The following is a 57,671-nucleotide window of genomic DNA, read 5'->3' as shown; positions in this document are numbered from 1 at the left end:
CTTATTAGTGGGGTAGTTAACACGACAAAAATTAGAAAAAAAGTAGACAATATGCCAATAAAAGGTATCGGCAACAAAGTCATAATATTGTCTAATATAACAATATATACTTCCATTATATATGGGTACAGTATATATCCAAAGAAAAAAAATAATGAAAATTGCGCTAAATACCATGCAATATTATCTGTCATCAAAAGTCTGATTTCAATATCTAATAATTTTATTTCGATGTAATTATTGGCAAGACTTCTAAAAAAATTTGTATTTTTTCTAATCATATTAAGCTTATTTAGTTTTTTAAAAAAAATAAGGATAATAATAATGCCTGTACCTGTAATTGAGAAATATAACAAATACAACAAATCTACTACAAATAATATACTATTGACAGGCATAAAAATACTTTGAACATTCCTTAGTATATCTATGTTACTTATAATAGAGTAAGTTTTATAAAATAAACTATCTAAGAACATAATTATAGGATTATCTTCATGTAACTTTATAAATATATAAATTCTATTTGCTTCAAATGGGTTGTAAACGTATCTACAAAATAGTCCATACAATATATTACATAGAATAAAAGGGGAAAGTACAAACAATGGTATTTTTAAAAACCTGATTATATAGGCTAATATTAAATTATTCATTTTGTCATCATTTGCGTTCGCTCATCTTTATGTAGATATGCAAAATGTCAATCGCTGCTGGCGTGATACCCGAAATTTCGCTCGCCGCAAAGAGCGTTGGCGGGGCAAATTTCTCAAGCTTTTCGACCACTTCGTTGCTAAGTCCGCTTATGCTTCTAAAGTCGAAATTTTCAGGGATTTTCACATCCATCATATCTTTCATTTTTTCTATCTGATTTTTTTGCTCGCTGATGTAGTGCTGATATTTGCACTCGGTTAAAATTTGATCCATGCTCGCATCGTCTAAATTTACAAATCTCTCATCAAGCTTTCTTAGTTTCTCAGCCGTGAAGCTCTTTCTAGCGACTATCTTTTGTAGGCTCACATTTTGGCTGATCGGCTCTTCATCAAGGCTTGCTAAAAGTTCTAAATTTGCCTTGCTTGGCGTGATCTGAGTCTCGTTTAAAAACTCTAACCCCTCTTTTAAATTTCTTCTTATATTTTCTATCTCATTAAAAGTCTCATCATCAAGCAGCCCAAGCTCATGACCATACCCGCCAAGCCTTAAAATAGCATTTTCCTCACGCAAAAGCAAGCGATACTCCGCCCTACTCGTAAACATCCTATATGGCTCTTTTGTCCCTTTTGTGACAAGATCATCGATCAAAACGCCGATATACGCCTCATCACGGCGCAAGATGAGCGGCTCTTTGTTATCAAGTGAAAGCGCTGCATTTATACCAGCCATTAGCCCTTGAGCGCCGGCCTCCTCGTATCCAGTCGTGCCATTTATCTGCCCAGCCAAGTATAGCCCTTTTACCTTTTTGGTCTCAAGGCTGTGTTTTAGCTGCGTTGGCTCGACGTAGTCGTACTCTATGGCGTATCCATGCCTTACTATTTTGGCATTTTCAAAGCCCTTTACAGAGCGGAGCATCTGCACTTGCACCTCATAAGGCAGGCTCGTTGAAAAGCCGTTTATGTAGTATTCTGTCGCTTCAAGGGTCTGAGGCTCGATGAAAAGGTGGTGCCTATCGCGGTCGCCAAAGCGGTTTATCTTATCCTCAATACTTGGGCAATATCTTGGTCCGATACCCTCTATCTGACCTGTAAAAAGTGGTGCTTTATCGAAATTTGAGCGGATTATCTCATGCGTGGTTTCGTTTGTATAGGCGATGTAGCATGGTAGCTGCGTTGGGGAGAAATTTTTAGTTCTAAAGCTAAATGCAACTGGCTTTGCGTCACCATCTTGCTTTTCTAAAATTTCAAAATTTATCGTTTTTGCGTCGATCCTTGGGCATGTTCCAGTCTTTAGCCTGCCTAAATTTAGCCCAAGCTCTCTTAGGCTAGAGCTTAGATCCTTTGCGCTTAGCTCGCCAACACGGCCAGCTTCAAGTTTGTTAAATCCAACGTGGATTAGCCCGTTTAAAAATGTGCCAGTTGTAATTATCACTTTTTTTGCGTTATAGATGTTATTTAGGTGGGTTTTAACGCCAGTTACTTCGCCATTTTCGCTTAAAATTTCAGTGGCGATCTCTTGAGAAATTTCTAAATTTGGAGTGTTTAAAAGCAAATTTCTCATATAAACGCGGTATCTATCCATATCGATCTGAGCGCGGCTACCACGTACTGCTGGGCCTTTGCTCTCATTTAGCACGCGAAACTGGATACCAACAGCGTCAGTCGTAAGCCCCATCTGACCGCCAAGCGCGTCGATCTCTTTTACAAGATGTCCTTTTGCGAGGCCTCCGATGGCTGGGTTACAGCTTGCAGCGCCTATTTGCTCGGCTAAGATCGTGATCAGTAAAGTTTGTTTGCCCATTCTAGCAGCCGCAAGACTTGCCTCAATGCCAGCATGTCCGCCGCCAACGACGATGATTTCATAGTCCATGATAAATTTTTCCTTATTTTTGATAGGCGGATTTTATCAAAAAGCATATAAAATTTAAATTTTTTCAAAGAAATTTCACCACAAAATTTATGGCTAGAGTTTTTTATTAATGATATTTTAAATATTTTGCTGTTAGATTTACAAAATTTTAAATCCAAAAAGGCTTTATTCATGAGGAATTTACTAAAAGTCACTGGCTTTTTGCCCTACCTTGCGATCGCATTTTTAAACGCAAGTGTCGATCTAGCGCACAAAATAACAATTCAAAACGTCCTTTTAAAGACCTACTCAGGCGACACGCTTTTTATCCTGACAGCCGTTATAAATGCGATGATCTTGCTTCCATTTATATTTTTATTTTCGCCTTCAAGCTTTATAAATGACAAATTTGCAAAGACAAAGGTTATTAGAATATGCGCCGTCTTTGGCGTTGTTATCAGCGTTGCGGTGCTTATTAGCTACCTTTTGGGTGCCTTTGGCGTTGCATTTGCGCTCACTCTCATACTAGCTGCTCAAAGTGCGATCTACTCGCCAGCAAAATATGGCATCATCAAAGCACTTGTCGGCACTGAGCGACTTGGCACAGCAAACGGCATCATCCAAGCACTCACCATCGTAGCGATACTTGTTAGCTCATTTTTGTTTTCATTTATATTTGAAAATTTATACATCCAAGGCGAAAACTCAGAAGAAATTTTAAAAAGCGTCTATCCTATCGGCATCTTTTTAGTCGTATTTAGCGCACTTGAAGCATTTTTTGCCTACAAGCTACCTTATATCAGCGAAACGAACGAACAAAGCGGAGAATTTGAGCTTAAAAGATACATCAGCCTTAGCTACTTAAGAGAAAATTTAAAAGAGGTAAGATCAGATAAAAATATCTGGCTAAGCATCGCTGGTCTTAGCATATTTTGGGGAATTTCTCAGATCATCATCGCAGCTTTTCCAGCTCACTACAAGGCAGTTTTTAATGACGACAGCTCTCTAGCAGTGCAAGCCATCCTTGCAGTAAGCGCCATAGGCATAGCATTTGGCTCATACGTGGCTGGCTCTATGTCAAAGCTTCATATCGAGCTTGGCATCGTGCCGATGGGCGCTATTGGTATATTTTTCTCGCTATTATTTTTCGCATTTGGCTCAAGCATCGGCGTAGTGAGCCTTAGCTCATTTGCATTTGGCTTTTTTGGAGGCATATTTATAGTGCCGCTAAATGCGATGATCCAGTATTTCGCCCCACAAAAGAGCACCGGTAAGATAATGGCGGCAAACAACTTCTTACAAAACGTCTCAATGCTGCTATTTCTAGCCATTGGCATAGGCTTAGTATATTTTGAAATTTCAACCACTGGACTTTTTGTCTTTACAGCGCTTGTTTGCTTGCTCGGCAGTTTTTACGCCATTTTGCAGCTTCCACACCTTTTTACAAGGCTGCTTTTACTGCCATTTTTAAAGACAAAGTACCGCTTTTTCGTTGAGGGACTTCAAAATTTACCACAAAGTGGCGGCGCGCTACTTCTTGGCAATCACATCAGCTGGATCGACTGGCTCGTGCTGCAAGCTGCAAGCCCAAGGGGCATAAGATTTGTCATGTATAGAACGATCTATAACAAATGGTATCTAAAGCAAATTTTTAAATTTTTTAAAGTGATCCCAATAGGCGCAGGGGCTAGCAAAGAGTCGATCGAGCTAGTTAGAGAGTGCCTAAAAAATGGCGAAGTGGTCGCACTTTTCCCAGAGGGCCACATCAGCTACAACGGTCAGATAAATGAATTTCAAAAGGGCTTTGAGCTTATCATCAGAGATCTAGAAGAAATTTGCATCGTGCCATTTTATCTTCGTGGTCTTTGGGGTTCGAGCTTTTCAAGAGCTAGTAAATTTTACAAAGACCTCACTTCTAAAAATGGCAGACGCGACATCATCGTCGCCTTTGGCAAGCCAATAACTACATTTATAAACGCTGCAAAGATGAAGCAAAAGGTGCTTGAGCTTAGCTTTTCATCATGGGAGAGCTTTATCTCAAGGCAAAAACCACTAACAGAGGAATGGCTAAATAACGCAAAAGAAAATAAATTTAAAGAGTGCGTGAGCGACAGCACTGGGCTAAATTTAAGCAACTTGAAATTTATAACAGCCGTTTTAGTCTTTATCAAAATTTTCAAACGAGAGCTAAAAGATGAGAAAAATATAGGCATCTTGCTGCCTAGCTCAAGCATCGCAGCGATAGTAAATATGGCGCTTCTTGCCAGGGGCAAAGTGAGCGTAAATTTAAACTATACGCTTAATGTTACCTCGCTAAATCACGCCCTAAGAAAGGCAAATATAAACACGGTGATCACCTCAAGTAAATTTCTTGAAAAGCTCGCACTTAAGGGCTTTGATCTAAAAGATGCGATGAGCGGCAAGGCTAAATTTGCAGAAGATCTCTCAGCCAGCGTCTCAAAAAAAGAGAAATTTTTAGCACTTTTAACCGCGTTTTTTGCTCCAGTTTGGCTTATTAAGCTTTGCTATTTCAAGCGTGTAAGCTTAGAGGATACGGCTACCATTTTATTTAGTAGCGGCAGCGAAGGCGAGCCAAAAGGCATCGAGCTAAGCCACAAAAATTTACTTGCAAACATTAAGCAAATAAGCGAACTTCTAAATTTCAAAAAAGACGACGTGATCTTAAACTCGCTCCCAGTATTTCACTCATTTGGCCTAACAGTCACCACGCTCATGCCACTTTGCGAGGGCATAAAAATGGTAAGCGTGCCTGACCCAACAGACGGAGCTACTATCGGCAAAATGGCCGCAAGACACAGCGCTAGCATCATCTTTGGCACCTCAACGTTCTTTAGGCTCTACACCAGAAACAAAAAGCTTCATCCGCTGATGTTTCAAAGTGCCAGAATGGTCGTAGCTGGGGCTGAAAAGCTAAAACCTGAGATAAAAGACGAGTTTAGGCTCAAATTTGGCATAGAAATTTATGAAGGATATGGCGCGACCGAAACGGCGCCAGTAGCTGCTGTAAATATGCCAAATATCCTAGAAAAAGAGAGCCTAAAAGAGCTTACATTTAATAGACCTGGCAGCGTTGGCATGCCTCTGCCTGGCACTATCATCAAGATAATCGACCCAGAAACGCTTGAAGAGCTAGAAACTGGCACAGACGGGCTCATCGTCATCGGCGGCTCGCAGGTGATGAAGGGCTATCTAAATGACGAAGCTAAAACAAGCGAGGTCATCACGCACATTGATGGCGTAAGATACTATAAAACTGGCGATAAAGGCCACATCGATGAAAACGGCTTTGTGTTTATCGTCGATAGGTATTCAAGATTTGCCAAGATAGGCGGCGAGATGATAAGCCTTGGAAGTGTCGAAGAAGAGCTTGCAAAGGTGCTTGGGGGCGACGTCGTCTTTAGCAGCGCAAACGTGCCAGATAGCAAAAAAGGTGAAGCGATCGCACTTTTAGTAAAAAGTGGCACAGAGCCTGAGAATATCGAGCAAATTTTAAAAGAAAGCAGCCTAGCTCCTATAATGATGCCAAGTTATATATTTATCGTTGATGATATCCCAACGCTTGCAAGCGGCAAGGTTGATTTTAAGGGGGTAAAAGCTCTAGCGGTCTCACTTTTAGCGGAGTGAGGTGCCGCCCTTTTATTTTTGTGATAAAATAGCGCCAAAATATCACATAGGTCGCAGTTGCGACTGACATTTGCATAAATCTTAAATTTTTATCTTTTTTTGCAAATTCCGTTATTGATTTTATTTTTTCTATGAAGGAGTTTTGTATGAAATTTTCTAGTGCTTTTAAATTTGGTGCGCTCTGCGTAGTTGGCTGTTTGCTCTCTTTAAATTCTGCCTTGGCAAATTCTTACGAGCAGATCAAAAAAGATGGCGTTATAAGGATAGCAACGGAAGGCGTTTATTCGCCATTTTCATTTCACAATGAAAAAGATGAGCTAATGGGCTATGACGTGGAGATAGCAAGAGCCGTGGCTAAAAAACTAGGCGTAAAGCCAAAATTTATCGAAGCTTCATGGGATGCGATGCTTGCGGCATTTGACGCTGGCAAGGCGGACGTGGTGTTTAACCAAGTAAGCATAACAGACGAGAGAAAGAAAAAGTATGACTACAGCGTGCCATATATGGTCTCTTACTCGGCCATCGTCGTGCATAAAGATAATAGTGACATCAAAAGTTTTGCTGATCTAAAAGGCAAAAGAAGCGTGCATTCAGTAAATAGCATGTGGATACCGACAGTTGAAAAGTATGGCGCCAAGCTAGTTGTGGCTGATAGTTTGAGCGATCAGATAAATTTGATCATCACAAAAAGAGCTGATGATACGATAGATGATGCTGTGATGTTTTATGACTACATCAAACAACATCCAAACGCCCCTATAAAGATCATCGAAGCTGGCGATGAGCCGATGTATACGGCCGCGATTGTTAAAAAAGGTAACAAAGAGCTACTAAATAAGATAAATTATGCCCTAAATGAGCTTAGCAAAGAAGGAGTTTTAAGCGAAATTTCGCTTAAATACTTCGGCAAAGACATTTCTAAATAAGGAGAATCAATGAATTTTAAGCCCATTTTTGGCTTTATCGCAGGTGCTTTTTTAGCTTTAAATTTAAATGCTTCAACTATCAAAAAAGGTGAGCTTATAGTTGCAACTGAAGGCACTTACTCACCTTACTCATTTTATGACGAAAAGGGCGAGCTAGTAGGATATGACGTAGATATCGCAAAAGCTGTTGCAAAGAAGCTAAATTTAAAGATAGAGTTTCTAACAGCCCCATGGGATGCGATGCTTGCGGCATTTGACGCTGGCAAAGCAGACGTTGTTTTTAACCAAGTTAGCATAAACGAAGATAGAAAGAAAAAGTATGATATGAGCGTGCCTTACACCATGCCATATCCCGTAATAGTCGTGCATAAAGACAATAACGACATCAAAAGTTTTGCTGATCTAAAGGGTAAAAAAAGCGTGCACTCTGCAACTAGCAACTGGGCAGCGATAGCTGAGAAAAACGGCGCAACAGTGGTCGTGGCTGATGGCTTTAGTAAAGGTGTGGAGCTTATCATCTCAAAAAGAGCTGACGATACGATAAATGATAACGTCACATTTTTTGACTACATCAAACAACGCCCAAATGCACCGCTCAAGATCGCATACACTAGCAACGAGCCGATGCCAACAGCTGCACTTCTTAAAAAGGGCAACACCGAGCTACTAGAAGCGATAAACAAAGCGCTTAATGAGCTAAAAGCCGAGGGCAAAATAAGCGAAATTTCGATGAAATATTTTGGAAAAGATATTTCAAAATAAAGGATCAAAATGAAATTTACAAATTTATTAAAAGTAGTAGCAGTGCTTGCAATGGCTCTAAATTTGCAAGCAAAAACTATAAAAGATGGCGTGCTAACAGTAGCGACAGAAGGCACTTACGCGCCTTTTACATTTTATAATGACAAAAATGAGCTAGTGGGATACGACGTAGATATCGCAAGAGCAGTAGCAAAAAAGTTAAATTTAAAAGTTGAGTTTCTAACAGCTCCTTGGGACGCGATGCTAGCAGCATTTGACGCTGGCAAAGCAGATGTTGTGTTTAATCAAGTTAGCATAACTGATGAGAGAAAGAAAAAGTATGCTTTTTCAGTGCCTTATACTGTGACATTTGGCGCTATCATCACTAGAAAAGATAATAACGATATAAAAAGTTTTGCTGATCTAAAAGGTAAAAAAGATGCCGACTCAGCGACTAGCAACTGGGCAAAAGTCGCTGTAAAATACGGTGCTGAGCACATCGTAACAGACAGTTTTGCTAAAAGCATGGAGCTTCTTATATCAAGGCGTGTAGATGCTGTTGTAAGAGATAACATCGTATTTTACGACTTCATAAAAGAGCGTCCAAACGCACCTGTAAAGATAGCTGCCTCACTTGACGAGAAAGACTACACAGCAGCAGCTGTCAAAAAAGACAACGCCGAACTTGCAGAGCAAATTTCAAATGCACTAAACGAACTTTCAAAAGAAGGAAAACTAGAAGCCATCTCGAAAAGCTACTTTGGCAAAGACGTCTCAAAATAAATTTATAAACCAACAAGGCAAAAATGGAAAATTTAGATAGAGTGATCGAGCTTGTTTCAAGCTCGACGCTACCGATGATCATCGCACTTTTAAAAGTGACGATCCCACTTACTTTGCTCTCGTTTTCGCTAGGGCTTGTCATCGCCATTATCACAGCAGTAGCAAGGCTTTCAAATATAAAAATTTTAAAATTTATATTTGCCACCTATGTTTGGATATTTCGTGGCACGCCGCTTCTTGTGCAGCTTTTCATCGTATTTTACGGGCTTCCTAGCATCGGCGTCACGCTTGATACTTGGAGTGCGGCCACTATCGCATTTAGCCTAAACGTGGGCGCTTATGCGTCTGAGTCTGTAAGGGCTGCCATACTTTCTGTGCCAAAAGGTCAGTGGGAAGCTGCCACATCGCTTGGCATGACACACTATCAAATTTTAAAGCGCATCATCGCACCTCAAGCAGTGAGGATCTCGCTCCCTCCGCTTTCAAACACATTTATAGGCCTTGTTAAAGACACTTCACTAGCAGCTTCTATAACGATGGTAGATATGTTTATGGTCGCTCAAAGGATCGCAGCAAGGACCTTTGAGCCACTCATCCTCTACATTCTAGCAGCGCTCATCTATTTAGCGGTTTGCACACTTTTAACCTATCTTCAATCAAGGCTTGAAAAAGCTGTCTCAAGGTATGTCTAATGGCTATAAATTTTAAAAATATAAGCAAATCTTACGGCGATCATTTGGTGCTAGATAACATAAATACAAGCTTTAAAGAGGGGCAAACGACCGTGATAGTTGGCTCATCTGGTTGTGGCAAATCAACGCTTCTTAGATGCATAAATTTACTTGAGATCCCACAAAGTGGCACTTTAGAGGTAGATGATAGGAGTGTAAATTTTAAAGAGAAGCTTAGCTCAAAAGATCTTTTAGAAATTCGTAAAAAAACAGGCATGGTCTTTCAAAGCTTCAACCTCTTCCCGCACCTAACAGCGCTTCAAAATGTCACCGAAGCTCCGATCTACGTTCAAAAAAAGGATAAAAACGAAGCGATAAAAGAGGCAAAAGAGCTTTTAGCTAAAGTGGGTCTTAGCCACAAAGAAGATACCTATCCAAATAGGCTCTCAGGCGGACAAGCACAGCGCGTGGCCATCGCTAGAGCGCTAGCTGTAAATCCATACTTTTTGCTACTTGACGAGCCTACAAGTGCGCTTGATCCAGAGCTTGAGGCTGAAGTTTTAAAGGTCATTTTATCTCTTGCAAAAGAGAAAAAGTCTATGATCATCGTCACTCACAATATGAATTTTGCTAGAAAGATAGCTGATAGAATTTTGTTTTTAGATAAAGGTGTGATCGCCTTTGATGGCTTGGTAGATGAGTTTTTTAACAGCCAAAATGAGAGGATAAAAAGCTTCATCTCGGCTATGGATATATAAATTTAGCTAGAAGATCTAGCTAAATTAATTACGCAAAGTATGGTTTTATCTGCTCGATCCAAGCTGAAATTCTACCCTCAGTCTTGTCGCTCTGATTATCAGCATCAAGCGCTAGACCTACAAATTTACCGCCTCTTACGGCATCAGAGCCATCAAATGTATATCCATCAGTGCTAACTTCGCCAACTACTTTTGCACCTGCTTTTACGACCTCATCGTAAAGCTTTGCCATGCCGTTACAGTACTCATCAGAGTAGCTCTCGCTATCGCCCATGCCAAAAACAGCGACTGTTTTACCGCTTAAATTTAACGCTTTAAAATCAAACGCATCCCAGTCATCTTGAAGATCGCCGCTACCCCAAGTCGATGTGCCAAGGATGAGCTTATCAAAGCCATTTAGCTTCGCTGCGTCCACGTCAGAGACGTTTAAAAGCTCGTTTTCAAGGCCCAAGCCCTCGCTTATAAGTTTTGCTGCATCTTCGGTATTTCCCATGCTGCTTCCATAAACTATACCTATCATTTTTATCCTTTTTAAAAAATTTTACTAATAATCGTATAAGGCACGAGCTTTATGCACCCTCTAGCAAAGCAGTGTCTAACCTCAACGTGCCGCCTAAATTCCTCATTTCTAGGGCAAACGATATAGACCATCTCGCACTCGTGACCAAGCGCGCAAACGGCTGCATCGATGTCGTCGTTTAAATTTCTCATATCATCAAAGCTCACTCTTTTAAAGCTTGGCATGACGCTGAGTAAATTTTTGCCATCTTTTTTGACCGAGATGACACCGCCATTTAGCACGACCTCTTTGTCCTGATGGCGGAGGCGTATTTTATCATAAACAAACTGGCAAAACATCTGCGCTGCGTCAATGAAAAACTCAAATTCCCCGCTTCTATAAAGCATCTTTATCATCTTTGCAGCTGCCATCTTTGGCTCTTTTGCTACAAATCTTAACCCTTTAAAATCATTTTGCAAGTAAGCATTTATAACGACGTTTGAAGGTATGCAAAAGCTATCAACTGGTTTGAAATTTAAAAATTTATCACGCAGTAAGAAATTTATCCTAGCCTCAAAAATGTCTTTGAAATTTAGAAATTTAGCGTAAGAAAGCGGGATCTTTAGCTCGCTTTCAACGCCAACATTATAAAGTGCGATGAAAATTTTCGCACGCGAAAGCTTGTCAAGCTTTGCAAAAATACTTGGAGTTATTTCGCCAATATCTGATAAAAACCCGAACTTCATCGATTATTCTTTGCATCCAAATTCCTTATCTAGTCCAAAGACCTTACAATACTCGCAAAATACGCAACTAACGCTTCTTTTGGCACAAACGATAGGAATATTTCTCTTTTTTGCTTGAGTTTTAATAGTCTTCATCGTGTTGTGGTTTAAAAAGCTAGTGAGCATCACCACGCACTCAGTATCTTGCGGGATCGGCTTGCGATTTACGCGGTTTTCATTTCTAGCATCCCAGTGCTCTATCTTCTCAGCGCCCAAATCATGCAAAACCGCCTTAATAGGCGTGATCTCATCTGCTCCGATAACTAAAACTGACATAACAAGCTCCTAATTTTTATTTGTTTTTCTGATAACGATTATAAAAAAGCTTAGCTAAAATTATTCTTAGTTATGATATTTATTATCACTTATTTGTAGAAATTTGTAACGTTTTTGGTTGTTTTGGGAGGTTAAATTTAAAAGTTAATTTTCTTTTCTAGCTTTTTAAACTCATCTGCGTAGCCCAAAGCATGGTCCACACACTGAAGCCAAAATTCGCTTCTTCTGGCATCTTTTTTGAAGTGTTTTTGCAAAAGATCTTCAACGCTCATCACCCCACTATCTATCAAAAATGCCTTATATCTTACCAGAAATTTACCGCTATCATTTTCAAATTCGCTTATTAAAAACTGCGATATCAAATAGCCGATCATATAAGGATAGTTGTAGATGTATTGATCTGTTTTGTAAAAATGCAGCTTAAAGTAAGGCAAAATGCTCTCACTATCTTTTGTCGTCTCGCCATAAAATTTATCCCACGCTATCTGCATGAAATTTTCTATCTCTTTAACGCTCACAACGCCATTTTGCCTAGCTTTTAAAAAGGCGCTTTCAAACTCATATCTAACGGCGATATTTAACATGAAATTTGCCGCTGACTTTAGCTCCTGCCAAAGGATATCAAAGCAAAATTTATCATTACTGCTACTTTTTCTAAGGTGATTTCTAAGCAGGGCTTCATTAAATGTACTAGCGCACTCAGCTAGGCTCATAGGCGGCTTTTGATGAAGTGCGCAGATGTCGCGCATGAGCCAGTAGTGCCAAGCGTGACCCAGCTCGTGAGCCTGCTGTATCACGTGAGATAGAGCACCTGTATAGCTTGAAAAGAGGCGTGGCTGCTTAAATTTGCCAAGCCAAACGCAAAATGCCCCAGCCGTTTTATTGTCACGCCCCTCGGCCTCTATCCAGCCCTTTTCTAGCATCATATTAACAAATTCGCAAGCTTCAATACCTAGCTTGCTAAGTGCTGCAAGGATCAAATTTATAGCCTCCTCGTAGGAGAATTTATCCTTGTTAGCAAATGGCGAGGGAGCCAAAAGGTCACAAGCGTAAATTTCGCCGTTTGGAAAGTACTTCGCTCTAAGACTCACACACTCTCTTATCTTCTCTAGCCTCATACAAACTGCCTCAAACATCGCATCAAGCGTATCTTTGCTGATCTTATTTTGCTCCAGACTTGGCGTTAAAAAGTCGGTTTTTGCGGCATTAAATTTATTAAGCCTAAATCCAGCTAGCATATTTAGCAAGTCTGCGTATAAATTTGCATGCTTTTCATAGTGCTCTTTTAGCCCGCAAAAGACGCTCTTTCTTAGAGTTTGATCTGGTGAGCCTTTTAAAACGCCAGCGCATTTTGAGTAGCTATAGGTGCTTTCTTCGCCAGAGCTATTTACTGCTTTTACTGATATGAGGTTGTTTAGGTGCCTAAATATGCCGTAAAGCGGCGCAAAGTTACTAAGTGAAATTTGATCATAAATTTCGCCACTTTTTGTGCTAAGCATACGCTGATAGCTATTTTTGTATTCATCATAAAGTGGCTTTATCTTTTCAAACTCACCACTTTTAAAGAATAAATTTGAGCCTTCAAGCTCGTCAATGGCATTAAAAATGGCTAGCTTTGTTTTTTCTAAATTTACTCCACTCATCAAAAGTGGGATCTCCGCAGCGCTTGCTCGCTCGTCTTTTACGTCATTGCTCGCCTTGCACCTGCAAAACGCCAAAAGCGAATTTAGCTCGCCAAAAGCAAGCTCATAAGCATTTATGGCTAAGCTTAAACCTTCTTTTTTGCTGGCTAAATTTCTAGCCTTTAAGATAAGAGCCTCTAAATTTTCAAACGCCTCTTTAAATTTAGCACTATCAATGTCGCCATAAGCATCGCTAAAGTCCCAAACAACTCGCTTCATACCGTCCTCACAATGAAAGTAAAAATACAAAAATATGATGACTTACTAGTCCCAAAATAGCAGGCACACTGCAGCGCTTTACGATATCCATTGGGCTGCACTTTAGCATGCCGGCTATGGCGATGACTACGCCTGATACTGGCGAGATCGGACGGGCGATCGTTGAGGCTTGGTGCATAGGAAGTACCAGCATGACTGAGCTCACGTTTAGTTTAGATGCGATTTGCGGCACCATCTCTATGAGCGGATAAAAGCTCGCTCCGTTTGAGCCAGAGATGATGGTAACTATCGTTGTGATAACGACAAAGAGTACCGACATGCCAAAGCCAGCAAATCCTAGAGTATTTGCGAGTTTTATGATCGCATCTATCATACCAAGAGCCTTAAAGCCCTCTGCAAAGACACCAGCTGCGATAATTAAAACGACAACGCCGCTTAAACTCTTACCCATAGCGTTAAAAAAGACCTTGAGCCCATCAGCAATAACGTCAAATTTAAACCCACACCTTACCACCTCAAATATCATGGCAATGACAACTGAGATGATGATAATGGCTGAAATATCAAGCTTGATAGAAGTGATAGCGTAGCGTGAGAACACAACGACTAATATCATCGGTAAAAATGGCAGTAGTGCGTAAATTTTAGGTGCATCTTTAAGCTCGTCCTTTGTCCCCTCAAACTCCATAACATCGCCCACATGCTCACTGCAAACCCAGCCCTCTTTTTTATCCAGATATCTGTTCCAAAAAACTAGAGCGATGCCAATAACTAGTGTCGTTGGCAGACCGGCTGGAATTTTATATGTAAATACATAATCCAGTATATTAAGCTGTGTAGCCTTTGCGGCGGCTGCTGTCGAAGCACCAAGAAGCACCAGCGAAACAGCTCCAGACATAGCGCAGATCGAGCCAACTGTTAGTTTATTTAGCCCAAGCGAGATGAGCACTGGCCCAAGCAGAGCAAGACACAAAACGCCCAGCCCAACGGCACTGGTGATAACCATACTGATAAGCTTTGCGACCAAAAATGCGACAAAAACCATGATGTAAGGGTTTTTTATCATCTTAAAGCGCTTTGTAGCGATACCAACGAAGGCGTGGTTTGCTCCGATGTGCGTCATATAGCTTGCAAAACCGACCATAAACATGATGATGAGGCCGAGGTTTGAAAGCCTGTTTGAGAACATGTAGCGTATAAATTCTACGATGTTAAAATATTCATTTCCAGTTGGCACAGCCTGCTTTGGCATAAAGTGCCCAGTGCCAAGCATGACCGAGCAGATCAGCATAAAAACGCCAGAGAGAAAGAGAACGAGTGGCGCGTATTTGCCTTTGATGATGGCATATCCCACTACAAAAAGGGTCACTAGACCAATTATAATACCCCCAAAAGCCATTTTATACTCCTTTGAGCGAATTTAACTGGTCAAATTCTAGTGCAGAAAACCTTTTTTTAAACTAAAATAAAAATTTTCATTTAATTTACTTTTGGAGCTCTTTTGCCCTAAATTTAACCGCTGCAACGAGAAAGATGACAAGTCCAACCGCTGCAAAAGTGCTACCAACGTTGCCGATATTTTGCTCGCCAAGATGAACTATCGTTTGATGACCTATTAGCGCGCCAGCTCCTATGCCGATATTATAAATTGCTGAATATATCGCCATCGCAGCGTCCGTGGCATTTGAGGCTAAATTTAGCACCTTTATCTGAAAGCTCATATTTATCCCAGCTATGCCAAGCCCCCAGATAAAGGCAAGCGCGAGCATCAAGCTCTCATTTGTAGCGATGAAATTTAATGTCAGCAAGCAGGCTAAAATGATCGCTATTGAGGTAGCTGTAAAAGCATTTGGTATGAGTTTATAAAATTTAGAGAAAAGCACGCTTGCTACGATGCCAGCGATGCCAAATAAAAGCAAAAATATAGTGATAAATTTACCATCAAAACCGCTAATATCTTTAGCAAATGGCTCGATGTAACTATAGGTGCTAAAATGCGCGCTGATAACGATAGCAGTTAGCAAAAATATCACCATCAAAAAGCCATTTTTTGCAAGCTCTGGCAAACTCTTTAGCGAGCCTGAGTTTTTGCTAGGCAAAAGCGGCAAAATTTTATATAGCCAAGCGCCAACGCCCACAGCAAAGATCCCTATCAGCCCAAATGTGACACGCCAGCCCAAGCTATCGCCTAAAATCCTGCCAAGTGGCAAGCCAAGTATCATCGCCATCGATGTGCCAAGTGCTAAAAGTCCTAGAGCTTGCGAGCTTTTATTGATAGGTGCCACCCTAACAGCAAGCGAGGCGGTGATCGACCAAAATATGGCGTGTGAGATGGCTATTAGCACGCGAGCTATGACTAAAACAGTAAAATTCCAAGCAACAGCGCAAAGTGCGTGAGAAGCGACAAAGATGATAAAAACCTTTAAAAGTAACGACCTTCGCTCTAAATTTGCAGTTAGCAGCATAAAAGGTAGCGAGAGTATCGTCACGCTCCACGCATATATCGTGATGATGAGCCCAGTATCAGCCGTGCTCATGCCAAAATCCTTTGCTATGTCGCTTAAAAGTGGCACCGGCACGAACTCGGTTGTATTAAATATAAAAGCTGCAAAAGCTAGCGCGACAACCCTTAGATAGGCTATTTTATGAATATTTATCAAAATTTCATCCTTTTTACTTTGCCTCTACAATATTAAAATTTGACTTACATCTTAGTTATTTATAAATTTTAATTTTTTAATGATAGAGATTAATGACAAATTTTGGATTATTTCCTTATAATAAAGCCATTTTTAAGATAATTTTAAGGCGGAAATATGTCAAAAATAATGAAAACTATGGACGGAAACGAGGCCGCAGCTTACGCGTCATACGCATTTACCGAAGTAGCTGGAATTTACCCTATCACTCCTAGCTCGCCTATGGCTGACTACACTGACCTTTGGGCAGCACAGGGCAAGAAAAATTTATTTGGTATGCCAGTAAAAGTAGTCGAGATGCAAAGCGAGGGCGGTGCAGCTGGCACGGTGCATGGCTCGCTACAAGTTGGCGCCCTAACTACGACCTACACAGCTTCACAAGGCCTACTTTTAAAAATTCCAAATATGTATAAGATCGCAGGCCAGCTCCTCCCTGGTGTCATCCACGTCTCAGCTCGCTCTCTGGCAGCGCAGGCACTTTCAATATTTGGCGACCACCAAGATATCTATGCCTGTCGCCAAACTGGCTTTGCTATGCTAGCAAGCGGCTCAGTGCAAGAGGTGATGGACATCGCTGGCGTAGCGCATTTAGCGGCGATAAAAGGCAGAGTGCCATTTTTACACTTCTTTGATGGCTTTAGAACGAGCCATGAAATTCAAAAAGTAGAAGTGATGGACTACGCGCACTTTGATAGACTTCTTGACAGAGAGGCGCTACAGAAATTTAGAGACGAAGCGCTAAATCCAGAGAGCCCAAAAACAAGAGGCACGGCGCAAAATGACGATATCTACTTTCAAACAAGAGAGCTAAGCAACCGCTTTTATGACGCAGTGCCAGATATCGTGGCAAACTACTTAGCTGAAATTTCAAAGATCACTGGCAGAGACTACAAGCCGTTTAACTACTACGGCGACCCTGAGGCTACGCGCGTCATCGTAGCTATGGGCTCAGTGACGCAAACTCTTGAAGAGGTCGTTGATTATCTAAACGCAAAAGGCGAAAAGGTGGGCATCATCAAGGTGCATTTGTACCGCCCATTTAGCACAAAGTATCTCTTTAACGTGATGCCAAAGAGCGTGAAAAAAATAGCCGTCCTTGACCGCACAAAAGAGCCTGGCAGCCTTGGCGAGCCACTATATCTTGATATAAAAGCTGCATTTTATAGCCAAAAGGACGCCCCGATCATAGTTGGCGGCAGATACGGCCTAAGCTCAAAGGACGTCGATCCTGCGCAAATGCTAGCTGTATTTGAAAATTTAAACCAAAACGAGCCAAAAGATGGCTTTACAGTGGGTATCGTTGATGACGTAACTTTTACGTCACTACCGACTGGAGAGAAAATTTCACTAAGCGACGAGAGCGTTAAAGAGTGCTTATTTTACGGCCTTGGCGCTGATGGCACCGTGGGCGCAAACAAAAACTCGATAAAGATCATCGGCGATAAGACCGATCTTTACGCACAGGCATATTTTGCCTACGATAGTAAAAAATCAGGCGGTTACACACGCTCGCACCTTCGCTTTGGCAAAAAGCCGATCCGCTCGACCTATCTCGTCTCAAACCCGCACTTTGTAGCCTGCTCAGTCGCAGCATATCTTGAAATTTACGACGTGATTGACGGCATCAGAGAAAATGGCACATTTTTATTAAATTCTATATGGGACGCAGAGCAGACCATAGCGAAGTTGCCAAATAAAGTTAAGAAAATTTTAGCTAGCAAAAATATAAATTTCTACATCATAAACGCAACAAAGCTAGCACACGACATCGGCCTTAAAAACCGCACAAATACCATAATGCAGTCGGCATTTTTCAAGCTTGCGGACATCATACCATTTGAAGATGCGCAAAAATATATGAAAGAGTACGCGCACAAAGCCTACGCTAAAAAAGGCGAAGCTATCGTGCAGATGAACTACAACGCTATCGATGTTGGCGCAAATGGACTCATAAAAGTGCCAGTCGATCCTGCGTGGGCAAATTTAGCAGACGATGAACAAAAAGATGAAAAATACATCGGCAACAGCTTCATCGAAAACGTCGTAAAACCGATAAATGCGGCTCGCGGTGACAGCCTGCCAGTCTCAGCCTTCATAGGCTACGAGGACGGACACTTCGAAGCTGGCACGACGGCTTACGAGAAACGCGGCGTTGGCGTTATGGTGCCAAAATGGATCGAGCAAAACTGCATCCAGTGCAACCAGTGCGCATTTGTCTGCCCTCACGCTGTAATCAGGCCATTTTTGATAGACGAAAACGAGCTTAGCGCAGCCCCACAAGGCGTCAAAGAGCACAACCTAGAGGCAAAAGGCAAAGAGGTCAAGGGGCTAAAATATAAAATCCAAGTTAGCCCACTAGACTGCACCGGCTGCGAGCTATGCGCTCAAAACTGCCCAAGCAAGGAAAAATCGCTCGTCATGGTGCCGCTTGAAGAAGAGCTAGGTAAAAACGAGCAAGAAAACGCTGATTATCTATTTAAAAAGGTCGCTTACAAAGACGATCTCATGAACAAAGAGAGCGTTAAGGGCGTTGGTTTTGCTAAACCGCTCTTTGAATTCCACGGCGCTTGCCCTGGGTGCGGCGAAACTCCGTATATCACGCTTATTACAAGGCTCTTTGGCGAGCGCATGATCGTGGCAAACGCAACTGGTTGTAGCTCGATATATGGCGGCTCTGCCCCATCTACTCCGTACACTACAAATGACGAAGGTAAGGGCGTTGCGTGGGCAAATTCGCTATTTGAAGACAATGCTGAGTTTGGCATGGGTATGAACGTGGCGATAGAGACCATGCGCCACCGCATCGAAGATATAATGAGAAATAACATAGATAGCGTGCCAAACGCACTTTCAGCGCTTTTCAACGACTGGATAAATTTCAAAAATGATGGCGTTAAAACGCAAGAGATCACGAAAAATTTATTGTCTATTTTAGAGCAAAATTTAAGCGCACCAGGCGTAAAAGAAATTTTAGAGCTTAAGAAATTTCTCGTCAAAAAATCGCAATGGATCATCGGCGGCGACGGCTGGGCGTATGACATCGGCTTTGGCGGACTTGACCACGTGCTAGCAAGCGGCGAAAATGTAAATGTGCTAGTGCTTGACACCGAAGTTTATTCAAACACTGGTGGCCAAAGCTCAAAATCAAGCCGCGCAGGCTCGATAGCTCAATTTACAGCTAGCGGCAAGCCAGCTCAGAAAAAGGACCTTGGCTACATCGCTATGACTTACGGCAACATTTTCGTAGCACAGATCAACTCAAACGCGAGCCAAGCAAACGTGATAAAAGCGATCGCGGCAGCCGAAGCGTATGATGGCCCAAGCCTCATCATCGCCTACTCTCCGTGCATCGCTCACGGCATCAAAGGCGGCTTATCGCAGTCAGGCGGCCAAGGCGAGCTCGCCACAAAATGCGGATACTGGCCGACATATCTATACGATCCGCGCCTTTTAAAAGAGGGACAAAATCCTCTAAAAATCACTTCAAAAGAGCCAGACTGGTCGCTTTATGAAGAGTTTTTGCTAAACGAAGTTCGCTACAACTCGCTTAAAAAGACCAACCCTGAGCACGCAGACGAGTTACTAGCTAAAAACAAAGCCGACGCGCAAAGACGCTACCGCCAGCTAAAACGCCTGAGCCTAGCTGACTTTAGCGACGAAATAGAGAGTGCCGTGGCTACGCAAAGCGCTGAATAAATTTAAATTTCTCTCGTCCAATTTTTTAGGGGGGAGGGCGAGAGGAAGCTTTTATTTTTTATGGGCGATATCAAATTTGTATACCTATGCTTTTAAATTTAACTTACTCGTTTTTTGTATTTGGTTTTTATAACCATATGTAGACTAAAATTATTTTGTTTTGATATATCAAATTACCTTCTTGTGTATATTTAAAGTCCTATTTTTAACTTAAATTTATCCGACAGCTAGTTCTTTCTTATTCTTAGTTTTTTATTTTGATATAATTTGTCTTCGCAATGGCTCGATCAAAAGGAATCTAATGTTTAAAAATATAGTAAATAATAGAATTATAATCCTTCTTTTGTTTATGTTGGTATTTGTAGCAGTTCATACAATTTTAAAAGGCAGCTATTTACCAACTACTGATACAAAAGACATATGGTTTTATTCTGGACTGGGGGCGATGTTGTTCTCTTTGCTATTTATAGAGCCATATTATACGTCGCCTAAAAATGTCTTAACAAATTCTTTTCCATTATTTTTAGTATTCTTGGCTATTTATGAAAACTACAACAATAAATTCGTTTGGTGGGTTATTTTTATTTACATTTGTGTAATGATTGTTTTGGCTGTTATATGCTTAGCCTTATCAGAATTTGGAAAAGATAAAAGTGAGCAAAATAACTTTAATTTAATTTCAAATTTTATAAAAGAAATTATAGTCAAGTTTGGGCAAGGTAAAGTTTTATATTCGGCTGTTTTTTTCTCTACTCTTTTGATTTATTATGGTCGAGATAGCGATGACCATAAGTACGCTTTAACTATGTTTGTATTTTGGTTTTTCGTTTTGGCTATAAATCCCAAAACATTAAACACGACATTTGGTATATCAAGTGGCAAAAAAGACATTAATGTTATAGGTGAGATTTTTGCTGTCCAGTCAAATGTAATCTATCTTGCAAAGATTTTCAAAGACAAAAATAATATTGAAAAGTTTGAGACTATTAAATTTAAAAATAATCAAGGTGTTTGTTATAAAGGTTTTATTTTTGATATTTATGAGCTAAACAACCAAAGGTGGATAAAGATATGGGCTGTAGAAGCAAAAGATCTGGAGTGTTATGACTCTAACTTGATCTATAAAGAAAATTTTGGTGATTTAGCAGAGAATATAAATAGTTTTGTTGGAGTTGTTTCTGAAAATTCAAATATACTAAAAATCAAATTTGAGTATTCAAAAAAAGATAGAGACTTAGAAGAGGGTGATTTAATAAAAACAAATATAGGCAAAAAAACTATATTTTATCAGGTTGTCAACGCGATCACGCAAAGCACCATCTTAGAAACTAAAAATAAGTCGGGTTTTATAGAGGCCGAAGCTATGCAACTCGGAGAATTTAATCAAGATACATTAAATTTTAACAAAATCGGTTGGGTGCCCGATATGTATTCTCCGCTATTTACGGCAAAAGAAGTAGCCGAGGAAAAAGATTTTGAATATCCAGAATACAAATTAGGCGTTGTGCCCAAAACAGATATTCCTGTAGTCTTGAATTTGCACGATGCAATTAGTCACCATATAGCATTGATAGGGGTAACTGGCTCTGGAAAATCATTTTTAGCAAGAGAAATAATAAGAGAACTCTTGCAGGATACTAAGGTGGTTTGTGTAGATTTTAATAAAGAATTTACTCAAGATTTTGAAGACATAAGCAATATAGTTACTGACGATAATATAAAAGCGATTCAAGAAAATATAAATAAACTAATTTTAGAAGGAGAGAAATTTCCAAACCAACAAGAAAAGTCAAAAATGGAGACTTGGAGCAAGACTATAAAAGATAATTTTAGTGAAAGCATAAAAAACTTTTTAAATTCAAAAGATAAAAATATTTGTTCTTTTGAGTTGCCTGACTTAGTCAATACAACAGCTATTTTAGAGTATACAAAATATTTTTTCAAAGAAATTTTCGAGATAGCAAAATCAGAAAAGATAAAGCAGAGAATTTTAATTGTTATAGAAGAAGCTCATACTATAATCCCTGAATGGAATTTTACCGGTAGTAACGATAAAACTTCGCAAAGCGTAATTAACGCAATAAGTCAAATAGCATTACAGGGTAGAAAATACAATATAGGTTTTATGGTAATAGGACAAAGAACGGCAAATATTTCAAAAACAATTTTAACACAGTGTAACACAATGATTTGTTTTCAAGCATTTGATGATACAAATTTTAATTTTCTAGGCAACTATATAGGTAAAGATATGGCTATGACTCTGCCGGCTATGAAAAAATATCACGCAATTGTTGCAGGCAAAGCTTTAAAATCCGATTTGCCATTGATTGTTGATGTTACAAGAAACAATAAGATTATTAATGGCTAATCTTAAATTTACCAAATTTAAGTAGTAGAAATATTTGGTAAAATTAGTTTTATAAAATACGTTTAAACGTTGCAAAATGATCAATAGCCAAACGCACCCTTTTAAGCCAATCTTTGATAAAAACTCTAAAATTTTGATCCTTGGCTCATTTCCCTCTGTCATCTCTCGTAAATTTGGCTTTTACTATACAAATCCGCAAAACCGCTTTTGGCGAGTGCTGGCTGGGATATTACACGCTGATGTGCCAGAAAGCACGGATGAAAAAATAAAATTTCTACTCTCTCATCACATCGCGATATATGACGCGGCGATATCATGCGAGATAGAGGGCTCAAGCGACGCAAAAATGGGCAAGATCGTGCCTGTAAATTTAAAGACATTATTTAAAGAGGCAAAGATCACGCAAGTCTATGCAAACGGCGGCAAGGCTTACGAAATTTGCAAAAAATACTTAGAAGATGAGATCATAAAAGCAACAAAAAATGAAGTGATAAAACTACCATCAACCAGCCCTGCGAATGCTAAATTTAGCCTTAAAAAGCTTGCAAACGATTGGTCGGTGATAGCTAGAGCACTAGAATAACAAAAATCAAAATGACTTTACCTTTGAATTATTTTTGCCTTGCTCCCTTTTGCATTACAAAATTTATAAATTTACCTCTTTAACTTTCGCTTTTTATTTCTAGGCTTTGATCTAAACAGAGGCTCGGTCTTTGGTTTTGGTCTTGTTTCATAGTGTGTGTTATAGCATTTTAGCAGCTCTTGTCCGCACCCTTCACATGTGGTTTCACCTATATGATAAAATTTCATGCAGTCGGGGCACCACATGCCCTCCAGCCTTTGCACGACTGGTGGTTCTTTTCTAAAAGCTATCCAAAAACCATAAATACCTAACAGCAAAAAACCAAGTGCTGGTAGTAAGTATAAATAACCAGCATCGTCAAATTTAAAAAACTTCTCACCAACTTTTACACTTTTGTTAGCTAGCATAGAAATACAGTCAAGCAAGCACATAAATCCTATGAAACCCCAGCCTATGCGTTTAAATATACAAAACATTATAAAACTTAAATCTTCACTAATACAAAAGCTAACTATTTTTATATTTTGCAAACAAATTTAGTATTACTCTTGCAGCCAAAATAGTAAATATAAAAATAGCTATATATTTCATATAAGAGCCATCAAAAATATTCAAGATAAGCCTAAAGCCTAGTAGATATATCAAGAGCAACGCAATGAACGACAGAAGGTCAAATTTAATTAAGCCACTTGCTTTGCTATTCTTGACAAAAAATGGCGCAACACAATAGATAAAAATACAAATAAAAAAGGAGACCGAGAGAAGATCAGCCTCACTCCAGCCCCTAATATAGTACTTCCCATAGATCATACACAAAACAAGCTCTACAAATGATATACAACCCGCAGCTATTCTTTGACTTTTTTCCATACTACTTCCTATCTTGGCAATATCGCCTAAATTTTAAATGGATTTATACGAAATTTGCACGGTTGATAAGATGACGCTATTTTTTAGGTGCTTTTTTATCGTACTTGTAATTAAATTTCGTTAGCGGCTTGCCACAATCTGGGCACCAAGAGGTATCTTTACCAACTTTAATGGCTTTGCCACAGCTATTGCACCATTTGCATTCAAATTCTTTCTTGATATCTTTAAATTTAATAGACCTATATCCAAGCCAAAAAAATAATATGGCGCCAACTAATGCCGCCACACCAGAAAGTAAGTAGAAATCTCCCATAAAAGAGTAGTCGGTACTATCATATGCTCTTGCTATTTTCTTGCTAGTAAAAATTTGAATAGCAGTTATCAAAAATCCAATAGATATAAAGAAATTACTCATTTTTCATTGCCTTTAAAAGCCAAATTTGCAGCCCTTCAACTACTTTTTTAGCTCCCTATATATAAAAAGCAAGCCAAGCAACGCCATGACAGATCCCACTGGTATATTTAGACCATAAGGGATAACATCTCCTTTTGGCAGACCAAAAATATTTATCGGTGGGGCCGGATCCACTAGGATAGACGGCCCTCCGGCGAAAATAATAAAACCTATTAAATAATTCATTTATTTTTCACTTTTCCACTAACTGTCCATTTGTTAGACGGTGCTGCTTATCATTTTTATTTACTATCATATCCATTTCCTAAATTTCTCCCCATGGCTTTTTAATCGAGAAATTCTAAAGAATTTAGGTTTAGCTTTGTTGATGTCATTTGGATTTTTGCATTTAACTCTTGCTTAAATTTAACAGATTTAAACGTTGTTTCAAATCCCCATTACCAACTTTTATGTTTATCCCATTGTGGCATTGTAAAGAAGCCAAAATACAAAAACTAAAAAGGAGTGGATTAAAGCAACACCACCTCTTTTTATTTCCATTTTTTGTATATATTCTTTTTTAAAGTCACTCTTTTTTATGCCGTTTTTTATTATAAAACATACATTGGCAAATATTAGCGATACAGCCATGGCATCAATATAGTGTTCTCCAAAAAGAAGTTTTAGGATTACTATAAAGCCGAGACATAATATGCTACCAAAAAAAATAATTAGAAATTTTTTCATTTTTTGTCATCTTTTTTATCTTTGTCATTTTTGCTTTTTATGCTATCGGCTACTGCTTGACCCGTTCCTGTAACAACTGATATTATACTTTCGGCCTCAATCTGTAAATCCCCATCGCCAACTTTTATGGTTTTACCAAAATTTCCTGCTATATTGCCGAATGCACCAAAAGCTCCACCTAAAAATAATTTACTAAACACTCTATCTTTATCCACATCTACTGAGCTATCTTTAAGCTGAGAATAGCTCAGTAGATGAGTTAACAAAAGTGCCTCTGCTTGCTTTAGTATATAAGACCAAATGCTTTAAATACGGTCTTCATAAAACTTATTCTACTATTGTCCCCACATTTGTTTTTAAAAAAATCTTATACAAATTAGCATTAACCAAATTAAAAGAATTACAATCATGTAAAATAACGCCACACTTCCATACTTTATCTCTATATTTTCTAGGTTCTTCTTGGTAAGGTCGCTTTTTTTAATATCATTTTTTATTGCAAAAAATCCATAAAAACATACCAAGATAAAACCTAGTGCGTCTATATAATAAATTTCTCCAAAAAAGTATTTTAATACACGCAAAAAGCCATTTAAAATAAGACCAAAAATAATACCCCAAAAAAGTAAAGTATAATATTCCTTAAAAAACTTTTTCATAAATTTACTTTTTATTGTTGATATTATCAAATTGTGCTTGCGCTACACCAAATATTATATTGGTCAAATTTTCAAAAGATGCCTTATAGTTGCCAGGTATTTTTTCTCCTATTTTTCCCATGTAACTCGCTCCATAACCTATAAGCCCACCAACTCCAGCATTTATAAGAATTCTATCTTTATCCACATCTTTTGATCTATCTTTAAATTGAGAGTATAGCTCAGTAGATGAGTTAGCAAAAGCGCCTCTACCTATTGCTGATAGTAAATTACCAGCACCTATTACCATACCTGTACCAAATTTGCCTTGTAAATTTATTTTCTTAAGTATATTAATAATATCCATAAGATAGACTCTATAACTGCATAGAATAAAGCTACGCTACCGTACTTTATCTCCATGTGTTTAATGTTATCGCTAGTGAGGTCACTCTTTTTGATACCGTTTTTTGCTATAAAAAATAAAGATACGCATATACACATAGCATATATTGCATCTATAAAATAAATTTCTCCAAAAAAGTATTTTAATAGCTTTACAAATAGTAGCGCTACGATGCATATTGCTATAACGCCACTGAATACTATCGCAAATTTCTTCATTGTTTATTATCTATATCTGACTGTATTACGCCACCTACTAGTCCAGTACCTACTTCAAATATAGTCTTATAGTTACCATCTTTGCCTCTTGGTATCTTCTCGCCTATCTTTCCGGCTATACCTGTTGCGCTTCCCATTCCTGCTCCAATTATACCCTTAATAATCACTCTTTTTCCATCCATATCTTTTGAAAGATCAGTTGCTTGAGAATATATTTCACTAGCTGCATTTCCAGCAGCACCTCTTGTTATGGCGCTTAGCATATGACTAGCTCCGCCCGTATATAATCCTACGGCATTATTTATAACAGCCGATAATGGGTCGTAGTTATTAAAACTATTGTTGTTTTTAGTATACTGTGAATATGTATCTATGCCCGCACTTATAATGCCACCTGTTACTATACCTGGGGTTTTTGAGATATCATAGAATTTAATATCCTTTTCTGGAGCTTCTGGTGCAGCTAACTTTGGCTTACGAACTGTTATAAAATAACCTTTATCGTTGGTGGTTTTAAAATTTCCAGTGCCTTTTTTGTTTATTACTTGTTCATATATCACTTTATTTCCTGATAGATCAAAATTGCGAGCTACATACTCTTTGCCATTGTGTCTTAGTATACCATCACTACCTAATGTTCCACCTTTTGGGGTATTGGCTGCTACTTTTTCAGCCACTCTCTTTTCCATCTCTACAAATGTGGTCTTCATCGCATTTCTTGAGCCAGAGTATAGAGCTAATGATAGTTGCTTTGCAGCACCGATAACTGGTTTTGCAAATGGTATAAGTATATCGCTTGCATCTCCCGCTCCTATAGTATGCTCTGGATTCCAGTGTTTATCTTCATACTGCTCTTTGGTTGCAGTGTATAAAGGATAACGCTTCATGCTATTTTTATAAACATCACTAAAGCTTAGACTTCTCTCATTAGCAGTAGTTGCCAATATATTATATGCCTCATCTATTTTATCCCTATCAAACACTATACTATATCCAGGCACCTCGCTTTCATCGGCGCTTTCTAATATAGATACAACATGTTCAAAAGCTTCTTTTTGTGATTTATCGACATTTGTTTTAGCCGCGAGCATAAAAAGATTTATTGACTGAGCATAAGGTATGTTATTTTCTTTACTATATCTATATGCTAACTCCATTGCAAGATCATATTCATTGTTTGTTAGCATCCTATTCGCTCCCAAATTCTTATCCAGCTTTGCAAATTCTCTATTGTTGTTTATCATGCTTGTTGTTACAGCTGTTGCTAAAGGTGTTTTAGAAAAACATTTATCGTTTAGCCATAGAGCATGAGAGAAATATCTAGTTGCAAAGTCTGAGAAATTTGATGCATACTTAGTATCATCATCTCTATTTTTATTTATATCTCTATGATCTTGTATATCCATAGATCTTTGATTTTCATGAGTTATGGTTTTTACTAGATCTTTCATATTGGTTATGTTTTTGAAATTTATATAGCTAGCACCAGTTTGCTCTACTCATATTCTTCTTCTAATTGGCAACTGAAATTTTCTATATCTATTTTAATACCAAATTTTTCAAACAGTATCTTGTTTATCTCTGGCGTTATATTGTAGGCTCCACTTAGGTATTCATTTCCATTTTCATCTAATTGGATATGTTTTTCATTTGGATAGATATTTAGTAAAACATTCTCAATATCATTTAACGTACAATTTTCAATAGGGATAGATTTTACAAAACTATCATCAACTTTATTATAATAAATAACGCAAATATTAGTTTTTGGCTTAGATTTCATTTTTTGCACCCCTACCCATTAGCCTCTCACAAATGCCTACTTTTATTATCAATATGTTCCCAAGTGTTATGTAATTCATCAAGACTATATAAAACGCCAGTGCTTTTGTTGATACAAATTTCTATCACTTTGAGCAATAACTAATTTTTACATCTTTTTAGCCTACTTTAAAGACTCTCCGCTTGTTCCAGAATTTCTATTTTTGTTATTGCCCCTCGAATCCACCAGCTTAAGGCCCATAAAAGTATTATTTATATTCATACATCAAAAAGTATTATTTATATTCATACATCAATTTGTTTATCTTTACGAAAAATAGCACAAATAACATAGCAAATATCAACTATGAGCTGAAGACACAAACAAGCATATGCGATATAGAGTAAATTTCTATCACCTAGGTCGTATGCAAAAAATTGAGGAATGTTTATAAAATTTGTCAGGATGATCATTATAGCACCAAGAAAAACGAAAAAATACCTAATAATAAACTTTATGCCCTTGTTTTTAGACTCTTTTAGCCAAAAAATCAAAAATATAAAACTTGCAATAGATCCGAAAATTAGACCAATATTATTAAAAGCCAACGTTATCTCCCATCAAAAAAACAGTCACTATCAGAAATATATTCAAAAATAGTTGATAATAGCCAGAAAAGTGCTTAGGATTATTTTGCCAATCTATCAATATAATGGCTGGCCAGATCATATTCATAAAAAAAACAACTATCACAGCCATGAATATTCCAGTTCTCATTTCTGACCAATTGTTGTGATAATAGACAATATGGCAAGCAAAATAGACAAGTATGGCAAAACCTATAAAAATACATAAAATAGATAAAAATCTCAGAAATTTATATATGAAATTTAGCATAAATCGCTTACTTATATATAGTATTAAATAAAGCACTAAATTTGATATTAAAAAAATCGATATTACTTCCACTTATTATCCTGCTACTTTGTAAGCTGAAAATGGGTTACTCCAAACCTTACCCATTAGCTCAAAATCCACCAACATTTTGCTTTTATCCTTTAATTTTACATTTTTAACCTTTAGCAAATTCTTGTTTTTTTCGATTTCTCTTTTTGGATTTTGGTGTTATAAAATGAAAATTTGCATTACTCGGGCATTTTTTGATGTTTTTTTGTGAAGCGAAAAGCAAGATAGAAAATGCAAAACTAGCTGCCAGGCCGATAATAGCCGGAATGACATAAGTATCACCCAAACTGGAAAAATCATGTTCAATTGCAAATCTTTCAAATTTTTTGTTCGCAAATATCCTAATAGATATAAATAAAAATCCAAAACCAATAAAGACATAGCAAAATTTATATTCCTTGAATTTGTTGTTATTGTTTTTGCTGTTTTCTAAATTTGCATCTTTAAATTTGACTTATTCTTTGGATTTGTAGAAAAATCCTAAACATATAAAAAATAACCCAACAATGAAAAATCCAAAAATATTTTTTTCATCAATTGTTTGCCAACCATGAAATCTAAAATAAATTTTGCCACCAAATAAAGCCCAAATGGCTTCCAAAAGAAAGATACAACCTAAAAAGATAAATCCAAATTTAGCGTTCATTTTCTATTCCAAGTGTCTCTTTTATATTGCTATATCCTGTTAAACAAAGACTGTATTATCATTAAACATATTTTTGCAAATTTAACCTCAGTTGCTCTATTTATAAAAATATAAATTTAATTATTTCTATTTTTTGCTTTTACCATTTATACCATTGATGGTTTCAAAAAAATCCAGTATCTTCTTATTTCTAGCAAAAATAAAACATATTATAGAAAATATAAAGCAAAAACATATATTTTCCATGTTTGGCTCAAGTTTTTGTCTTGCACCATAAACGGATATTCCAAAGGCTAATAAAACACCATGGATAAACAAAATTATTGAAAAAATATAAAGTACATATTTCATTTATTTTCCATAAAATCTAAAAAGCTTTTAATTCCAATTAACCAGCTTCCAATAATTCCAATCTAGTGCTACGACCATCCAGTAATATTTTTCAAAAATGCTATTTGTAATTTTCTTAAATTCCTGTTTTGAGATAGTCATTTTTCTTTTCTTTTATTCAATATTAATAAACATCCACCAATAATCAAAAAGCCACTTATTGGTATGTATAATAGTGGATTTGAAAAATCATGAAAAGCCCCTTGCGACCAAAATTGCTTAACAAACAACACTTTAAATCCAGCAATAATCATAACCAAAGCAAGACAATATTTAATCATTTTTATCTTTTTCTAAATTTTTCAACTCATCTGGAAAATACCTATAATATTTTTCAACTTCTATTACTTCAACATTACATTTAGAGCATTTGCCATTTTTAGTATCAGCGTAATTATAACTATTTTTACACTTTGAACACTTTGTAAATTCTGGTATTTTAGAATTTAGCCTTATCAAATATATCGTATATGCGATCAGCAAAATGATTAAAATTATCTGCATGGTTATAGACTGCGCACTTGATACTACATATACTTTTCCGCCTTTATAACCCTCTTCTGTTAATAATTTATATAAATTTAAAGATGATAACAATGTAAAAAATATTGCTATCACGATCCGTATTTTAATCATGGCCTAAGCCTATTTACTCGTAAATTTACATCAATCATCAACGTTACCTTTATCTTTTTTTCGTTTATTCCTAACGCTTCTTCTTTTGGGTCCTTTTTTCCTTTTTTCTAAAAATTCTAATTTTCTTATATAGTCGCCATATTTACTTGCATCCATCACCTCGCCACCACAAAAATTGCATTTACTTTTATCGCGTAAATGCCCAAACCACCAAGTAGTTTTACATTTAAGACATACTAAATACTCTGGGTATTTTTTGATGTTTTTTGTGGAACGCAAGGCAAAATAAAATCCAATACAGCCTAAAATAAAAAATGCAAGTACTGATAGAAGATACCAATCCCCCATATTTCTAAAATCGATAAATTTTTCACCTATCTTTACGCTTTGATTAACAAGCAGACTAAACACATGCAAAAAACACATAACACCCACAAAAAACGCAAAAATTCTATCCACTACTTTCTCTCTTTTGTATTAATTTCTTGTATTGAATTTATAGTATTTATTATGCCTTTTTTAAAAAAATAATAAGTATCTTTTATCTGTTCTCTTGGGTCAGAAGCAATCCAGCCACCAATGCCAGCCCAAGTAGCTTCTGGTATCCCGGTCGGGGCATAACTTGTAATAAAATCTTCTCCCCATCGCGCATAATTTATCATGCTTAAATCGCTAGCTTTCTTAAATTCCTGTTTTGAGATAGTTTTTATACCTGATCGTTGCAATGCGTTTTTTCCAACAGCCAAAAGCCCATCTTGTGTAACTTCATAATGATTTCCAACAAGCACCCTTTCTTTTTTTATTGACTCAATCAGTCTTATTATATAGTTTTTAATTAATGGATCATGTCACCGTATCATCACCACTGCTGCATTGTTTGTTCTTTAGCTTTACATTTGTAAAATTAAGCGAATTCTTTTTTTCAAATTTAATTTTTATCTTCTTTTGTTTTTTTCGTTTTTTGTCTTGTGGTTTATTTGGTGCAAATTTTTCAGGCCATAAAGCCCAAATAATCACACCAACGGCAGAAATCCATGTAAAAATACACAAATAGATTAAATAGCCATATGATTTATAAATTGTAAATTTAACGAGAAAGTAAAAAACAATAACAATAGAAATTAAAAGTAAAATATTTGTTTTTAAAATTTTTATACTTTTATTTCTGCTATAAATTATAAAGCTATGACAAATAAACTTGAAACTAAAATACAACACAGGCAAACCAAGAAAATATAAGATAGTCCAAGCCACAATTGGATACTGATTAGTCATATATACGATCAAATCTACAATTTTATATTGAAATTCTCGCCAGAAAGCACTAAAAAACTCATTCATTACCATTGCCACCAATAGTCTTATCTTTACTACATTACGAAAACCACAGTTTGCCCAATGAAATTTTGCAAACTTGTAGAACCTTGTATTTTCTTGTCATTATATCCTCTTTGGATGGTAGCAATTGCTCAAAAATACGATATAAATATTGCCAAATTCCATGCTAGTACAAAAATCATTTGACATATTTCACTTGACAACTATCCAAAATACTAATACAAAAGTACAAAAAACAAGCCATACAAATGCTACAAATCCATTATTTTTTACTTGATCGTTTTTTATTTTATACAAAGTTATGTCACTTCTTTTAATGCCATTTTTTATCACATAATATCCGTTAAACAGAATAGGGCACAAAATCAACATATACAGCCTTTGTTCACCAAAAAAATAAATAAATATCCTAAAAATAAGATAGACAAGAAATAGCAGCAGCCAAACTTTTAAAAGTATTAACAAATTATTTTTCATTTTTATCTACTTTCTTGCTTTAACTTTCTACTATTTCTATATAAATTTTGATTTTATAATGTTTTTTTAGATATTTGTGTGCTCTTTTTTAAATATCCTACAAAAGGTTTGATGAATATAAATATGTATATCGGATAATACAAAGTTGACAAAATATCCCAAAAAAGATGATCACCTGGTGATAGATCTGCACAACTACAATCTATATAGCCATGTCTACGCAAATACCCATACCCATCCATACCGCACAAAATTGCATTCATTATCAGTCTTTCTGCAAATACAAAAATAACCATAAAAACAGCAAACAAGAGTATGCTAAGAAAAACTGTAACAATTTTTAGTGGCTCGTCTCTAAAATTTATAATATAAAATATTTTTAATAAAATAATTAAATTAAACAAACAAAATAATAGTAGAGAAATATTATAGGAATAGCCAAGATATACCATTATAATCCCAGAGTATATAACCAAAAAATTTCCCAGGATGATCATGTGTTTTAGCCTATCATTCATCTTTTTGCCCACTTTTAATGTATCCTTTTATTTCGTGATAGTACATACTAAAAGGATAATATATTTCTACGTAACTAATATATACCCTTATCCATATTACCTTTTAAAAGCTATCACAGCCACTCTTCAACTCATCAATAATGCCTCAATAGATCAACTTTTTAATCTTAAATCCCATCTTTGACAAGCAAGCATCACTACTATCCATCTACTCCCTTTAATTCGTTTAGATAGCTTAGCACCTGCTTTTCATCTAACTTTCCATACAAATAAGGATTTGCTAGTTTAAAGATCATTTCTTGTGTTTTTTCATCTTCAAAGTCTATATCTTCACGACATTCTATCAAATTTGCCCACTCTTCAATCTCTAAAAAAGATATCTTTTTATCCAAGCTTCTTTGCAAAATTTCTGCTATATCATCTCTTGACATAGAAGCTAGCTCAGTTTCGCTATCAAAACCAATCTGGGATAACATGTTTTTTAATGTATCTATGTTGTTTTTAAAATACACCAAGTCTAATAAAATGCTAGTTTTATTGTCTTGAAATTCTAAATTTCTTTCCATATATATAACTTTTTGTCTCACCTAATTTTCTTTTGATAACTCATCTCGTATAGTTTTAAACTTTAGCCTATCATCACAAATTTGATTTTTTTCGTTCATGGTTTTGCATTCAAAGAAGTCCGGATTAAACCACTCGACAGCATTTTCGTCTTGAGTACCATATTTGGCATTTTCGTGTAGTAAACCATCTCTTTTCATTCTTTCAATATCCATCTCATCTATCCAAAGAGAGTCAGCTACTACTTTAATATCTTGTTTAATGGTACTATAAGCCTGAGTTATCTTATACTCATATAACTCTTCTTTAGTTTTTATAGTTTTATCTCTTGCATAATCCGATAATGACGTCTTTGCTATTAGAAATTTCTTCTTACCATTTTTGCTATAAAAGGGGCAAGTATATTCAATATTCACATAGGTACTACTGTTAATATTTGTCTTTGCAAGACATAATAAATTTGATATATACTCATCGCTTAGTTTAATGTATCTATTTGATTTAAGAGAGAATATCTTGCCATGAGATTTGAAATACTCCATTCTATCTTGCATTCTCTCCTCTTTGTTTGTTGCTTTTATTACATCGCTATGATCAGCATCTTTGGTATAGACACTGATTTTATATTCAAAGTTTTGTCCTATCTTGTTTATTATAAATTTTTTTAGCCCTTCGGTATCTAGCCTTACTTTATCTCCTCTTGCTTCTGGTGCATAGGCCTTTAAATTTCTATCATAGCTATATATTACATTTCGTTCATTTACTTGAAGCCCGCTATCTGAAAAACAACCAATAAACAAAAAAGCTACAAAAAGAAAAATAAATTTTTTATATTTAAGCATCTTAACCTCTTATCTTTCTTTCTGTTTCATAGTATTTCTCATCAAAAAATTTTTTATTTTTACGTATTTCTTTCCAAAGATGTGATTTTTTGCAGATCTGATATTCTTTTTGGTACTTTGTACAGTCAAATTTATTTGGATCAAACCACTCATAGATTATTTCATCAAATTCATCCCTAGGGTTATATATTCTGTCAAAAAGCAAGCCCTCTTTTTTCATTCTTTCCCTATCCATATTTTTTAATTTTATCGATTTTAAAAATTCACTCATATCATTTTTAAATAGTATTGCCATATCTTCTGCTTTATAGTTTTTATGTTTAACTGGATCAAAAAATAATCTAAAAGTGCCTCCAACAACTAAAGTTGATACAGCACCACTAGTATCATAATAAAGACAATCAATGCCATAGTTTGCAGAGCCAATTTGAGTTATTGAGCTTATCAAAAAATCTGCTTCACACTTTATGCCATCAATATATGTAAAGAATCCTTTTTCATAAGGTTGCCAACCCATTAAAATATCATAAATACTCCTATCAATGCTTTCTTCTCTATCTTTGCGAATTTCTAACTTACTTCGTGACATATTTCTTTCTTTATATCTGTAAGTATTGATCTGAAATTTTTCATTAAACATAGACGGCAAATTACGTTCAAAAACATTTCTGCCATTTTTTTCATCTAGAAAATAATACCAGTCAATATCAGTAAAACTACTTGGAAGCACATAGGTAAAGCTTTCATCTTGAAAAGATGAAAGCATAATACCTGGCTTAAGATGCTTTGTAGTTATATTTGGAATATCATAACAACCGGAAAAGAGCACAATAAAAGTTATAACAATAAGCTTTACTACTGGAAATTTACACCACATATAGCACCATCTTTTTCATAATCTTGACACACATAAGAACTGTGTGGTGAGCCATCCATAAATAATTTAGGAATATTTAACACATTTATACGATCTGTCATATCTGCTTTTTGTCTAACTTTCCATGCAAACAAGGATTTATTGAGTCCGTCCTGTAAATTTAAATTCTATGTTTCTAAATATTTATGGCTACTTATGGTCTATAGCCACATACTGCGCCATCTTTTTCATGGTCTTGACATATATATTCTTTTTCTGCGCAAGCTGTAAAAACAAATGCCAACAAAGCAAACATGATTAATTTTTTTATTTCCATTTTATCTCCTCTGATTTTGTTTTAAATAATAACCCATGCTGACGCATCTTTTGTCTATCCATATTGATTTTTATATTAGAAAAAATTTCTTCCGCATCTTGCCTAAATTGTCTTGTTATTTTATTTAACTTTTCTTTTTCTGAGAGGGTGCTTTTTTTAAATGCCTCACTTGATAAGTTAAAACTATACTCAGATCTTATACGAAGCACCTTTGGCACACCATTGGCACCATAAAAGCTACAATATGTCTCATACTCTTGTGTCTGAATTATGCCATCGCCCTTGTTTTGGTGATTATATTTTTTATTTAGTTCTTTAGGAAAGCTTCTGCATTTTATACCATCTATGATATTGACAAAAGCCCTATCATAATACTGTCCAAATGTTTCATTTTTATATTTTATATTTGGATTATTAGTATTTAGCTCAAAAGAATTTATATTTTCCAAGTCAAGATACTTTTCTCCATCGAATGTATCTATCTTATCTATTTCAAGATAAAATATCTCAACTATCTCTCCGATGATACGGCGCTGCAACACTGTAAAATCATCATATTTGTCTAAACCCTCAAATAAGATGCCTCTATTTATCGGCTCCTTTACTGAAAATGTTTTATTTGAGCTATAAAGTGTAGTGTTTGCATCCATTTTTATATAGTCGCGATCATATATATCACTTTTATATGTATTATCAAAACTACATCCTGTTATGAAAGCTATTAAAAATGAAATTATTAGTATCTTCACCTTACTACACTCCTTTATGTATAGCCACTATTTTTATCAAATTCTTTGCATATAGTTTGCAGTTGTAATTTTATCTAAAACTGAACCCTATATGGTTTATCAAACAAAAGCCCTTCTTTTCTCATCTTCTCTCTATCCATGCCAAGCTTTATGGTAGAAAATATTGCTTGTATGTCTTGCCTAAATATATTGTGTATATCATTTAAGACTTCCTGCTCTGTTTTGTTGCTATCTGTAAAAGCTTTTGATTTGCGATTAAAACTATATTCATATTGTAGTCTAACCATATTTGTTGGTTTTTTAATGTTTTTTGGCTGATAAAATGAACAATATGTATCATAGTATTGTGTATATGTCTTTTCACCATCTATTACATTTTGATAAATCTGTCTCAAATCCGCATGGACAAATGTCCTGCATTTAACTCCATCTATATAATCAAGATATGCTTTTTTATATATAGCACTAGTAGTAGTATTGTAAAAACTCTCTTTAGTTTTTGTCTCTTCTTCAAAAATTTTAAGATTTTTTGGATTGAGATATTTTGCAGATTCAAAAGTATGCCCAGGATAAGACTCTGTCGAAATAATAAGCTTTGAAGCCATCATATTTTTTATAGCCCAAGTCAACGCCATGCCTTCCTCTACTTTATATACTCCATAAAAAACGCCTATATCCTTATGTATAGGTGCCATCAAAGAGAGCAATCCCTCTTTGGTAGATATTCTTTGATCTACACTCAAAATTTTAGATTCTTTATTGTCATCATCTACACTCGTAACAATACCGCATCCAGACAAAAATAAGATAATAAATAAATATTTCGTAAGTTGCGGTTTTAAAGTAGCAACCAATACATCAAACGGAGTGATTATAAATAATATAAAATTTCTAAATTTCATCTATTCTCTTTCGCTTTACTATAACATCCTCTCGATCACTATTGCTTTCCTATCTCTTTAGCTTTCGCTTTTTATTTCTAGGCTTTGATCTAAACAGCGGCTCAGTTTTTGGTTTTGGCCTTGTTTCATAGTGCGTGTTATAGCATTTTAGTAGCTCTTGTCCGCACTTTTCACATGTAGTTTCACCTATATTATAAAATTTCATGCAGTCAGGGCACCACATGCCCTCTAGCCTTTGCACGACTGGTGGCTCTTTTCTAAAAGCCATCCAAAAGCTATATATGCCCAAAAATAAAAAACTAAAAGCTGGCAAAAGATATAAATTACCAGCATCATCAAATTTAAAAAACTTCTCGCCTATTTTTACATTTTTATGTATTAGCATGGATATACAGTCAAGCAAGCACATAAATCCTATAAAAGACCAGCCTATGCGTTTAAACATATTTTCTACTTATATTATCTACCTACAAACATTATTAAAACCCAAACAATGGCAAATGCCAATATCCACATTATAAAATTTGACCATTTATCTTTTTCATCTTTGAGGTATTTGGTTTTGTCTTTATTCTTAACATAGTATTTTTTTAAATTTCCACCACATTGCCTACATTTCTTGCTACCCAGTGAATAAAATTCTCTACATTTTTTGCACCACATGTATTTTAAATTTGGCTTTTCGTTTTTATATGATCTAAATGCCATCCAAAAGCCATAAATGCCTAACAGTAAAAAACTAAGTGCTGGTAGCAAATACAAATTGCCAGCATCATCGAATTTAAAAAACTTCTCACCTACTTTTACATTTTTGTTAGCTAGCATAGAGATACAGTAAAGTAGACACATAAATCCTATAAAAGACCAGCCTATACGTTTAAACATCTTATTTGTCCTTGCTTTTACTGTATATGATTTATAAACTCAACAACATTATTTTCTACAACATACCAGATGTATATATAGTATAAAAGCAGTCTTTATCTATATTATGATATTTTTCTATGTAATCAATTGCTTTTTTAGCAGAATACTCATGTAGATCATATGTATATTCTTCAGAATTAAAGCTCCAATTATCATAAGTATATTCAGCTGCTTGCCCATCATACTTTATTACATCACCACCGACAATAACTTGCCCCTTGGCTTTCAATACCGCGATCTTCTTTATAGCATTTTCGTAGTCGTAAGCAATTTCACATATATTGCTAAAAAAGAATTCCTCTATTTTTATCACATCATTTATTAAATTCATACTATTTTTCCTTTATTTTAAAAAATCTATGATTAACCGTATTATCAGGCTCTATTATATACTCAAACACTCCATCGTGATTTTTGTAGCTACCTTGAATTTCAATCTTTACTCTCTTAATCCCATCATTACCGATAATTTCCGATTTTTTGCCATATTTAGCAAAAGCATCTACTGCATTTGGAAACGAATGAAAGTAATCACTTTTGTTTGACATTTGGGTCAAAACTTTTTTTGTATAACTTATATTTTCTAATGGGTTTTTTAGCGCAGTATTTTTAAAAAGGCCAAATGCACTTTTTGAAAAAATAGGCGCTGGCAAGAATGATAAGCTTCCATCCTCTAGCCCCACACTCTTATCAGGCGTATAACCGCTGTTATTATACTGCTCTTTTGTAGCAGTAAAGTAATCTTGTTTAGTAAATTCCTCTTTATATATATCTCTAAAAGATTTTTCTTTAGAATTTACTAGCAGATATGCTTTAGCGTTATTTATATCTCCTTGATTAAATTTATAAAATTTCTCATTGTAGTTTATTACACTTATTTCATCATTTTCATCTCTTACTTCAAATTTCTCTTTTGAAGTAAAATCATTATATGAACCTTTATCTACTAGCACACTAGCAGCAGTATATAAGATTTTAACAGCCTGCTCTTTAGAGATATTGTTTTTAGTAGCATAATCATCAGCCATAGAGTTTATGAAATCTATCTCTCTTTGATGAAGCTGTCTATTATAAGTATCTGCACTTGTAGTTATTTTATAGCCTGTGTTTGCTCCTTCATCGCCATTAGCTATGCCTCCAGCTATTATGCCTATTAGCTGGGATACTAGTAGGCGTTTGTTGTTATAGGCTTCTATCTCTTTAGTGCTCATATTTGATGTATCTTTATGTAGTGCAGAAGAGATTGCTTCATTTACTGCCCCACTTAATGCACCAGCTGCAACGTTTTCATGAGATAGCTTTGCTGATAGTGCTCCTACGGCTGAGTGAAGAGCTATCTTACCTAAGCCTGATTCTTTAAATAATTGGTTAGAGTTTATATTTGCTTCATTGCTTGAGTAGCTTCCTACTGCCTTGTAAGCATTATCTGTTGCTTTAGAGATTAAATTTGATAGTAGTGCATCTTTAAAGTTTGTTTTATAGATGGCGGAGTTTATTGCTGCGTTTGATGTAGAGCTTAGTAGGTCTGCATAAGAGAAAGTATAAGTTGGTGTGTTTATAATGTTGGTATTACTTAGAGTGCTTATGCTTGATATGTAGTTACTAACATATGAGCCTACCCCTGCACTGATGGCTGATTTAGCTAGGGATGATGCATCAAATTTAACCTTACCATGAGATAAGAGGTTGTTTGTTAGTTGGACTGTTGAGTTTGCTATGACAGCTGTTGTCATAGCTGATATGGCTAAACCTGCGGTTGAGCTAGCTGCTGCTGCACTACCTAGAACACCTGCTGCTACCGCACCACCAGCTCCTGCTGTTAGGAATGTAACTATGGCTGTTATTATTAGAGCTCCCATTCCGCTAAGAGTAGTTGTCTTATCTTCCCACTCTTTAGAATTTAGAACTGCTTTTACTTGATTTATCGTCTCTTCATCTATTGGAGTATCTGAGTTTGATCTTAGCTCTCTTATAACTCCCTCTTTAAATTCCTCTGAGTTTAAAGAGTCATTTATCGCTTTAAATGTTGTAGCATCTAGTTTATTAGTTATATCCTTGCCATTTAGTGTAAATTTATCTTTTACTTTAATGATAGCTGGGATCTCTACCTCTTCTATCTTGCCTTTATTTTTTACAGTAGCTGTTAAAACTCCTGCATTGTTGCTTAGGCTTGTATTTACAGATGTGCTCTTTGATGAGACTAAATTTAAAAGCTTTGTATTTACATCTACATTAGTAGCCTCTATGATAGAAGCTAGAGCATTTATGGTATTTGAGTTTAGACTTATATCTTTTGCTGATAGTGTGCTTATAGCAAGGTTATAGTTTGAGCTACTCTCTTCGCCATTTGACTTCATTAGATCGCCAAAGCCTGAGTCTTTAAATTTAGATGAGCTCTCTAAGCTATATGAGGCTGGTAGTAAATTTATGTTATCAGCTTTTATATCTAAGCTCTCATCTGCGCTGATATTTGAGCCTGAGAGTGTAGTATCTTGGTTTGAAGCTATGTTTATGTTTTTGGCGTTTAAATTTGAGCTAACAACCTCTTCATTTGTTGAGCTAGCTGACGCGCTTTGCTTGCCAAGGATCTTTCTAGATATAGATTCTGATTTGGTATTAGAGATGCTATTTGTCGATGAAATTTCTATCGCTTCATTAGCTTTTAAACTTAAGTTCTCTTTAGCATCTACATTTGAAGCAACTATGTTTATATCTTTATTGGCATTGATATTTATATTTTTGCCAGCTTTTATATTAGAGCTCTTGGCTTCTTGACTATTGCTTTCAAATTTGGCAGATGTTTTTCCTATTACAAATGTAGGTGTGCTAAGTGAGCTAAATTTATCTTTTGCTTCTTTTAGAGGGTTTAGCTTTCTTTTTAGATCAACAACGATATCTTTTAGCACTTCATTAGGCTTTAAGATACCTACTCTGCTACTCTTATGCTCCTCTTTATGGTAGCTTTCATCATTTGTGTTTGATATAGCTATAAGCTCTGCGTTTAAATTTATATCATTGCCAGAGTTTAGGTTTGCACCTTTTAGGCTAAGAGCACTTTTGGCATTTAAATTTATATCGCTTCCTGAGTCTATAGTGCTATAAACTGCCTTCTTGCTGCCATTTGCCACAAGGTCAAAGCTACTCTTATAAAAGGCATTTGGATTTAAAGATATTTTGCTCTTTTTAGAAGCATGAGAGCTAGCCTCTACATCGTAGCCGTTTTCAAAGAGGATATTGTTGTTTGAGTTTAAATTTATATCTTTGTCTGATTTTAGCTTAGATGATACTAGATAGATATCATTAGCTGAGTTTAAATTTATGTTATTGCCTGATTTTAGGCTAGTGCTTACCACCTCTGAGCTTACAGCGCTATCTATGGTTTGTTTTTTAGAAAGGAGCGATTTAGAGCTATTTATAGCTGTTGCTTCGCTACTGTTTGACTGCGCTGCTAGTATGATGTCGCTAGCTTTTAAATTTATATCTTTTAGCGAGTTTAGATGTGATGATGAGACTACAAGAGTGTTTTTAGCATTTAAATTTATGTCGCTATTAGCGTTTAAATTTGCAGCACTTACTCTTTTTACACTCTCGTCAAATTTCATACCTTTAGAGCTTGCGTGATGAGTATAGCTAAACTCATCTGCTTTTATCTCTATATTATTGCCTGAGTTTAAATTTATATCTCCACTTGCATCTAAATTTGAGCCAGAGACTTTTATATCATTGCCAGCTTGTAAATTTATATCATTTGTGGTCTCTAGGTTAGAGACTTTGCTAAAGTGAGACTTGCTTTGATCTAAGTTTATATTGCTCTTTGCGTTTATGTTTAAATTTTTAGATTTTAGATCAGAACTATCTATCTCTATATCATTAGCCGCGATGTTAGCATCGCCGCTAGTTGATAGCTCCGCACCTTTTAGCTTTATCTTTTTATCCGCATTTAAATTTAGACTATCAGCCACTACACTACCAGCTAGGCTTATGTTGCCTTTGGCGTCTAAGTCTATGTTATTAGCCATTACAAGAGCTGATGCTTTTACGTTTTTATCTTTAGCTTCTTTTTTAAATTTACTTATGCTCTCGTTTCTTGCTTCATATAAGCCATCAAGGATATTTGCTATATAAGCAGAGTTTATACTATCAAGGCTGTAGTAATACCCTTGGTTTTTCACTCTTCTATTTAGGTTTTTAATAATTGGGCTATTAAATATTGGCTCAGAGAATTTATCCAGATCAACATTTGCTAGTTTTATATCGTCATTTAGTGCGTAGCTAGAAAAGTCCTGAGTGCTTCCTACTATGTTATTGCCCGCTGCAAAAACTGCTGGCAAACCAACATCAGTGTATGAGAAGTTAAAAACTTTTCCTGTTCCGCCCTTAGTTTTCCATCCTCCGCCTCTATACCATTTCTTTTTCTCTTTCCACTTATAAACACTATAGCTATTTACATTGTTATTTAGCATTAGAGCTATGTTTTCTACATTATCGCTATTTAGCTTTAGATCTCCTCCAGCATATATAACACTCTTGTCGTTTAAGACATCATTTACATTTAAATTTATATCATTGTTAGCTATTATGCTGCCTGGGATGAAGTTAGCTTTATCATCTTCGTTTAGAACATCTTTAACTATGCTATATGTGATAGTTCTTTTTTGTTCATTACTCTTTGCTCTACTAGTATCAACTAGAACTTCGTTTGTATCATAGTCCAGTCTTAGGTTGTGAAATATCTTTTGACTGGTGCCTACTAGATGGGAGTCTTTGTGTAAATTTAGAGCATATAGAGCGCCATCTTTATTTGCAGCCTCTTTTAATACTAACTCATTTACCTCGTTTTCATCTAGCCCACTTATATCTTTGCCTAGTTTCTTGGCTAGTTTCGCACTTATCTTCTCTTTTAGCTCTTTTAAATTTACGCCAAGCTTATATCTGTTTACACCCTCTTTTTTTAGATGCATAGTGCCTTGTTTATGCACTGTATCTACCCTAGCCTGCGAGCTTGAGTTATTTACTAGCTTTTTAGCCTCTACATTTATATCTTTAGCATAAATTTGGCTTGAGGTATTTACCAAAGTGTCTGCTTTTATATTAAGATTCTCTTTGGCTGCTATTAGCGCTTCATCTTTGTTTGTTATAGTATTTGCTTTTATGCTTGTATCTTTATTAGAAGCGATAGCGCCAGCATTAACTATATCACCATCAAGGCTTATCTCTATGTTGTTATTTGCTATAACTAGGCCGTTATTATTTACGCCTACGCCATTACTTGTGCCAACTAGTTTGATTTTATTAGCATACATACCGCCAAGTGCGCTACTATCTAGGCTAAAGCTGTTTTCTTGGTTTTTAGCTTTTACGTCGTTGTAAAGTCTATCTTTACTTGAAGTAAGTGCCTTTTCGCCGATGATGTTTAGCTCATTTGCGTGGATATTTGAGTTTAAATTTATGGCATTTGAGATCACATTAGTATAGTCACTGCTCTTATCGTTTAGGCCGTCCCCTACGATGTCGATTGACTTATCAGATATTAGCTCTATCTCTTTAGGGCTTAGTTTATTGATATTACCTGTTGTTAGTGTGAGTGAGCGAGAGTTGATCATATTTAGACCATCTACGCTTATGCCATTTGGGTTTGCTATGACCACATCAGCTCTGCTACCAGCAACCTCTAAATTTCCTTTTAGAGATGACTTCTCAGCTGAATTTACTTTGTTGATAATAAGGCTTGCCTCTTTATTTAGCCTATAGTTTGCATCTATCTGGCCAGCTATCTTAGTATCTATGTTTTTATTAGAGTTATTAAGGATAGTGCCAGTGGTTGGGGTATTAAACCTGCTATATTCATTTATAGATACGCCCTTGCTATCAGGGTTTGTGATGTTTATGATTAGCGTCTCATTAGGAGCTTTTAGTATATCAGGGCGATTGCTAGCGCCTGGGTCAGCTATGATGCTTGGCTCATTTGCTAATGCTGGTGAAGTGGCAAGTAGCAAAGAGAGACTTACGTAGAAATTTAAGCCTATGGTTAAAAGACTAGGTTTTTGATTGCTTTGCGCATTTGAAATTTGGTTGTTCTTTAGCATATTTTATCCTTAAAATTCGTAGCTTATGATGAAATTTACATTTGTTGATTTAGATTCAAAGCTCTTTGGTTTATAAAGAGGTTTTGAGACAGATATGTCGTAGCTTAGGTTGTTGTAGGCTTTTATGCTACCTCTTAGACCTATGGCGTATCCTGCAAGGGTGTTTTTATCCTTTATGCCGCTATTTGCAGCTCTTACCATGCCAGCGTCAAGCCCAGCATAGACAGAGTTGCTCTTATAGTAGTTATATGAGAGGGTATTTCTTACGCTTACTCCGTGGTTTCCAACAAGCGAACTCTCCCCGTCAAAGCCTCTAACACTGTGATATCCACCGATGCTAAATTTATCTTGCAAGCTTAGTTTATTTAGACCATATCTTGCGTTAATATTTAGATCATAGCTTAGTGGAAGTTCAAATTTATACTTGTAGTTTAGGTTTAAATTTATTAGAGCAAACCTAGATGTAGCCTCACCGCTATCCTCTAAAGGATCAGGCTGTGATCTAAATATACCAGTGCCCTTTTTGTAAGCTAGCTTGGCGCTAAAAGCTTGATTGTAAGAATTCCAGCTTGATTTTACGCCTACCTCATATCCAGCATTTCTTCTAGCTTGGTTATCTAGCTCGTAGTCCTCTAGGTAGTTTTTATTTTTTCTCTTAAATAGCTTTACGTAAGCGCTATTTTTAAAATTTGAGTCCCTATAAAATGTATAAGCAAGGCTTAGTGAGTCGCTCTCGCTTCTACCTTTATATGTGTAGAGATTGTAGGCTGCGTTTATGATCTGAGCGTAGTCATATTTGCTCTTTTCATACTCAAGCATGAAGTAGCCAAATGGTATACTAAAGCCGTAATAGTAGTTATTTGAAGCACCGTGATCAGTGGCGCCATTAAATTTATTTGTAACCTCATATTTTTTAAATATATCTTTGCCGCGTGAGAAGCTAAAAATTTCGTTAAATCCAAGTAAATTTAGCGTGCTTAAATTTAGCATGCCTTGATACTTGCCGCTTTGTTTTGAGCCAAGGTTGTCAATGCTTATAGCAGCTTTTAGAGGGAAGCTATCAACTCTAGTTATTACTATATTTGAAAAGCCAGCTCTGTTTGAAGGTAAGAATTTAATACTAACATCATTTTTTGAGACGTTTTGCAGTGACTCAAGAGCCTGCTCAATATCTCTTATATTTGCCACTTTATTTTTATGAGAGTACTCACCAAATGCGCTAAATAAGCTCGCTCTGTTTCTTTGGTTATCAACTTCATTTATGCTTATATCATCTATTAAGCCAAGATTTATTACAAATTCTAGCTTGGCATCTTTTAGACTCTTTGTAACTAGGCTCGCACTTGAAGTGATATAGCCACTTTTTATTATCTCGTTGTTAAAAGAGTTTATGATTAGATTGATAGAGTTTTTGCCAAGACAGCTACCTGATTTAAAATCAAGCTTATTTAAGCTAGCCTCTAAAATAGAGTTAAATTTAGAGTAGTTTGCATTATAAGCTTTTCTTATTATAGCCTCATCAGCGCCACTACTAGCGTTAAAGCTAGTTACTTCATTCTCACTAAGAAGTGAAATTTTATCTATTTTAAAGCATGGGGTTTCGTTTAAATTTAGTTTAGCTTCTGAAGTTGGTTTTTCATTAAGCAAATTTATGTTGGAGCTTTCGTTAAAAGAGCTTGCCATATTCGCCCTAATCTCTTCGTTGTTTAACTCATTTTTTAGATTAGTCTCATTAGCAAGTAGCGCAGCACACACCATGCTTAAAGATAAGAGAGTTCTCATCTTAACCTTCCTTGGAAATAACTATAAAGTTATATTTTCTAAAATAATTTAGTGACATTATAAAGGATATAATCTTAATCTAATATTAAAATATAATGAGAAAAAAGAATTTTTATACAAAATATTTCGAAAATGAAACTTTTTAGATATATAAATGGCAAAGGCAAATTTAATTTGGTTTATTCTCTTGTATGTAAAATTTAATTTTATATTGACAATGATTATTATTTTGATATAATTGCGCAACTGATTTATATTTCGTAATTTCAGTAATTAAACTATTTTTATAGACGTACTATTTTTATAAATTTTCTAAAAATTAGCAAAATTTAGATCTATAAAAATTTAACAATATTTTTGTGACATATATTAGAAAAAGAAAAATAGACATTTTAATCTGAAAGGATAGGTAATGAACAAGCATTTATTTGCACTTTTGGCTTTGGCAGCACTTAGCAGCCACTCTTTAGCTCACGAATTTTGGCTTTTTGGTAGCAGTAAGGACGTAACAAGCGTTGATATCGGCTACGCAGACGACTTCCCGACTGTTGAAAAGATCGCAGATAATAGGATCGCCCTTTTTGAAGCCCCATACATTATAAACAAAAATGGCGAGAAACTGAGCCTAAAACAAAGCGGCGAAAACTACCATTACGAAAGAGCCAAACTAGAGGACGGCTCATACCTTATAGCTGGCGAGTATAAGCCTACGTTTTGGACAAAAGCAGGCGATGGCACATGGCACATGGGCAAAACCAAAGAGGACATCAAGGATGCCAAATACTGCAAAAAAGCGAGTATGAGTGCAAAAGGTATCATAAACAAAAACGCCAAGGATGACTCTGTAACAAAGCCTTCACAGCAGCGCTTAGAGATAGTCCCACTTGACAATCCAGCAAATTTCAAAGTTGGCGTGCCATTTAAAGTGAAGATTCTATTTGAGGGCAAACCTTTAGAAAATGCCACGCTTGATGGAACATTTGATGGATTTTTAAAAGAAAAAAGTGCATTTCACGGCCAAACTGAGCCAGACGGCACGATAGAGGTACTTGCACTTAAACCTGGAAAATGGCTACTACAAACAGTGCATAAAATGCCGTTTGCCAACTCAAAAATTTGCGATGATGAGACGATCGCTGCAACACTTGCGTTTGAGCTAAAATAGTAAATTTAACAGTGAGCGTATCAGTTTGGTGCGCTCTTTTTTCATATTATTTTGTTGCATTTGAGACTATTAGGGTATAAATAAAATTATCTCCATTGTTTTTATAATAATTATTTATATATTCACTTGCTTTTTCAAAAGATTTTATAAAGTTGCTCCCAGAAAAGCTCCAGCTGTCATATGTAATGATGATTTCATCACCGTTTAACTCATAAACATCTCCGCCAAGCACTGTCATCTCTTTTTCTTTGATGATGTCTAAAACTTTTATAACATCATCAAATTTCCAGCCGATCTCATAAACTCCGATTTTATCTCTTAGAAAAATCCCCCTATTTAATAGTTCTTGAGGCAAGATGTTTATAAAGTCTAAATCTATAATCATAAATTTTCCATCATATCCGTCCAAAACGGCACATTTTTATATTCACTTATATACTTTGGAATATCAACACCACAAAATTCATGCAACAAATACCCTTGCAAATTCCTACCATAATAGACTATATCGCCATAATGTATTGACAAGACTGGCGGATCATTATCATCATTCATCTCTGGCATAAATCTATGAGAATACACTGGTATGATATTTGGTACATTTTTATATAACTTAGCTATAACTTCAACTCTTTGCTCTCTTGATATCTTACACCATTGATCCGGCGAATAAGCACTATTTGGTATATATTCTTCAAAAGAGGCGCTTTTCACAAATTCATAAAATGTTGCATCATATTTTTTATTTTCGTGATATTTCCACTTGAAAAGTCACGCCAATCATAAAAGCCATCCGAAACTGGTAAAGCTGTAGTCAAAAATGACTTTAGAGAAAGAGGAAATTTAATCTTATAAATTTCATATATTTTTTCAAGCTCGTTTTGAGTAAGACCAGTATCAAATTTAATACCCTTATCTTTCAGGAGTTTAATAATTTCTAAATACACTATTCAATCCTAATAAAACGTTTATAATGATTTAAATAAATTCTAAAATCTAAAATTACTCCTACTAAAGTTGATATTTTAGACCCACAGTAATCATTCTCTAAAGTATTTAATATATTTGTATAGAAATATAGATATTACGACTCATAACAAAATACAAATAGTTGAAACTTACAAGAAAATACAGTTTTTATTTAAGAATTTAAAAGATGGTGACCCATACGAGACTCGAACTCGTGTTACCAACGTGAGAGGCTGGTGTCCTAACCGCTAGACGAATGGGCCAAAAGATGGTGCCCCGTGTAGGTCTCGAACCTACGACCCCATCATTAAGAGTGATATGCTCTACCAACTGAGCTAACGAGGCAAGATTAAGTATCAATAACAAATCATAAAGTGTTATCTTAGAACTTATAATCTTAAAATTTAATTTGATCACTCAAAAAATCAAGATAAATAGAATCAAGAACCTTAACCTAAGGTTTAGTAGATGGCGCAGCGGACGGGGCTCGAACCCGCGACCTCCGCCGTGACAGGGCGGCATTCTAACCAACTGAACTACCGCTGCACCTAAAAGTAATGGTGGTCGCTATAAGACTCGAACTTATGACATCCACCTTGTAAGGGTGGCGCTCTACCAACTGAGCTAAGCGACCTAAAATTTAAAATATCTGGCGACCCTTAGAGGATTTGAACCTCTGTTTCTACACAGAGAAAGTAGAGTCCTGAGCCACTAGACGAAAGGGTCATAAACCCAAAAATGGTGTCCTGCGTTGGATTCGAACCAACGGCCCCCTCATTAAAAGTGAGATGCTCTACCGACTGAGCTAGCAAGACATGATTATTTAAAAAAGAGTTGAGATTATACAAAAAAACATTATTATATGTCAAGAAAAAATTAAATTTTAAATCAAATTAAAGCTATTTTGTCCGCTATTTCTAAGCGAAAAATATAAAATTTTATTTTTAAATATTCTAAATTTAAAGTCAAAATTTCTTAGAAATTCAAATCATTTTTACTTTATAATCCAACAAACAAAACACAATCAAGCACCTAATCCGCTTAGTGGCAAATTTAATCCCTGCCTAAAAATCTTACCGCCATTTTTCTAGCTTTTTCTATCTTTTCAGCCTCTTGATTTTGAGCTGTGCTAGAAGATATCCACTTTTTACCAAACAAAATTTGAGCCGCTTCTATCATAACTGCGCAAGCGTATAGCTCTTTTTCGCTAGAGATGCTTTGCAAAAATGCAGCTTTTGTTTTATCTCGCAAGCTCTCTTGGCTGACCCTGTGAAAGGACATTTGCATAAGGCTGGCTGCCACCCAAGCCCTGCAAAGGCTATCTTTGCTACCAAGCATCTCGCTTATCAAAATATCTATTTGCTCTAACGTGCCAACCCAGCCAAGCGCTATTATAAGCTTGCGGCGAGGTGCATCATTTGTCCCCAAAAAAGAGATGATTTGAGGGATAAGGCGGTCACAAAATGCGGCATAAAAGTCTCTATGCTTAGACTTAGAAAGGATTTGCGCCATAAGATAGATGGTTTCTATTTTTAGTTTTTGATCGCTCTTTTTGGCTAAGTGCTCAAACAAAAACTCCAGCCCAGCGCCTCCATGTCTATTAAAGCTGCTTTCAAAATTTAGCTGCCCGCCCTCTTGCCACTCTTTGCAAATGAGCTCATAGTGATACGCTATCTCGTCACTTGCGCCTAAATTTGCTATAAATTTGATCCTTTTGCTGTCAGGAAAATTCTCTTTTTTAAGCCCCAGATACTCTTTTTCAAGATCATTTAAACTTAGCACTAAATTTTACTTTATCATCTCAAGTTTGGCTTTGCAGGCATCTTTGTAAGCGCTTGTGAAATTTGAGCCAACGCACTCGTCCAAATAGCCCTTAGCCAGCTTATACTGCTTTTGTCTGATGTAAATTTCACTTGCTAAATTTAGCGCATGCAGGCGGTCCTCTGGCTCAAGCTTCATATTTAGTATAAATTTCGCCTCATCAAGCGCCTCATCAAGGTTATCTGTCTTTAACGAAGCCTCCGAGTAGTCAAAATTTAGCTTTGGTGAAAAGGTATTTATCTTAGCTCTAGTTTGCAGCTCAAGCGCCTTTTTAGCGTAGGTTGCAGCGATAGCATAGTCGTTGCTCTTCATCGCATAGTCACTTATAGCTGCGTACGCCTCGATGATCTTAAAGTCTTGCCCCCTTAGCTGTTCGATCGCACTGATCGTTGAGACCGCCTCGGTAAAGCGCTTTAGCGCAAGTAGCGAGTAAAATCTATCAAAAAGAGAAGGTGTCGGGTCCGAGTACTCGACTGCTGAGCCAAGCGAGAGCGCGTCATTTGCCGCAGTGATCGCATGCTCATAGTCTTTATTTTTATATAAAATTTTGCTCAAATTTACCAGCCATTCGACTCTATCTTCTAAATTTTCATCCTTTACATGCGCCTTTGCAAGCTCTAGCGCCTCATTGTAGCGTGCCGTTCTAAAGTAGCAGTTAAATAGCTTAAACTGTGGCAAAGAGACCTTGCTCACATCATAGTTTTCGAGTAAATTTACAACCGCTGTGCAGTCATCTTTGATAAAAAACTCTTTTGTTAGCTCAAGCGCAGCCTCATTTACTAGCTCCATCGCCTTGCTTAAATTTTCATCTTTTGCGAGGTTGTTATAAGCTAGCGCATCGGCAAATTTACGCTCTTTTAGATCAAGCTCAAGCTCGCTGATTAGCGCCTTTTGGCTGATATTTGTGCCGGCATATTTTTCTATGAGCTCTTTATATCTTGCGTGAAGTGCGGTGGCGTTTTTGTCCTCTTCTTCAAAAAACAGCCCATCCTTTGCCTTAGCGACCTCATCGATATAATCGCCATACTTAAACTCTTTTTCATATCTGTTTAGATACTCATACGCCCTTTTTTCATCTTTTGTTTTGGCTAAATTTAGCGCTAAATTTTTTAATGCTGCCTCGTAAAAATCCTTTGTCCTGTCGCTATTATTTACCAAAATTTCATAAATTTTAGCAGCCACGTCTGGCATATCTTTGCTGGCAAATGTATAGGCTAAATTCATCGATTTTATCGGATCGTTCATGAAAAATTTTTCATTTGCATTTGCGATCTTTAGTACAAATTTCTTTGCCTCTTCAAATTTCTCTTTATCGATATTCGCGTCTGCTAGGCTTAGTGCTGCCCTGCTTGCAAGGTCGATATCATTTGTAGAGTAGAGCACCTTTTCATAGTCGCTTAGCGCCTCTTTTTGCCTGCCTATTTTATATAGGTAGTCAGCATAATCAAGCGTGGCAAGTTTTGTAAATTTTGACTCTGCGTGCTCTTCGCTTAGTATGTCAAGCATATATTTTGCATCACTTGCGATGCTATCTTTTAGGTAAGCTCTGGCGATGAGATACAGCACCTCAGAGTAGTTCTCATCAGAAGGGAATTTCCTTATCCAGGCTCTACCCTCGCTTACGATATCTTTTGGCTCAAGCCCCTCAAACTCGCTCTTTGTCTCAAAAATTTTATCAAGCGCCCTTAGTCTAAAAAGTAAAAACTCACTTGAGAAAAGACTGGCTGGATGCCTTTTCATCGCTGTTTGCGTATCTTTTACCACACTTTCATAAGCGCCCTTTTCGTAAGCTCTTTTTATATTTATGTAGATGTCTATATCATTGCTATCAAGCCCAGCGATAGGCGCTTTGTTAAGATCAAGCGCTCCAATGCTTGGGCTTAGCATATCTCTAAAATCAGGCGAAAAATTTAGACCAGACACTCTTTTGTTGTTTTCACTTAGCGAAGTGTCGATGATGATGCTAAAGTGCTTTGAGATGGTCGTCTTTGGCGTATCTTGCACGCTCGGACTGCTGTAAAGCTCAGTTTGAACATTTAGAAGTTTTGAAGGCGCCTTTGGCATGATGACGATAAAGAGTTTGCCGTCTTGCTTTTTATATTTTATGTCCATTAAAGGCAGCGTCGTATCTTCGATCTTTGGCAAGATCCCATCATCGAGCATACAAACGTAGCGCTTCGTATCATAGGCTAAAATTTGCTCCACACATTCAAATTCTTTCTCGTCGCTTAGCTGAAGGACGCTATAAGGCTTATTTGCATTTGCGCCGCTGTTTAGGCTAAGGCTAAAGGCGGATAGATAAAGCGGTAAAAATAAGATGGTTAAGAGCTTTTTCATGCCGCCATTATAGTTAAATTTTCTAAAATCCTGAAGCAAAGACAAAATGCTCGATAAATTCCAAAATCGCCCCAGAAAATAAAAAGGCAAAGACCGTGCCAGCAACTGCAACTCCAACGATCACCTTTAGCGCCATCGAGACGTTTGAGATGTAGATATTTTTATCTTTTACGATAGGCTCTTTTAAAAACATAAAGACGATGAGCTTTAGGTAGTAATAAATCGCAATCGCGGAGTTTATCATGATGATGAGGCTAAGCACGACGTAATCAGACTTTATGAGCGACGAGATAAGCACCATCTTGCCCCAAAATACGCTAAAAGGCGGTATGCCAGCAAGGGCGATCATGAAAATTCCCATTATCACGGCGTAACTTGGCAAAATTTTAATAAGCCCTGAAAATTTCTCATACGGATGTTTAAAGCGCTTGTCCCAGCAGACGACGTCGTCGCACCTTGCGACCCAAAGCATAGAAAATGCGCCCAAATTTGCAAACAAAAACATGATCCAGTAGAAAAATAAGGCGACATTTGCCTCGTGAGAATTTGCCACAAGCGCGCAAAGCACGACACCAGCGTGAGCTATCGAGCTAAAAGCAAGCATCCTTTTGACGTCTTTTTGCACTAGCGCCATGATGTTTGCAAGGCTCATCGTAAGCACGGCGATGATGTAGAGCATATCTTTTATCCATGAAATTCCAGAGCCCTCAAGCATCGCAAAAATTCTTAACGCGACGATAAAGCCCGCCACCTTTGGCACGATCGACATATAGCCTGCTAGTGGGGCATTTGAGCCCTCATAAACGTCTGGTATCCATGTGTGAAATGGTATGAGTGAGAGCTTAAAGCCAATGGCTGATGCGATGAAAACGCAGCCAAGAAGGATTATTAAATTTTGATTTAGGCTAAGATCTTTTATGACAACGCCGATACGAGCGATGTCTATTGAGTTTGTTGCCAGATAAAACATCGCTATCGCCATCGCAAAAAAGCCAGCTGAGAGCGAACCCATCGCGAAATATTTTATTGCAGCCTCGACGCTTTTTGCCTTGTTGTGAAGGGCGATTAGGGTGTAGAGGCAAAGCGAGCTGATCTCAAGACCTAAAAAGATGATGAGTAGGTTGTTTGAGCTCACCATAAACAAAAATCCAGCGATCATAAACAAAAATAGCGCGTAGTACTCGTAAATTTTATACTCAAAATACTCTTTTGTGCTAAGTGCAAGCGGGATGAAAAGGGCTGAGGCGATTAGGATAATGATCTGCGAGATGATAGAAATTCCATCAACTAAGAGCATATCCCAAAAGCTTAGGCTAAGTCCGTTAAAATCGAGCGTAATGCCTAAATTTACAAATATAGCGATGATGCAAAATACGCAGTAGAAATTCCTCGAAAGATCCTTTTTTATCGCTCCAACTATGAGGATAAAAAGTGCAAAAACCATCATGCTAAGCATCGGCGAGAGTGATTGTAGCGAGATCTCATTTAGGTCTAAAAAGGCTATTTCGTTCATAGTTTGCTCCCGCCGTTTAAAGATGAAATTTTATCCTTTGTGCCGCTATTTACAGCTCTAGTTTGCATTTTGCTTATGATATTTTGTACGCTTGGCTCAAGCGGTTTTAGTATCAAATTTGGTGCGATACCAAGAATGATTATGAGCAAGCAAAGTGGCACAAGAGCGGCTAACTCTTTAAAATTTAGATCTTTTAGACTTAAATTTTTCTCCTTGCACTCGCCAAAAAAGACCCTTTTATAAAGTACCAGCATATAAACAGCGCCCACGATGATACTAAAGCCACCAAGTAGCGCAAAGAGCTTGTTTAGCTTAAATACGCCAAGCAGGCTCAAAAACTCGCCCACAAAGCCAATGGTTAGTGGCAGGCCGATACTTGCAAGCGTTGCTATAAAAAATATAAGCGCATACTTTGGCATGACCTTAGCAAGGCCGCCAAATTCGCAAATTTCTTTTGTGTGAGCTCTTTCGTAGATGACGCCAACTAACAAAAATAGCGCGCCGCTTACGATGCCGTGGCTTATCATTAAAAATATTGAGCCACCAAGGCCTATTAAATTTAGTGAAAAGATGCCTAGCATGATGACGCCCATGTGTGAAATGGAGCTATAAGCGATCACTTGTTTCATGTCGCTTTGCGCGTAGGCAACAAGAGCTGCGTAGATGATCATGATGATAGCTATGACGCAGACAAAGCCGCTTAAAAGTAGGCTCGCATCTGGAAAAAGTGGAAGTGAAAATCTCACAAAGCCGTAAGTACCCATCTTTAAAAGCACGCTAGCAAGTAGCACTGAGCCGATAGTCGGAGCCTGTCCGTGCGCATAAGGAAGCCACGTGTGAAATGGAAACAGCGGAGTTTTCACGCCAAAAGCAAAGAAAAATGCTAAAAATAGCCAAATTTGAGCATTTTCTCCGATGCCAAGCTTGTACCAATCAAGCAAGTTAAAACTAAAGACACCGCTTTTTTGATAGCACAGATAGCCGATAAAGATGATCGCCACTAGCATAAAGATAGAGCCTAAAAATGTGTAAATGAAAAATTTAATCGCCGCGTAAATTCTATTTTTACTGCCAAATGCGCCGATGATGTAAAGTAGCGGTATGAGGCTAAGCTCCCAAAAGCTGTAAAACAAGATCATATCAAGCGCGCTAAAGACGCCCATCATCGTGCTCTCTAAAAATAGCACGCTAATAACAAGATGCTTTAAATTTCCATCATCGCTAAGTGCGGCGATAGAGATGAAGCTCATAAATGCGCTAAGGACTATAAGCACAAGCGAAATGGTGTCGATGCCGACAAAATAGCTGATATTTAGGCTTGGTATGAGCGAGACTTGATGCGTTAAAACAAAGTCATAACCCTGAAAATCGACATTTACGCAGATAAAAATGGCTAGTAAAAGCTCTATGAGAGCAATGCTTGCTCCATAAAATTTGATGCTTTTATTTTCTATCAAAAAGCCAAGTATTGCGCTTATTGCTGGGAAAAATATGATGACACTTAGCATTATTTGGCTCCGTTTAATAAAAATATAAAGCTTAAAAGCAAGGCAAATCCTGCGACCATAAACCTAAGCATGACGCTAAGATCACCACTTTGCATTTTGTTTGCAAGATATGCAAATTTAGTAACCAAAAGTGCGACAAAATCAACACTTCTATCAACTATCATCTCATCAAATTTCTTGCAAATTTTAGAGATTAAAGCGTAGCCATTTATAAAAAATTTCTCATAAAATTTTGGGATAAAGTAGGCATTTTGCAAAATTTTGTAAATTTTACTTTCGCAAATGCTCTCTTTAAAAATTTCTTTTTTATAGGCAAAGACTGCAAAGCCAGCGCTTGCAAGCACTAAACTAAGCGTTAAAACGAGTAAGAAAATTTCACTGCTGTGAGATAAATTTAGCTTAAAATCACCAAGGCTGTTACTTAAAAACCCACTAAAGTTGCTCCAGAAAAAGCCGCTGATGACTGAGAGAACGCCAAGCAAGCTCATGCCAACAAGCATGTAGTTTTTGGCTTCATGTGCGTGCTCCTCGCTCTTTGGCTTTGCAAAAAAGACTAGCATGACAAGTCTAAAGCTATAAAATGCCGTAAGAACTGCGCCAAAGAGCAAGACGGCCCACAAAATTTGATCTTCACTAAAGGCGACCTCTAAAATTTTATCTTTTGAAAAAAATCCAGCAAATGGGTAAAATCCAGCCAGCGCGCAGCTTGCAATGATAGAAAGAAGTGCGGTTGGCTTCATAAATTTATAAAGCCCGCCCATTTTTTTGATATTTAGCTCGTCATTCATCGCGTGCATAACGTTGCCAGCGCACAAAAAGAGCAGCGACTTGAAAAATGCGTGCGTGACAAGGTGAAAAAGTGCGATCTTGTAAGCCCCAAGACCAGCGGCTACAAACATATATCCAAGCTGTGAAAGCGTCGAGTAAGCGACTATCTTTTTAAGGTCGTTATGCACTAGCGCGATGCTTGCGGCAAATATCGCTACAAATGCGCCAAGGCAGGCGATAAAGTGCGAGACTTCGGGCACGTTTGCAAAGATGAAATTTGCGCGTATGACTAGATAGACGCCAGCTGTTACCATGGTCGCAGCGTGGATGAGCGCAGAAACCGGCGTTGGTCCCTCCATGGCGTTTGCAAGCCAGGTATGAAAAGGAAACTGCGCGCTTTTACCCATGGCGCCTATGAAAAGAAGTGTGGCGATGATGCCTAAATTTAGCCCAGAAAGGTCGCTTCTAGCGTTAAAAACCTCGCTAAATTTAAGCGAGCCAAAGCTATAAAATATATAAAAAATGCCAACAAGCATGGCAAGATCAGCCACTCTGTTCATCACGAAAGCTTCGTTTGCAGCGACGTTTGCGCTAGGCCTTTTATACCAAAAGCCAATGAGCAGCCAAGAGCAAAGTCCAACGCCCTCCCAGCCGATAAAGAGCCCTATGAAGTTATCGCTTGAGACAAGGACATTCATGCAAAAGACAAAGAGCCCAAGGTAGCTAAAAAAGCGGTTAAAACTCGCGTCATCTCTCATGTAGCCAATGGAGTAGATATGCACGATGCTAGCGACTACGCCCACAGTGCTAAGCATCACAAGGCTAATGGCGTCAAGGTAGAAGCTAAAATTTAACTCAAGCCCGCCTAAATTTATAAACTCTTTTAGGGTTAAATTTAAAGGCTCATCTACGCTAAGGCTAGCCGTTAGCATGAGTGAAGCCGTGGCGCTAACGATCATGAGAAGCGAGCAAAAAAGACCGATAAATAAATTCTTACTGCTATGCGAAAAGATGCCAGCTATGATGAAGCTAAGAAGCGGAAAAAATAGCGAAATACAAAATAAAATCATCTCTTAGCCTTTCATATTTGTCATCGAATCTAAACTGATGCTACCAGTCTTTTTATACCAAAGCACGAGCAGTCCAAGCCCCACAGCGACCTCGCTAGCAGCGATGGCTACTATAAAAAAGGCGATGATCTGCCCAGTTAGATCAAAGTAGTATTTTGAGATGGCTGCAAGCGCGATGTTTGCTGAGTTTAGTAAAATTTCGCTTGAGAAAAATAGCATTATCAAATTTCTTCTTTTCATTATGCCAACAAGCCCTATGACAAAGACTAGGCTTGCTAGGATGAGGTAGTGAGTAAGTCCTATCATAGCATCTCCTCAAGGCTGCTTTGCGCGTTCATATCTTTGTGTATCAAGATGATGCCAGCTACCATCGCCACAAGTAGCATGATAGCGCACATCTCAAAGGCTAGCAGATACTTACTAAAGAGCAAAATTCCAACCGCTTCGATGTTGCCAAGGCTAGTAAGAGTAGAATTTACCACCTCTTGCTTTGCGCTATAGATCGGCGCTAAAAAGATAAATATCAAAAGAAGCGCTATGAAGCTACTTAGAAGATAGATGATGATCTTTGCTTTTTTATCACTTTTTGGCTCGCACTCCTTGCTGGTGTCAAAAAACATCATCGCAAATGCG

At 36.8% G+C, this 57,671-nt stretch carries 56 protein-coding genes and 6 tRNA genes (2 of these 62 only partly in view); 10 read left to right on the top strand and 52 right to left on the bottom strand.

The features are described from left to right. Positions 1 to 398: the 5' portion of a hypothetical protein gene (locus CYO89_RS08535; protein ID WP_141090735.1), read on the bottom strand. The gene continues 205 nt to the left of window position 1, outside the view; 398 of the gene's 603 nt are visible here — the first part of the coding sequence; its start codon is at positions 396 to 398; its stop codon lies beyond the left edge, outside the window. 265 nt (positions 399 to 663) lie between these two features. Next, positions 664 to 2,523: a tRNA uridine-5-carboxymethylaminomethyl(34) synthesis enzyme MnmG gene (gene mnmG, locus CYO89_RS08530; RefSeq protein ID WP_103597971.1), complete on the bottom strand. Its 1,860-nt coding sequence runs from the start codon at positions 2,521 to 2,523 to the stop codon at positions 664 to 666. Positions 2,524 to 2,694: 171 nt separating this feature from the next. On the opposite strand from mnmG, the gene CYO89_RS08525 reads away from it, so the two are divergent. The 6 genes from CYO89_RS08525 (at position 2,695) to CYO89_RS08500 (ending at position 10,026) form a co-directional block, all read left to right on the top strand. Continuing rightward, entirely contained in the window at positions 2,695 to 6,147 is a 3,453-nt protein-coding gene (locus CYO89_RS08525; protein ID WP_103597970.1) for an acyl-[ACP]--phospholipid O-acyltransferase, read from the top strand. Positions 6,148 to 6,293: 146 nt separating this feature from the next. Continuing rightward, a complete protein-coding gene (locus CYO89_RS08520; protein WP_103597969.1) occupies positions 6,294 to 7,073 on the top strand; it encodes an amino acid ABC transporter substrate-binding protein in 780 nt (259 codons plus the stop codon). 9 nt (positions 7,074 to 7,082) lie between these two features. After that, positions 7,083 to 7,835 (top strand): amino acid ABC transporter substrate-binding protein, encoded by a 753-nt coding sequence (locus CYO89_RS08515; protein WP_012001170.1) that lies wholly within the window; start codon positions 7,083 to 7,085, stop codon positions 7,833 to 7,835. A gap of 9 nt (positions 7,836 to 7,844) precedes the next feature. Then, the gene (locus tag CYO89_RS08510) at positions 7,845 to 8,597 is read left to right on the top strand and encodes an amino acid ABC transporter substrate-binding protein (protein WP_103597968.1); all 753 of its coding nucleotides are present in this window, start codon (positions 7,845 to 7,847) and stop codon (positions 8,595 to 8,597) included. A 23-nt stretch (positions 8,598 to 8,620) separates the two neighbouring features. Beyond that, a complete protein-coding gene (locus CYO89_RS08505; protein WP_103597967.1) occupies positions 8,621 to 9,289 on the top strand; it encodes an amino acid ABC transporter permease in 669 nt (222 codons plus the stop codon). Next, complete coding sequence (locus CYO89_RS08500; RefSeq protein ID WP_103597966.1) at positions 9,289 to 10,026, top strand: amino acid ABC transporter ATP-binding protein; 738 nt, start codon at positions 9,289 to 9,291, stop codon at positions 10,024 to 10,026. Before CYO89_RS08505 ends, CYO89_RS08500 begins: the two co-directional genes overlap by 1 nt. A 28-nt stretch (positions 10,027 to 10,054) precedes the next feature. On the opposite strand, the gene fldA is transcribed toward CYO89_RS08500, so the two are convergent. From fldA to CYO89_RS08470, 6 genes are all read right to left on the bottom strand, one after another. After that, positions 10,055 to 10,546: a flavodoxin FldA gene (fldA, locus tag CYO89_RS08495; protein WP_103580793.1), complete on the bottom strand. Its 492-nt coding sequence runs from the start codon at positions 10,544 to 10,546 to the stop codon at positions 10,055 to 10,057. A gap of 11 nt (positions 10,547 to 10,557) precedes the next feature. After that, complete coding sequence (locus tag CYO89_RS08490; RefSeq protein WP_103597965.1) at positions 10,558 to 11,271, bottom strand: UDP-N-acetylmuramate--alanine ligase; 714 nt, start codon at positions 11,269 to 11,271, stop codon at positions 10,558 to 10,560. A gap of 3 nt (positions 11,272 to 11,274) precedes the next feature. After that, positions 11,275 to 11,586 carry a DUF2325 domain-containing protein gene (locus tag CYO89_RS08485; protein WP_002939277.1) on the bottom strand — a complete coding sequence of 104 codons (312 nt, stop codon included), beginning with the start codon at positions 11,584 to 11,586 and terminating at the stop codon, positions 11,275 to 11,277. Positions 11,587 to 11,723: 137 nt separating this feature from the next. Then, positions 11,724 to 13,487 (bottom strand): M3 family metallopeptidase, encoded by a 1,764-nt coding sequence (locus tag CYO89_RS08480; protein ID WP_103597964.1) that lies wholly within the window; start codon positions 13,485 to 13,487, stop codon positions 11,724 to 11,726. Positions 13,488 to 13,494: 7 nt separating this feature from the next. Further along, positions 13,495 to 14,886 (bottom strand): C4-dicarboxylate transporter DcuC, encoded by a 1,392-nt coding sequence (gene dcuC / locus CYO89_RS08475; RefSeq protein ID WP_103597963.1) that lies wholly within the window; start codon positions 14,884 to 14,886, stop codon positions 13,495 to 13,497. Positions 14,887 to 14,971: 85 nt separating this feature from the next. Beyond that, a complete protein-coding gene (locus CYO89_RS08470; protein WP_103597962.1) occupies positions 14,972 to 16,147 on the bottom strand; it encodes a sugar transporter in 1,176 nt (391 codons plus the stop codon). Between the two features lie 156 nt (positions 16,148 to 16,303). Here CYO89_RS08470 and nifJ point away from each other — a divergent pair, with 156 nt between their 5' ends. The 3 genes from nifJ to CYO89_RS08455 all read left to right on the top strand — a co-directional run bounded on the left by nifJ (position 16,304) and on the right by CYO89_RS08455 (position 22,836). Then, positions 16,304 to 19,882, top strand: a complete 3,579-nt coding sequence (gene nifJ / locus CYO89_RS08465) for a pyruvate:ferredoxin (flavodoxin) oxidoreductase (RefSeq protein WP_103597961.1) — start codon at positions 16,304 to 16,306, stop codon at positions 19,880 to 19,882. 301 nt (positions 19,883 to 20,183) lie between these two features. Next, the gene (locus tag CYO89_RS08460) at positions 20,184 to 22,253 is read left to right on the top strand and encodes a helicase HerA domain-containing protein (RefSeq protein ID WP_103597960.1); all 2,070 of its coding nucleotides are present in this window, start codon (positions 20,184 to 20,186) and stop codon (positions 22,251 to 22,253) included. A gap of 76 nt (positions 22,254 to 22,329) precedes the next feature. Next, entirely contained in the window at positions 22,330 to 22,836 is a 507-nt protein-coding gene (locus CYO89_RS08455; protein WP_103597959.1) for a DNA-deoxyinosine glycosylase, read from the top strand. Between the two features lie 71 nt (positions 22,837 to 22,907). Here the strand turns inward: CYO89_RS08455 and CYO89_RS08450 are convergent, their stop codons facing one another. The 28 genes from CYO89_RS08450 to CYO89_RS08295 form a co-directional block, all read right to left on the bottom strand. Then, entirely contained in the window at positions 22,908 to 23,312 is a 405-nt protein-coding gene (locus tag CYO89_RS08450) for a hypothetical protein (protein WP_141090734.1), read from the bottom strand. Between the two features lie 31 nt (positions 23,313 to 23,343). Continuing rightward, positions 23,344 to 23,706, bottom strand: a complete 363-nt coding sequence (locus CYO89_RS08445; RefSeq protein WP_103597957.1) for a hypothetical protein — start codon at positions 23,704 to 23,706, stop codon at positions 23,344 to 23,346. Between the two features lie 76 nt (positions 23,707 to 23,782). Further along, positions 23,783 to 24,121 (bottom strand): hypothetical protein, encoded by a 339-nt coding sequence (locus CYO89_RS08440; RefSeq protein ID WP_103597956.1) that lies wholly within the window; start codon positions 24,119 to 24,121, stop codon positions 23,783 to 23,785. 39 nt (positions 24,122 to 24,160) lie between these two features. After that, positions 24,161 to 24,295, bottom strand: coding sequence for a hypothetical protein (locus tag CYO89_RS10625; RefSeq protein ID WP_258032554.1), 135 nt, complete (start codon positions 24,293 to 24,295; stop codon positions 24,161 to 24,163). A gap of 279 nt (positions 24,296 to 24,574) precedes the next feature. Next, positions 24,575 to 24,847 carry a hypothetical protein gene (locus CYO89_RS08430; RefSeq protein WP_103597954.1) on the bottom strand — a complete coding sequence of 91 codons (273 nt, stop codon included), beginning with the start codon at positions 24,845 to 24,847 and terminating at the stop codon, positions 24,575 to 24,577. Further along, the gene (locus tag CYO89_RS08425; protein WP_103597953.1) at positions 24,844 to 25,113 is read right to left on the bottom strand and encodes a hypothetical protein; all 270 of its coding nucleotides are present in this window, start codon (positions 25,111 to 25,113) and stop codon (positions 24,844 to 24,846) included. Before CYO89_RS08425 ends, CYO89_RS08430 begins: the two co-directional genes overlap by 4 nt. 90 nt (positions 25,114 to 25,203) lie before the next feature. Continuing rightward, complete coding sequence (locus CYO89_RS08420; protein WP_103597952.1) at positions 25,204 to 25,506, bottom strand: hypothetical protein; 303 nt, start codon at positions 25,504 to 25,506, stop codon at positions 25,204 to 25,206. Positions 25,507 to 25,510: 4 nt separating this feature from the next. Next, positions 25,511 to 25,852: a hypothetical protein gene (locus CYO89_RS08415; RefSeq protein WP_103597951.1), complete on the bottom strand. Its 342-nt coding sequence runs from the start codon at positions 25,850 to 25,852 to the stop codon at positions 25,511 to 25,513. Between the two features lie 253 nt (positions 25,853 to 26,105). Continuing rightward, positions 26,106 to 27,560, bottom strand: coding sequence for a hypothetical protein (locus CYO89_RS08405; RefSeq protein ID WP_103597949.1), 1,455 nt, complete (start codon positions 27,558 to 27,560; stop codon positions 26,106 to 26,108). A 44-nt stretch (positions 27,561 to 27,604) separates the two neighbouring features. Continuing rightward, on the bottom strand, positions 27,605 to 27,892 hold the full coding sequence (locus CYO89_RS08400; protein WP_103597948.1) for a hypothetical protein: 288 nt from the start codon (positions 27,890 to 27,892) through the stop codon (positions 27,605 to 27,607). Between the two features lie 1,399 nt (positions 27,893 to 29,291). After that, entirely contained in the window at positions 29,292 to 29,483 is a 192-nt protein-coding gene (locus CYO89_RS08385; protein ID WP_103597945.1) for a hypothetical protein, read from the bottom strand. A 126-nt stretch (positions 29,484 to 29,609) separates the two neighbouring features. After that, positions 29,610 to 29,834 carry a hypothetical protein gene (locus tag CYO89_RS08380; protein ID WP_103597944.1) on the bottom strand — a complete coding sequence of 75 codons (225 nt, stop codon included), beginning with the start codon at positions 29,832 to 29,834 and terminating at the stop codon, positions 29,610 to 29,612. Positions 29,835 to 29,971: 137 nt separating this feature from the next. Next, entirely contained in the window at positions 29,972 to 30,154 is a 183-nt protein-coding gene (locus tag CYO89_RS08375; RefSeq protein ID WP_103597943.1) for a hypothetical protein, read from the bottom strand. After that, the gene (locus tag CYO89_RS08370) at positions 30,147 to 30,491 is read right to left on the bottom strand and encodes a hypothetical protein (protein ID WP_141090733.1); all 345 of its coding nucleotides are present in this window, start codon (positions 30,489 to 30,491) and stop codon (positions 30,147 to 30,149) included. The genes CYO89_RS08375 and CYO89_RS08370 overlap by 8 nt, the downstream gene beginning before the upstream one ends. A gap of 48 nt (positions 30,492 to 30,539) precedes the next feature. Next, positions 30,540 to 30,968 carry a hypothetical protein gene (locus CYO89_RS08365; RefSeq protein ID WP_103597941.1) on the bottom strand — a complete coding sequence of 143 codons (429 nt, stop codon included), beginning with the start codon at positions 30,966 to 30,968 and terminating at the stop codon, positions 30,540 to 30,542. Next, positions 30,968 to 31,297, bottom strand: a complete 330-nt coding sequence (locus tag CYO89_RS08360) for a hypothetical protein (protein ID WP_103597940.1) — start codon at positions 31,295 to 31,297, stop codon at positions 30,968 to 30,970. The genes CYO89_RS08365 and CYO89_RS08360 overlap by 1 nt, the downstream gene beginning before the upstream one ends. Before the next feature lie 55 nt (positions 31,298 to 31,352). Next, positions 31,353 to 31,850, bottom strand: a complete 498-nt coding sequence (locus CYO89_RS08355) for a hypothetical protein (RefSeq protein WP_141090732.1) — start codon at positions 31,848 to 31,850, stop codon at positions 31,353 to 31,355. A 1,192-nt stretch (positions 31,851 to 33,042) separates the two neighbouring features. Continuing rightward, entirely contained in the window at positions 33,043 to 33,429 is a 387-nt protein-coding gene (locus CYO89_RS08340; protein WP_103597936.1) for a hypothetical protein, read from the bottom strand. Then, the gene (locus tag CYO89_RS08335) at positions 33,430 to 34,248 is read right to left on the bottom strand and encodes a hypothetical protein (protein ID WP_103597935.1); all 819 of its coding nucleotides are present in this window, start codon (positions 34,246 to 34,248) and stop codon (positions 33,430 to 33,432) included. Between the two features lies 1 nt (position 34,249). Beyond that, positions 34,250 to 35,125 (bottom strand): hypothetical protein, encoded by an 876-nt coding sequence (locus CYO89_RS08330; protein WP_141090731.1) that lies wholly within the window; start codon positions 35,123 to 35,125, stop codon positions 34,250 to 34,252. 193 nt (positions 35,126 to 35,318) lie between these two features. Continuing rightward, the gene (locus CYO89_RS10620) at positions 35,319 to 35,441 is read right to left on the bottom strand and encodes a hypothetical protein (protein ID WP_257784944.1); all 123 of its coding nucleotides are present in this window, start codon (positions 35,439 to 35,441) and stop codon (positions 35,319 to 35,321) included. Continuing rightward, the gene (locus tag CYO89_RS08325; RefSeq protein ID WP_103597933.1) at positions 35,432 to 36,190 is read right to left on the bottom strand and encodes a hypothetical protein; all 759 of its coding nucleotides are present in this window, start codon (positions 36,188 to 36,190) and stop codon (positions 35,432 to 35,434) included. The genes CYO89_RS10620 and CYO89_RS08325 overlap by 10 nt, the downstream gene beginning before the upstream one ends. Positions 36,191 to 36,264: 74 nt before the next feature. After that, positions 36,265 to 37,092: a hypothetical protein gene (locus CYO89_RS08320; protein WP_103597932.1), complete on the bottom strand. Its 828-nt coding sequence runs from the start codon at positions 37,090 to 37,092 to the stop codon at positions 36,265 to 36,267. 49 nt (positions 37,093 to 37,141) lie between these two features. Then, a complete protein-coding gene (locus tag CYO89_RS08315; protein WP_103597931.1) occupies positions 37,142 to 37,537 on the bottom strand; it encodes a hypothetical protein in 396 nt (131 codons plus the stop codon). Between the two features lie 14 nt (positions 37,538 to 37,551). Continuing rightward, the gene (locus tag CYO89_RS08310) at positions 37,552 to 37,977 is read right to left on the bottom strand and encodes a hypothetical protein (protein WP_103597930.1); all 426 of its coding nucleotides are present in this window, start codon (positions 37,975 to 37,977) and stop codon (positions 37,552 to 37,554) included. A 55-nt stretch (positions 37,978 to 38,032) separates the two neighbouring features. Continuing rightward, on the bottom strand, positions 38,033 to 38,350 hold the full coding sequence (gene imm40, locus CYO89_RS08305; RefSeq protein WP_103597929.1) for an Imm40 family immunity protein: 318 nt from the start codon (positions 38,348 to 38,350) through the stop codon (positions 38,033 to 38,035). Position 38,351: 1 nt separating this feature from the next. Then, positions 38,352 to 44,105: a filamentous hemagglutinin N-terminal domain-containing protein gene (locus CYO89_RS08300; RefSeq protein ID WP_103616836.1), complete on the bottom strand. Its 5,754-nt coding sequence runs from the start codon at positions 44,103 to 44,105 to the stop codon at positions 38,352 to 38,354. A 9-nt stretch (positions 44,106 to 44,114) separates the two neighbouring features. Beyond that, positions 44,115 to 45,887 (bottom strand): ShlB/FhaC/HecB family hemolysin secretion/activation protein, encoded by a 1,773-nt coding sequence (locus tag CYO89_RS08295; RefSeq protein ID WP_103597928.1) that lies wholly within the window; start codon positions 45,885 to 45,887, stop codon positions 44,115 to 44,117. Positions 45,888 to 46,299: 412 nt separating this feature from the next. Here CYO89_RS08295 and CYO89_RS08290 point away from each other — a divergent pair, with 412 nt between their 5' ends. After that, the gene (locus tag CYO89_RS08290) at positions 46,300 to 47,052 is read left to right on the top strand and encodes a DUF4198 domain-containing protein (RefSeq protein ID WP_103597927.1); all 753 of its coding nucleotides are present in this window, start codon (positions 46,300 to 46,302) and stop codon (positions 47,050 to 47,052) included. 46 nt (positions 47,053 to 47,098) lie between these two features. On the opposite strand, the gene imm40 (CYO89_RS08285) is transcribed toward CYO89_RS08290, so the two are convergent. The 16 genes from imm40 (CYO89_RS08285) to CYO89_RS08210 all read right to left on the bottom strand — a co-directional run. Next, complete coding sequence (gene imm40, locus CYO89_RS08285) at positions 47,099 to 47,437, bottom strand: Imm40 family immunity protein (protein ID WP_103597926.1); 339 nt, start codon at positions 47,435 to 47,437, stop codon at positions 47,099 to 47,101. Next, positions 47,434 to 47,766 carry a hypothetical protein gene (locus CYO89_RS08280; RefSeq protein WP_103597925.1) on the bottom strand — a complete coding sequence of 111 codons (333 nt, stop codon included), beginning with the start codon at positions 47,764 to 47,766 and terminating at the stop codon, positions 47,434 to 47,436. The genes imm40 (CYO89_RS08285) and CYO89_RS08280 overlap by 4 nt, the downstream gene beginning before the upstream one ends. Continuing rightward, positions 47,763 to 47,999 (bottom strand): hypothetical protein, encoded by a 237-nt coding sequence (locus CYO89_RS08275; protein WP_103597924.1) that lies wholly within the window; start codon positions 47,997 to 47,999, stop codon positions 47,763 to 47,765. The genes CYO89_RS08280 and CYO89_RS08275 overlap by 4 nt, the downstream gene beginning before the upstream one ends. Before the next feature lie 210 nt (positions 48,000 to 48,209). Next, positions 48,210 to 48,284: transfer RNA gene (locus CYO89_RS08270), tRNA-Glu, on the bottom strand. Between the two features lie 6 nt (positions 48,285 to 48,290). Next, a tRNA-Lys gene (locus tag CYO89_RS08265) sits at positions 48,291 to 48,366 on the bottom strand. A gap of 124 nt (positions 48,367 to 48,490) precedes the next feature. Beyond that, positions 48,491 to 48,567 (bottom strand) — tRNA-Asp (locus CYO89_RS08260). Between the two features lie 12 nt (positions 48,568 to 48,579). Then, positions 48,580 to 48,655: transfer RNA gene (locus CYO89_RS08255), tRNA-Val, on the bottom strand. Between the two features lie 16 nt (positions 48,656 to 48,671). Further along, positions 48,672 to 48,747: transfer RNA gene (locus tag CYO89_RS08250), tRNA-Glu, on the bottom strand. A 13-nt stretch (positions 48,748 to 48,760) separates the two neighbouring features. Further along, positions 48,761 to 48,836: transfer RNA gene (locus CYO89_RS08245), tRNA-Lys, on the bottom strand. Positions 48,837 to 49,074: 238 nt separating this feature from the next. Then, positions 49,075 to 49,803 (bottom strand): HEAT repeat domain-containing protein, encoded by a 729-nt coding sequence (locus tag CYO89_RS08240; RefSeq protein ID WP_103597923.1) that lies wholly within the window; start codon positions 49,801 to 49,803, stop codon positions 49,075 to 49,077. Positions 49,804 to 49,809: 6 nt separating this feature from the next. Continuing rightward, on the bottom strand, positions 49,810 to 52,179 hold the full coding sequence (locus tag CYO89_RS08235) for a tetratricopeptide repeat protein (RefSeq protein WP_103598058.1): 2,370 nt from the start codon (positions 52,177 to 52,179) through the stop codon (positions 49,810 to 49,812). 22 nt (positions 52,180 to 52,201) lie between these two features. Then, positions 52,202 to 53,692 (bottom strand): NADH-quinone oxidoreductase subunit NuoN, encoded by a 1,491-nt coding sequence (nuoN, locus tag CYO89_RS08230; protein ID WP_004317979.1) that lies wholly within the window; start codon positions 53,690 to 53,692, stop codon positions 52,202 to 52,204. Further along, positions 53,689 to 55,200, bottom strand: coding sequence for an NADH-quinone oxidoreductase subunit M (locus CYO89_RS08225; protein WP_103597922.1), 1,512 nt, complete (start codon positions 55,198 to 55,200; stop codon positions 53,689 to 53,691). Before CYO89_RS08225 ends, nuoN begins: the two co-directional genes overlap by 4 nt. Beyond that, positions 55,200 to 57,038 (bottom strand): NADH-quinone oxidoreductase subunit L, encoded by a 1,839-nt coding sequence (gene nuoL, locus CYO89_RS08220; protein WP_103597921.1) that lies wholly within the window; start codon positions 57,036 to 57,038, stop codon positions 55,200 to 55,202. The genes CYO89_RS08225 and nuoL overlap by 1 nt, the downstream gene beginning before the upstream one ends. A 3-nt stretch (positions 57,039 to 57,041) precedes the next feature. Continuing rightward, positions 57,042 to 57,344, bottom strand: coding sequence for an NADH-quinone oxidoreductase subunit NuoK (nuoK, locus tag CYO89_RS08215; protein WP_103597920.1), 303 nt, complete (start codon positions 57,342 to 57,344; stop codon positions 57,042 to 57,044). Then, positions 57,341 to 57,671, bottom strand: partial view of an NADH-quinone oxidoreductase subunit J gene (locus tag CYO89_RS08210; RefSeq protein WP_103597919.1) — the 3' portion only. 206 nt of this gene lie beyond the right edge of the window; 331 of the gene's 537 nt are visible here — the last part of the coding sequence; its start codon lies off the right edge, out of view; the stop codon is at positions 57,341 to 57,343. The genes nuoK and CYO89_RS08210 overlap by 4 nt, the downstream gene beginning before the upstream one ends.

Origin of the sequence: Campylobacter concisus (assembly GCF_002913765.1) — a bacterium.
GTDB classification, from domain to species: Bacteria; Campylobacterota; Campylobacteria; order Campylobacterales; family Campylobacteraceae; genus Campylobacter_A; species Campylobacter_A concisus_BB.
This window is presented reverse-complemented; position numbering and strand designations above follow the sequence as displayed.

Excerpts from the sequence above, each read along its gene's own strand:
- mnmG (WP_103597971.1), bottom strand. The coding sequence starts at position 2,523 with ATGGACTATGAAATCATCGTCGTTGGCGGCGGACATGCTGGCATTGAG.
- CYO89_RS08525 (WP_103597970.1), top strand. The coding sequence starts at position 2,695 with ATGAGGAATTTACTAAAAGTCACTGGCTTTTTGCCCTACCTTGCGATC.
- CYO89_RS08520 (WP_103597969.1), top strand. The coding sequence starts at position 6,294 with ATGAAATTTTCTAGTGCTTTTAAATTTGGTGCGCTCTGCGTAGTTGGC.
- CYO89_RS08515 (WP_012001170.1), top strand. The coding sequence starts at position 7,083 with ATGAATTTTAAGCCCATTTTTGGCTTTATCGCAGGTGCTTTTTTAGCT.
- CYO89_RS08510 (WP_103597968.1), top strand. The coding sequence starts at position 7,845 with ATGAAATTTACAAATTTATTAAAAGTAGTAGCAGTGCTTGCAATGGCT.
- CYO89_RS08505 (WP_103597967.1), top strand. The coding sequence starts at position 8,621 with ATGGAAAATTTAGATAGAGTGATCGAGCTTGTTTCAAGCTCGACGCTA.
- CYO89_RS08500 (WP_103597966.1), top strand. The coding sequence starts at position 9,289 with ATGGCTATAAATTTTAAAAATATAAGCAAATCTTACGGCGATCATTTG.
- fldA (WP_103580793.1), bottom strand. The coding sequence starts at position 10,546 with ATGATAGGTATAGTTTATGGAAGCAGCATGGGAAATACCGAAGATGCA.
- CYO89_RS08490 (WP_103597965.1), bottom strand. The coding sequence starts at position 11,271 with ATGAAGTTCGGGTTTTTATCAGATATTGGCGAAATAACTCCAAGTATT.
- CYO89_RS08485 (WP_002939277.1), bottom strand. The coding sequence starts at position 11,586 with ATGTCAGTTTTAGTTATCGGAGCAGATGAGATCACGCCTATTAAGGCG.
- CYO89_RS08480 (WP_103597964.1), bottom strand. The coding sequence starts at position 13,487 with ATGAAGCGAGTTGTTTGGGACTTTAGCGATGCTTATGGCGACATTGAT.
- dcuC (WP_103597963.1), bottom strand. The coding sequence starts at position 14,886 with ATGGCTTTTGGGGGTATTATAATTGGTCTAGTGACCCTTTTTGTAGTG.
- nifJ (WP_103597961.1), top strand. The coding sequence starts at position 16,304 with ATGTCAAAAATAATGAAAACTATGGACGGAAACGAGGCCGCAGCTTAC.
- CYO89_RS08460 (WP_103597960.1), top strand. The coding sequence starts at position 20,184 with ATGTTTAAAAATATAGTAAATAATAGAATTATAATCCTTCTTTTGTTT.
- CYO89_RS08455 (WP_103597959.1), top strand. The coding sequence starts at position 22,330 with ATGATCAATAGCCAAACGCACCCTTTTAAGCCAATCTTTGATAAAAAC.
- CYO89_RS08450 (WP_141090734.1), bottom strand. The coding sequence starts at position 23,312 with ATGTTTTGTATATTTAAACGCATAGGCTGGGGTTTCATAGGATTTATG.
- CYO89_RS08445 (WP_103597957.1), bottom strand. The coding sequence starts at position 23,706 with ATGGAAAAAAGTCAAAGAATAGCTGCGGGTTGTATATCATTTGTAGAG.
- CYO89_RS08440 (WP_103597956.1), bottom strand. The coding sequence starts at position 24,121 with ATGAGTAATTTCTTTATATCTATTGGATTTTTGATAACTGCTATTCAA.
- CYO89_RS08430 (WP_103597954.1), bottom strand. The coding sequence starts at position 24,847 with ATGAAAAAATTTCTAATTATTTTTTTTGGTAGCATATTATGTCTCGGC.
- CYO89_RS08420 (WP_103597952.1), bottom strand. The coding sequence starts at position 25,506 with ATGAAAAAGTTTTTTAAGGAATATTATACTTTACTTTTTTGGGGTATT.
- CYO89_RS08415 (WP_103597951.1), bottom strand. The coding sequence starts at position 25,852 with ATGGATATTATTAATATACTTAAGAAAATAAATTTACAAGGCAAATTT.
- CYO89_RS08405 (WP_103597949.1), bottom strand. The coding sequence starts at position 27,560 with ATGAAAGATCTAGTAAAAACCATAACTCATGAAAATCAAAGATCTATG.
- CYO89_RS08400 (WP_103597948.1), bottom strand. The coding sequence starts at position 27,892 with ATGAAATCTAAGCCAAAAACTAATATTTGCGTTATTTATTATAATAAA.
- CYO89_RS08385 (WP_103597945.1), bottom strand. The coding sequence starts at position 29,483 with ATGAACGCTAAATTTGGATTTATCTTTTTAGGTTGTATCTTTCTTTTG.
- CYO89_RS08380 (WP_103597944.1), bottom strand. The coding sequence starts at position 29,834 with ATGAAATATGTACTTTATATTTTTTCAATAATTTTGTTTATCCATGGT.
- CYO89_RS08375 (WP_103597943.1), bottom strand. The coding sequence starts at position 30,154 with ATGATTAAATATTGTCTTGCTTTGGTTATGATTATTGCTGGATTTAAA.
- CYO89_RS08355 (WP_141090732.1), bottom strand. The coding sequence starts at position 31,850 with ATGAATGAGTTTTTTAGTGCTTTCTGGCGAGAATTTCAATATAAAATT.
- CYO89_RS08335 (WP_103597935.1), bottom strand. The coding sequence starts at position 34,248 with ATGCTTAAATATAAAAAATTTATTTTTCTTTTTGTAGCTTTTTTGTTT.
- CYO89_RS08330 (WP_141090731.1), bottom strand. The coding sequence starts at position 35,125 with ATGTGGTGTAAATTTCCAGTAGTAAAGCTTATTGTTATAACTTTTATT.
- CYO89_RS10620 (WP_257784944.1), bottom strand. The coding sequence starts at position 35,441 with ATGGAAATAAAAAAATTAATCATGTTTGCTTTGTTGGCATTTGTTTTT.
- CYO89_RS08320 (WP_103597932.1), bottom strand. The coding sequence starts at position 37,092 with ATGAAATTTAGAAATTTTATATTATTTATAATCACTCCGTTTGATGTA.
- CYO89_RS08315 (WP_103597931.1), bottom strand. The coding sequence starts at position 37,537 with ATGTTTAAACGCATAGGCTGGTCTTTTATAGGATTTATGTGCTTGCTT.
- CYO89_RS08310 (WP_103597930.1), bottom strand. The coding sequence starts at position 37,977 with ATGTTTAAACGTATAGGCTGGTCTTTTATAGGATTTATGTGTCTACTT.
- imm40 (WP_103597929.1), bottom strand. The coding sequence starts at position 38,350 with ATGAATTTAATAAATGATGTGATAAAAATAGAGGAATTCTTTTTTAGC.
- CYO89_RS08300 (WP_103616836.1), bottom strand. The coding sequence starts at position 44,105 with ATGCTAAAGAACAACCAAATTTCAAATGCGCAAAGCAATCAAAAACCT.
- CYO89_RS08295 (WP_103597928.1), bottom strand. The coding sequence starts at position 45,887 with ATGAGAACTCTCTTATCTTTAAGCATGGTGTGTGCTGCGCTACTTGCT.
- CYO89_RS08290 (WP_103597927.1), top strand. The coding sequence starts at position 46,300 with ATGAACAAGCATTTATTTGCACTTTTGGCTTTGGCAGCACTTAGCAGC.
- imm40 (WP_103597926.1), bottom strand. The coding sequence starts at position 47,437 with ATGATTATAGATTTAGACTTTATAAACATCTTGCCTCAAGAACTATTA.
- CYO89_RS08235 (WP_103598058.1), bottom strand. The coding sequence starts at position 52,179 with ATGAAAAAGCTCTTAACCATCTTATTTTTACCGCTTTATCTATCCGCC.
- nuoN (WP_004317979.1), bottom strand. The coding sequence starts at position 53,692 with ATGAACGAAATAGCCTTTTTAGACCTAAATGAGATCTCGCTACAATCA.
- CYO89_RS08225 (WP_103597922.1), bottom strand. The coding sequence starts at position 55,200 with ATGCTAAGTGTCATCATATTTTTCCCAGCAATAAGCGCAATACTTGGC.
- nuoL (WP_103597921.1), bottom strand. The coding sequence starts at position 57,038 with ATGATTTTATTTTGTATTTCGCTATTTTTTCCGCTTCTTAGCTTCATC.
- nuoK (WP_103597920.1), bottom strand. The coding sequence starts at position 57,344 with ATGATAGGACTTACTCACTACCTCATCCTAGCAAGCCTAGTCTTTGTC.